The following is a 56,385-nucleotide window of genomic DNA, read 5'->3' as shown; positions in this document are numbered from 1 at the left end:
ATCCTCATGCTCCGCAGCTTCGACCCCGCCGTGGCAGACAAGGACCCGCTGGAGCAGGGCATCGAGGACCCGTGGTACGGCGGCCACACCGACTTCGACACCACCTGGAACCTCATCCGGGCCTCAGTTCCGGGGATCGTGCAGCACGTGCGCACCGAGCTTCAGCGCCAGAACGGGCAACATCACGGCAGCGAAGGTCAGCGGGTACGCTCTATTTCATGAGCCCCGCACCCGTCATCATCGCAATCGACGGACGGTCCGGCTCCGGCAAGACCACTCTGGCCATCGAACTGGCGGCGCGGCTCAGGGAACACCACAAAGTCTCGCTCTTCCACCTCGAGGACATCTATCCGGGCTGGAACGGGCTCGCCGCCGGGATTGAACGCTATGTCACCACCGTGCTCTCGCCCTTGCGGCGCGGGGAGAGCGCGGAATGGGTCAGCTGGGACTGGGAGCGGCACTACGACGGCGATGCGCGCACCACCCGCCCTGCCGAAATCGTCCTGGTGGAGGGCGTCGGCGCCGCCGCAGCGGCGGCACTCCCCCTGCTGGACGCCGTGATCTGGGCGGACTCCTCCGACGACGACCGCCGGGCCAGGGCACTGGCCCGGGACGGCGACACCTACGAACCGTTTTGGGACCAGTGGGCGGCCCAGGAAGCGGAGTGGCTGGCGGCCGACGACGTCCCGGCCCGCGCGGATGTGCACGTACTTAACCGTGCGGACGGCACCGCCCCCGACGACGTCCTCCAGGCCCTCCAGTACATCCCGGCCGTCGCCCCCGCCCTGCTGCCTGAACGCGCCGCCCGGCGCGGCCTGCAGCTGCTGGCCGAACGGATCGACGCCCAGCCCGAGGCCGAGCAGCTGTTTGCGGCGCTTTTCGGCGATTCGGCCAACGCCGTATGGCTCGACTCCTCCCTCGACCCGGCAGGCCTCGCCCCGGAGGCCGCGGAGCGCAGCCGCTTCAGCATCCTGGCCGACGACGGCGGCCGCTTCGGCCAGGCCGTCCGGCACAGTTCCGGACGGACCCGTGTCACTACGGGCCACGCCACAGCGTCCACCGACGGCCCGTTCTTCCGCTGGCTCGACGGCGTTTGGGGGCGCCGGGCGCTCCATGCGCCCGAGGCCTACCCGTGCGAGTTCACCCTGGGCTGGCTCGGGTACCTCGGCTATGAGCTCAAACGCGAAACCGGTGGCAATGACGTGGCCGCCGCCACCCCGGACGCCTGCCTGATCTTCGCCGGCCGCGCCGTGGTCCTTGACCACGCCGAGGGCACAGCCTGGCTGCTGACCCTGGACGCGCCCGACGCCGGAGACTGGCTCGAGGCGGCCCGCGCGGCCGTCGCCGCGGCCGCATCGGCGCCCGCATCCGCGCCGTCCACGTCCACGTCCACGTTCAGTGCCCGGCAACTGGCTGCCCCGCGTTTCACTGCACGGGACACGGAAGCCGGCTACAAGGCAAAGGTCACTGAGGCCCAGCGTGAGATTGCGGAAGGCAATACGTACGAGGTCTGCCTGACCACGGCGCTCACCGCTGCCTCGCCTGCGGGCTCTCAGGGGATGGATCCGTGGCCGACCTACCTGGACCTGCGGCGCCGCAACCCGGCCCCCTTCGCCAGCTATTTGCGGTTCGGCGAGCTCGCCGTGGCGAGCACGTCGCCGGAGCGCTTCCTGCGGATTGCCGCGGACGGCAGGATGCGGGCCGAACCGATCAAGGGCACGCGCCGCCGGGACGCGGAACCGGGCGCGGACGCTGCCCTGCGGGAAGAACTGGAGTCCTCGGCCAAGGACCGCGCGGAAAACATCATGATCGTGGACCTGCTGCGCAACGACCTCAGCCATTTCGCCGTCCCGGGCTCGGTGGCCGTCAGCCGGCTGTGTGCGATCGAGAGCTACGCCACCGTGCACCAGATGGTGAGCACCATCGATGCCCGGCTGCGGCCCGGACTGCCGCGGGCCGAGGCGGTCGCCGCCTGTTTCCCCGCCGGCTCGATGACCGGCGCCCCGAAGGTCAGCACCATGGCCATCCTGGACCGGCTGGAGGCCGCGCCGCGGGGCGTGTACTCCGGCGCGATCGGCTACTTCTCCCTGAACGGGGCCGCCGACCTCTCCGTGGCGATCCGGACCCTCGTGATCAGCGCCCTGGGCGACGGCACCGCCGACGTGAGTCTCGGCGTCGGCGGCGCCGTCACCGCCGACTCGTCCCCGCAGGAGGAGTACGAGGAAGTCCGGGCCAAGGCGTTCGGCGTGCTCTCGGCGCTCGGTGCCGAATTCCCCCAAGGCTGACGTTCCCCAAGGCTGCCCCGCCGGCGGCCGGACTACTGCAGGGTTGCGCTCAGCCTTGCCACATTGTCCACGTACTTGGCCTTCATGGGCCGTTTCATCCAGTCCTCCAGCAGGAGTTCGTGCGAAATGCTCCGGTATGTGTCCTCCACGGCGCGGATCCTCTGCACGATGTCCTCGCCGAGGAGCATCACGGAGACCTCGAGGTTCAACGAGAAGGAGCGCATGTCCATGTTGCTGGAGCCCAGCACGGCAACCTCGTCATCGATGGTGAAGTGCTTGGCGTGCAGCACGAACGGCGCCTTGTAGAGGTAGATCCGCACGCCTGCCTCGAGCAGGGCCTGGTAGTACGACTGCTGCGCGTGGTGGACCAGGAACTGGTCGCCCTTTTCCGAGACGAACAGTTCCACCTCGACGCCGCGCTGCGCCGCCGTGGTCACCGCGTAGAGCAGCGAGTCGTCCGGGACGAAATAGGGGCTGCAGAGCGAGATCCTGTGCTGCGCCGAATAAATGAGGGTGTTGAACAGCCGCAGGTTGTTCTCGGTGACAAAACCCGGGCCGCTGGGGACCACCTGCGCCGTGATGTTTCCGGCGTGGGGCTCGGGCCGGTGTTCCAGCTGCCCTTCAAGGGATTCGTCGGTTTCGCTGAGCCAGTCGGTCGCGAAGGCTACGTTCAGCGTGGTGACAATCGGCCCGCGCATGCAGGCCATGAGCTCCACCCATTCGCGGCCCACTTTGCGGTGCTTGGGGTTGTTGTAGGACGGCTCGATCAGGTTCTGGGATCCCGTGAAGGCGATCTCGCCGTCGATCACCATGATCTTGCGGTGGTTGCGGAGATCCGGCCGCCGCCACTGCCCCTGCAACGGGTTCAGCGGCAGCATGGGCCGCCAGCGGATCTTGCTGGCGTTGAGCCGGGCCTTGAGCTGCTTGTAGCCCTTGATGCGAAGGCTGCCGAGGTGGTCGAACAGGACGCGGACCTCGACGCCGCGCTCCGCCGCCTCTTCCATTGCGGTGAACAGATCGTCCGTGACGTGGTCGGTGCTCATGATGTAGAACTCGGCGTTGACGAAGGATTTGGCGCCGCGGACGGCCGCGGCCATCGCCTTGATGGAGTCGGGGTAGCCGGGCAGCAGCTCCACGCTGTTGCCGTCCACCATTGGCAGCGAGCCCAGCGTCTTGTTCAGTTCAGCGGCGGAGGCCACCCATTCGGGTCCGTCGTAGCGGCTTTCGACTTCTTCCAGGTCGGACGTCCCGGCCCGGATCCGGGTGTTGACAGCGTCCTGTTGGGCACGGCGCCGGCGGGAGAGCCGGAAGTTGCCAAACAGCAGGAACAGGGCCAGCCCAAGGATGGGCACAATGAAGATGCCCAGCAGCCACGCCATCGCGGTGGTGGGCCGCCGGTTCCCTGGGATGATGCCCAGGACCAGCACGCGGATGGCGAAGTCGATCACCGTCAGGATCAGAACCGCCCAGGACGGTAAAGTTTCCGCCAGCGGAAATGGCCACAGCACAGGCGAACCCCTAAAAGTACAAGCCCGCGGAACAGTTCCTGAACGGGCAACGTGCAAATCCTATCCCGGGACCACCGAGACTAAGCTGGAGCCATGATCTCTGCAGCCCCTGTTCCTGCGCCCGCGACCGTGCTGGTCTTCCTCGACCCGGCGTTCGACGGCGGCCGCGTTGCCGACGCGTCGCAGCCGCAACTGATGGCCACGGACCTGGGCGCCACCCGCGGCGACGGCGTTTTCGAATCCCTCCTGGCTGTGGGCGGCCGGCCCCGCAAGATCCAGGCGCACCTGACTCGGCTGGCCGGCTCTGCCCGGCTGCTGGAGCTGGACATCCCTGCCGAGGACGCGTGGCGGCGGGCAGTGGAAACCGCCCTCCGCGAGTTCCGGGGGAAGGATCCTGCCGCGGCAGCAACAGGCGGCGCGGACGAAGACGAGGTTGTGGTGAAGCTGCTCGTGACCCGCGGGCCGGAGGGCGCCGCCGCCCCCACGTGCTGGGTCCAGGCCTCCGCGCCCGCGGCCGCGGGCCGCCGGCAGCGCGAGACCGGAATCGACGTCATCCTGCTGGACCGTGGCTATGACAGCGACGTCGGCGAGCGCGCCCCCTGGCTGCTGCTCGGCGCCAAGACCCTCTCCTACGCCGTGAACATGGCGGCGCTGCGCTACGCCCACCGGCACGGCGCCGACGACGTCATCTTCACGTCCGCGGACGGCCGGGTCCTGGAGGGACCGACGTCGACCGTTCTGCTGGCCCATCTGGAAACCGCGGACGACGGCGCCGGCGGCGTCCGCACAACCCGGCGGCTCATCACCCCGCAGCTGGACAGCGGCATTCTGCCGGGGACCTCGCAGGGCGCCCTGTTCACCGCCGCCAAGGCCGCCGGCTGGGAGCTGGGCTACGGCCCGCTGGAGCCGAAGGACCTGCTGGATGCCGACGCGGTCTGGCTGATCTCCAGCATCCGGCTCCTGGCCCCGGTGAACCACATCGACGGCCAGGAAATCGGCACCCCGGAACTGCGACGCCAGCTCACGGCCGAACTCAACGCCCTGTTCGCCACCATCGAATAGTGCGGCCAGGCCGGTGCTGCACGGCAGGCGCCGCTGATACTCACCGGTTTTGCGGCCAGGGACCACGGTAACGACGGCGGTTTGTGGGAACACGCCGTCCTCCGGCCTCAAAAGTGGGGAGACTCAGCGACTGCGTGAGCACACCATTCTGCCGGGCCGCGCTTCACCCCAGGGCGTCCGCGGGAACCGCCGGGCACCGCCGGAACGATGCCGGGTTGAACGCCGGGAGCATGAAGGTGGCCAGCACGGCGTCGAGCATTTCCGGGGCCCAGGCGCTGTTCTCCCCCAGGGTCGCGCAGACGCCCAGTACCACGGGGGTTCCGTCCGCGCGGCGGCGAATCCGGACCTGGACCGGCCCGGTCAGCCCGAGCGTGCGGACGGCGGCCAGGCCCAGCTTCCGCACGTCCCCGGCCTGGCTCACCGGCACCCTGCGGCTGACTTCGTCGCTGCCGGTGTGTCCATACGGGGTCCTGGTCTTCTCGAGGACCACCGCCACCGGCGCCATCGCGTTGCGTGCCGGAGTGCCGAACACCAGGCACACGTAGTCGGCGCCCGGGATAAACTCCTGGACAAGTTGCCCCGCCGGCATGTTCTTCCAGCTAACCGAGGCGGTTCCGGCCAGCACGTGGACACCATGGGAGCCTTTGAAGACCCGCGGCTTGACCACCACGGGCCCGGTGAGGGAGGCGAGGGATGCCGGCGCGGCGGCGAGGTCGCCCGGAACCGCGACCTGGGGCACCGGAATCCCGGCTGCCTGCAACGCCCAGGTGGTAAACAGCTGGTCGTTGGCGAGGGCCACCGCGGCGGGGTCGCCCACGATGATCCGCACGTCCTGGGCGAAACCGGCACGGGCCGCGGCCAGGACCGGAAGTTCCACAGTCAGGGTCGGAATGATGACGTTGATGGCTTCACGGTCCACCAGCCGGCGCAGGTCCAGGATCATGTCCGGGTCCGTCGCCGGCAGGAGCCTGACCGCGGCCGCGGCGGGGGCATCCTCCGCCTGGCGGGAGTCGGCGCGGGCGTCGGAGCCGAGATACGGGAGTCCGCGGGCTTCGAGCTGGGCCGCGACGGTCCGGCCGGCGGCGCTTGCTATCCCGGTAACCAGTATGCGCGGGCCCACAATTGCTCCATTCCGCCGTCACCGGCCGGGCCATGGCTGTGGCTCCGACGGTTCCGGCCACTGATTCACAGACAACTTGTTTTGATGGACAGACGGCTCGATTCACGGACAGCTCGGTTAACCTGCAAATCCGGCCGACACGTCGGCCATGTCCTCCAGTAGACGGCGAATCGTCCGCGCACACACGAGTGGGCTGTACCCGAAATTGGAGCCCGCAACTACTCGGCCGCACCCCGCCCCACGCTGGGCCCGGCCGGCGCCAGCGCCTGGGCGTGGCCCGGTTACGGAACATGACGACGACGGCGGTGCGGGCCGGCGTCGTAGGTGTTACGTTTTTGGGGAGTAATGAGAACCGGTGCCAAGCCCTGACTGGCCGGTCGGCAACCCTCCCTTTTCGCGGCGGGGTGCCTCAGGTGAATACTCGGCAATCGAGAATTCGAGCTGCAAGCGTGAAAGAGGAGATCCGTCGTGCCCCCCATGTCAACACCCGCGGTACCCGAAATACTCAGCACCACAGCACCCAGCACAGCACGCAGTGCACCACCTGCCGGCGAGGAAAGACTGGCCTACCGGCTGTTCACCGGCACGGATGACCGCGCCTTTTGTGAGCGCGTGTCCGCCGCCCTGGCCGAGGGCTATGTCCTGCACGGAAGCCCCGCCGCCACCTTCAACGGCAGCACCGTGATCGTGGCGCAGGCGCTGGTCCTGCCGGCCGCGATTGCGAGCGCGGACGCCGCCGTGGCCAATGCAGTCGATGAGCTCGATGCCGACGAGATTGACGCTGTTGGGGCATTCGAGGGCCACGCATGAGCTACGCCGGAGACCTCAGCCCCCATGAGGCGTGGGCCAAGCTGGAGGCGGGAGCCCTCCTGGTGGATGTCCGGACCGAGGGCGAATGGGCCCACATCGGCATCCCGGACACGACGTCCGCGGGCGGAAGGCGGAACGATCCGCTTTTCATCCAGTGGAACCTCGCCGGCGGCGTACCGAACCCGCACTTCGTGGAACAGCTAAGGCGAGAGGCACCGGAGGACTCCGCCGTCGAACTGGTGTTCCTTTGCCGCTCCGGTGTCCGCTCGATCGCCGCCGCGACGGCCGCGACGGCCGCCGGATACACCTCGTACAACGTTCTTGAGGGCTTCGAAGGCGAGACCGACCGTTTTGGCGACCGCACCGTCAACGGCTGGAAGAACCGCGGCCTGCCCACCAACCTTGGAAAGATCTGATGACTTTCAATCCCGACGCCGCCGGCTGGGCCGCCGACACCCAGGCTGTCCGCGGCGGCCTTGACCGCACCGGCTTCCAGGAAACCACCGAGCCGATCTTCCTCAACTCCGGATTCGTCTACGGGTCCGCGGCCGCTGCCGAGCGCGCCTTCACCGGGGAAGACGAGCGCTTCGTCTACTCCCGCTACGGCAATCCGTCCGTTGCCACCTTCCAGGAGCGGCTCCGGCTGCTCGAGGGAACCGAGGCGTGTTTTGCGACGGCGTCCGGCATGTCCGCCGTCTTCACCGCGCTGGGCGCGCTGTTGGCTGCCGGCGACCGCGTAGTCGCAGCCCGCTCGCTGTTCGGCTCGTGCTTTGTGATCCTCAACGAGATCCTGCCGCGCTGGGGTGTCGAGACGGTCTTCGTGGACGGCCCGGACCTGGAACAATGGCGCTCTGCCCTGTCCGAGCCGGCCACGGCGGTATTCTTCGAGTCGCCGTCGAACCCCATGCAGGAAATCGTGGACATCGCCGCGGTGAGCGAACTGGCGCATGCGGCCGGGGCCACGGTGGTGGTCGACAACGTCTTCGCCACCCCGCTGCTGCAGCGCTGCGGAGAGCTCGGCGCGGACGTGGTGGTCTACTCCGGCACCAAGCACATCGACGGCCAGGGCCGCGTGCTCGGCGGGGCGATCCTGGGCACCAAGGAATTCATCGACGGGCCCGTCAAGCAGCTCATGCGGCACACCGGTCCGGCGCTCTCGGCCTTCAATGCCTGGGTGCTCACCAAGGGCCTGGAGACCATGGCCCTGCGCGTCAACCATTCCTCGGCCTCCGCCCTGCGGCTGGCCGAATGGCTCGAGGGACAGCCTGCGGTCAGCTGGGTCAAGTACCCGCTGCTGCCATCCCACCCGCAGTACCCACTCGCCGTGAAGCAGATGAAGGCCGGCGGGACGGTGCTCACGCTGGAGCTTTCGCCCTCGCCGGGACGCACCGCGAAGCAGGCCGCCTTCGCGCTGCTGGACGCGCTGCGGATCATCGACATCTCCAACAACCTGGGTGATGCCAAGACGCTCATCACGCATCCTGCGACTACGACGCACCGCGCGATGGGCCCGGAAGGCCGTGCGGCGATCGGGCTCAGCGACGGCGTGGTCCGGCTTTCGGTGGGCCTGGAGGACGTGGAGGACCTGATCCGCGACCTCGGCCAGGCGCTCAAGCAGGTCTAGCGCTCAAGCAGGTCTGGGCCAACGCAGGTCTGGGCCAACGCGGGCGGGGTGGCCGGGAAGGCCCCGGTCCGAAAACCGGACCGGGGCCGGGACGCGGGCTAGAGGTTTGCCAGCAGGGCCTTCATTTCCTGGATTTCAGCTTCCTGGGAGGTCACGATTGCCTTGCTGAGGATGAGGGCTTCCGGGTTCTTGCCTTGGCTGCTTTCAGTCTTGGCCATCATCACCGCGCCCTCATGGTGGGCGATCATCCGGGTCAGGAACAGCTTGGCCGCATCGGTTCCCTGGGCGGCGTCGAGCTTGGTGAGATCGTCACCGCCCATCATTGCGTCGCCCATGCTGTGGCCGCCGGCCATCTGGGTGGGTTCGTTCCAGGTCTTGAGCCAGACCGTCATCTTTTCGATTTCGGGTGCCTGTGCAGCCTTGATCTTCGTGGCGAGTGCGGTGATCCGGGCGTCCATGCCCTGCTTCTTGAGCATCATGTCGCTCATTTCCACGGCCTGGGCGTGGTGCGGGATCATCTCCTGGGTGAACATGGTGTCTGCCGCGTTGTGGTCCGAGGCGGCGGGGGCCGGGCTGGACGACATGCCCATGCCGCCGCTCATGCCGGGCATGGTGCCGGCGGGTGAACTTCCGGAGTTGCCCGCGCAGCCGGCAAGGGCGATGGCGGCGGCGATGCCAAGGGCAGAAATGGTCAGGGTCTTCTTCATGGGGGTCAAGTCCTTCAATAGCCAAAATGGCGTTGTTGCACGCCTGCGGATGGCACGCCCGCGCCGGGGGAAAAATCCGGCCGGAACGTGTGGGGTAAGGAGGGGCGCCGGGCACCACACGGCAAGGCCCCGTCTTACGTCCGGCTGATGGACAGATCGCCCGGCGAAGGACTTGCGGGCAGATACGAGTAGGTCGGGATCGCGCCGCCGGCGCGCGCGTCCGGGTTGTGGAGCGACGCCGGAGCCATGCCGGGAGGGGGCGCGGCCAGGGAGCCCGCGGCCGCCGACGGCACGCAGGCCGGGTGCATCGACGCAGGATCGGTGCAGCTCGACTGGCACACACACGACGCCGATGGCAGGGCGGCCCTGCCGCTACCTGTCAGCCCGGGACCCGGACTGGTCGCAGGCGGCGGAGCCATCGCGTCATGGGCAGTTGCCCCGGCCCGCGGGGAATGGGCCGCGGGATCGGATGCGAAACTGTGTGCCGTCTGGGAGGACAACCCTGCGGGGTCCGTGGAGGAAGTCACCGCCGTCATGGCATGAGCGCCATGCATACCGGTCATGATGTGCATCCCTAGGAATCCGGCCATGACGGCAAGCAAGCCCACGAGCAGGAATCCGCGGCGAAGCGCGGCTGCGGCATGGTGCATGGACGCTGCGGCCATGGCATTCTCCCTCCGGACAGCAGTGATCGGATGTCGAACAGGCTAAGGCTACATGCCGGGTGTTGGCCGGGCCGTTGCCGGGACACGTGCTGCCGTGCCTAGCGGACCTCGATCACTCCCATCATTCCTTGGTCCTCGTGGTCCAGGATGTGGCAGTGGTACACGGAGCGGCCGGCGAAATCCTTGAAATTGATCCTGACTTTCACCTGTCCATTGGCGGGCACGTTGACGACGTCCCGCCAGAGGGGTGCGTCCGGGGTGGTGCCTCGTGCCTCGATGATCTGCATCGGCCAGACATGCAGATGAAAAGGATGGTCCATCGGGCTGGGATTTATCAGGGTCCACTCTTCCACTGTCTGCGCGGCCGCGGTGGTGTCGGTCCGGCTTGCGTTGAATTCGCGGCCGTTGATGGTGAAGCTCATCATGCCCATCCCCATACCCATGCCGCCGGCGGCGAAGGTCAGCTGCCTGTGCGCGGCAACGACCGCGTTCCTCAGGTCCGCCGGCGCAGGCTGAGTTGGCACCGCCGGTGGAGCCGGGGCCGGGGCGCCGGACACCGACAGCGTCGCCAGCACGATGTCCGCTGTGCCCTGGCCGCCGTTTGGCGCTGGCCCTGCCGGTCCCATCATGCCGGCCATGCCGCCACGGTTGTAGTAGGCAGCCCTGAGAGTGGCGTCGCCCGCGGCCGCTGTGACCAGGACATCCGCACGGTTGCCCGGCGCCAGCAGCAACTCGTCCACAGTCCCGGGCGCGGGGTAGCGGCCGGAGTCCATGCCGCGAAGCTGCATCTGCTGCCCATCCAGGCGCAGCCGCAGGTAGCGGGCCACGCAGGTATTCACGATGAGCCACCGCTCACGCTCGCCTGGCCGGGCGGAGAGTTTCGGGTTGCTTTGTCCGTTGACCAGGACGAGGTCACCTTCCCGGCCGGTCATTCTGTCCATCGGCGAGGCGTCGGCGACGGTCCCGGACCCGTCCAGGGTGATGTCGGAAATGACCATGACACGTTCCCGGCTGGTGGCCACGGGGTCAGGGTCCTCGACGATGATCGCGCCAAACAGGCCAGCGAATATCTGATCCGCCACCATGCCGTGATGGTGGGGGTGGTACCAGTACACGCCGGGCGGGTGGTCCGCGGGGAGGCGGTACTCGTAGCTGAACGAGTGGCCCGGCTGAACCACAACAAACACGTTGTCTCCGTTGCCCTGGGGAGAGACGTGGAGTCCGTGGACATGCAGGTTGGTCGGGACGGCCATGCTGTTGACCAGCTCGACGGCCAGCACGTCTCCACCCCGCAAGCGCAGGGTTGGGCCGGGTACTCCTCCGTTGTAGCCCAGCGCCGATGCCTGTTGGCCGCCGAGCCGCACCGAACCCGGGGAAGCCTCGAGCCGGACCTGCAGCCGTCCGCTGCTGCTGCGCAGCGCCTCCGGCTCAGTGAACTCAGCGCCCGCTACGGGGGAGAACCGGGAGCTCACCGTCCACCAGAGCCCGGCCCCGCCGGCGACGATGCCTGCCGTGCCGAGGCCTCCCAGCAGGAGCGCATCCCGGCGGCTCATTGGGCGCACTACTGGTCCTCGGCGAGAACCTTTAGCTGCTCACGGTATTGCTCCGCGGTCAGCTCACCCCGGGCAAAGCGTTCATCGAGGATCTGCCGGGCCCGGCTCCTGCCCGGGTAGGGCCCCGGCGGTCCCTGCATCCCGCCCTGACTCCCGCCTCCGGCAAACATGCGCACCGCGACCAATACCAGCAGCGCTATTCCAACGAGCAGGAGGCTGCCCCACAGCCACATCCAGCCCATATTCATGCCATAGCCCCACATCAAGACCGGCGCCCTTTCGCCTCAGACCATTGATATTCAGATTCTTTGGCCAGCCCTGGACCACCGGTAGAGTCCGAAGGCCTCCTCGCCGGGGAACCCCGTCGCCGTCGAGACCGTGGAAGGCCGTGCGGCCATCCGGTTCAGCCCCGGTGCAGCCGGTCCAGGGGCACGTTCCCGCCGAGCGGTTCCCCGGTGGCAGCCCCTTGGGTCGTCACCTCGACGGCCCGTTCGACGACGGCGGCCAGCCCGCCTTCCCGGTGAGGGCCCCGCTGCAGCTGCGAGCCGGTGCCCTCCGTCAGGATCCTGTCGACGCCTTCGCGCACCAGATCCAGCTCGCCCTGCTCCTCCAGCACGGGGGCCACAAAGTCCACGAGCGCCCAGACCACATCCGCGGCCGGGGCCGGGGTGAACGTTCCGAAGTCCAGGAGCTGTCCGCGGAGTCCGCAATTGCTGGCCTGCCACGCGGCCATCCGCAGCAGCAGCGTGGGCACCGGGGCGGGGTCGACGCCGTCGTTCCATTCCCGCGCCGCGGACTCCACGAGGGCGCGCACCAGCACGGCGATCAGCGCCGCGTCCTCGGCCCGCAGACAGACGTCGGCGACCCGGACTTCCACGGTGGGATGCAGCCGGGCCAGCCGTGCATCGAAATAGACCATCCCCTCGTCCATCAGGACGCCGCTTTCCACCAGCCGGGTGACCAGCCGCCGGTAGACGGGCAGGCTGCCGAAGATCATGGTGGGGCCTGACCCCGGCCAGCGGTTCCACGCCTGCGTGCGGTAGCTTTCGAATCCCGTCTCCGCGCCGTTCCAGTACGGGGAATTCGCGCTGAGGGCGAGCAGCACTGCAAGCTTGTCGCGGATCCGGTCCATCACGGCCACGCCCTCCTCCGGGGACTCCACAAAGGTGTGGACGTGGAGGCCGCAGGTCAGCTGGTTCCGGACCGTGAGCCCGAAGCGTTCCTGCATGGTCATGTACCGCTGATTCGGTGTGAGGTGCGTGGCTGCGCCTTGGGGCGAGGTGGCCAAGGCTGCGACGCGGCCGCCATGCGCGCGGGCGGCCTGGTCCGCCCGGGCCCGGCTCTGCCTGAGCTGGCGGAGAAGTTCTGCGTAGTCCAGGCAGGGCCGCGTCTGGGTCTCAATCTGTTCGAGTTTGAGCTCGTAGCTAAAGTCGGCGCCCTCGTGGACCGGTTGCTGCCCTGGGAGAACTTGGGCGGCGTCCTGCCTCTTTGGCGGAACCAGGCTGGGCAGCATCAGGTCGGCGAGGGCAAGCAGCATCCCCGATTCGGGGTCCACTATCAGCAGTTCTTCCTCCACGCCGAATGTGCGCATGAATCTATTGTGCGTCACGATCCGCAGAAACGCCCCTACACCAACACGGGATCAGTCTGGGATCAGTCTTGGAAGTACTCGATCTTCGCGCCGATGGTGTTGAGCCGTTCGGCCAGGTCCTCGTAGCCGCGCTCAATGACATAGATGTTCCGCAGCTCCGAGACGCCGCGGGCCGCCAGCATGGCCAGCAGCAGGCAGGCGGCGGGGCGGAGGGCCGGCGGGCAGCCAACCTCGGCGGCACGCCACTTGGTGGGCCCGTTGACGTATATCCGGTGGGGATCGAGCAGCTGCACCTGGGCGCCCAGTTTGTTGAGCTCGGTCAGGTAGATGGCCCGGTTCTCGTAGACCCAGTCATGGATCATGGTCTGGCCGTGGGCGTTGGCGGCGATCACCGCGAAGAACGGCAGGTTGTCGATGTTCAGGCCGGGGAAGGGCATGGGGTGGATCTTGTCCTCCGGCGCCCGCAGCTCCGAGGGCTTGGTGGTGACGTCCACCAGGCGGGTGCGGCCGTTGCGGGCAAAGTATTCCCCGGAAACCTCAAGTCGCTGGCCCATCTGTTCTAGCGTGGCGAGTTCAATTTCCATGAACTCGATCGGGACGCGGCGGATGGTGACCTCCGAGTTCGTCACGATGCCGGCGGTGATGAGGCTCATCGCCTCGATCGGGTCCTCGGACGGGAAGTATTCGATGTCGGCGTCGATCGACGGGCGGCCGGTGATCTCCAGCGTGGTGGTGCCAACCCCCGCGATTTCCACGCCGAGCATCTGCAGGTAGAAGCAGAGGTCCTGCACCATGTAGTTGGGGCTGGCGTTGCGGATGACGGTGGTGCCGCGGCGGTGGGCTGCGGCCATGATGGCGTTCTCGGTGACGGTGTCGCCGCGTTCGCTCAGCACGAAGGAGCGGTCATGACCGTCCGACGGCGGCGCCTGCACCGCGTAGAACCCGGATTTCGCCTCCACGCTCAGGCCGAACTGGCGCAGTGCCTGCATGTGCGGCTGCACGGTGCGGGTGCCGAGGTCGCAGCCGCCGGCGTAGGGCAGCCGGTAGGTGTCGGCCTCGTCCAGCAGCGGGCCCAGGAGCATGATGACGCTGCGGGTCCGGCGGGCCGCCTCCACATCCATGGATGCCAGGTCCAGGACCGCGGGGCGGCGGATCTGGAGGTCGTTCGCGTTGAGCCAGGTGCACTCGACGCCGATGCTGGTCAGCACCTCCACGATCCGGTTGACTTCCTCAATCCGGGCCAGCCGGCGCAGGGTGGTGGTGCCGCGGTTGATGAGGCTGGCGCACAACAGGGCGACGCCGGCGTTCTTGCTGCTGTTGACGTCCACCGCGCCGGCGAGTGTGCGGCCGCCCTCGACACGGAGGTGGGTCATCTGGGGCCGGCCCACCTTGACGATGCTGTGTCCGACGATCGCCTCCAGTCGCTGGATCATCTTCAGGCTCAGGTTCTGCTTGCCCTGTTCCATCCGGGCGATGGCGCTCTGGCTGGTGCCGAGCTCGGCGGCGAGTTGTCCCTGGGTCCAGCCCTTCGCGCCGCGGGCTTCGCGGAGCAGGAGGCCTACGTGTTCAGCAGTCGGTTGAGTCATGTCCCGAAAATATCACGGATGATTTATTAACCCCCGGCATTCCCGCCGGAGTGCCGTTAATCTCACAGGGATACCCGCATCATGCGATACCCGGTGGCTTGCGACGCGCTGCGGTGCCGGAAACAGTGGGCGGCGCGCTACTGGCGCGCGAGGAAGACGAGGTTCCAGGTGCCCGAGCCGAGGGCCGCTGCGACGGCGGCTGCCGCGATGCCCAGTCCGCCCAGCAGTACCCAGACGTCGAGTCCGCTGTACGTGGACGGCCTGGCCCAGGTCCGCGCCGCGCCGCCAAACCCGCGGGCCTCCATGGTCACCGCGAGCCGTGAAGCGCTCCGGATCGCCTGCACCAGCAGGCCGAAGCTCTGGCCCAGGGCGGCGCGGAACCGCTGGTAGGGGTTGCCGCTCGATCCCACGCCGCGGGCCCGCCGGGCCATGCCGATCGTCTGCCATTGCTCGGCCATGATCCCGACCAGCCGCATGGCGGCCAAGGTGCCCAGGACGAACCGGTGCGGCAGTTTTGCGTTCTGGGCCAGGGCGTCGGCAAGGTCTGTGGGGTCCGTGCAGCTCATCAGCAGCACCGCAGGCAGTGCGATCGCGAGCCCGCGGAGCATGAAGCCGATCCCCAGCTGCAGGGAACCGGCGCTGATGGACCAGATCCCGGCGTCGAGCAGGACGGATCCGGCGTCGGGCGCCAGGATGGCGGTGCTCCAGCCGCCCAGCGCCGCCGCGAGGATCAGCGGCCAGCCGCGCTGCCACAGCAAGGCCAGGGTCAGGCCGGCCAGCGGCAGGAGCAGCAGTTCGAAGGCCAGCGCCACCGACGCCGAGACCCAGTCAATGGACAGCGCCAGGACCAGCGTGATCAGGGTGACCGCGGTGAACTTGGCGAGCGGGTTGGCGCGGGTCAGCAGCGCATGGTTGCCGCGCAGGCTCAGTGCGTCCCTCATGGCGAGGCCCCCTCCGGCAGTTCAAGATCCGGGCCGGGAGCATCCGCGGCGGCAGTTTCCCGCGGCCGGAGTCGGAGTTCGGTGCCGCCGAGGACGGCGCTGAATTCGGCGTCATGCGTCACGGAGACGACGGCGGTGCCGGCGTCGAGCAGCTCGGACAGGAACGAGGCGAGTTCGGCCCAGGTATTGGCGTCCTGGCCGAAGGTGGGCTCGTCCAGGACGAGCACCTGCGGGTGCGCGGCCAGCACGGTGGCTACCGAAAGGCGGCGCTTCTCGCCGCCGGAAAGCGTGTAGGGGTTGGCCTCCACGAGTTCGCTGAGCCGCAGCCGTTCCAGCAGCTCGTCCACGCGGTCTGCGCCGTAGCCGAGGTGGCGGGGGCCGAACATGAGCTCGTCCAGGACCTTGCCGGTGACGAACTGGTGCTCGGGTTCCTGGAACACGGTGCCTATCCTGGCGATCAGCTGCTGGGCCTTCCACCGGTACGGATCGGTTCCGGCATCACCGCTGAGCTTCGGCGCGGCCGAGACCGTTCCGGCAACGGGCCGCAGGAGCCCGGCCAGCGTCAGCGCCAGGGTGGACTTCCCCGCGCCGTTCGGTCCCGTGATGGTCAGGGCCTCGCCGGCGTGGACCTGGACGGAAACTCCGGACTGGACCGGACGCGGCGCGATCGTGCGGAAGCCGTCGCGCAGCCCGGCCCGCCGCGGCCGCTCGCGTGACACCGCGAGCCCGTCGGCCGCGAGCAGGAGCTGACCTGCGTCCCGTGCCGGCAGCCGCAACCGCGTCGCCGGGACGTAGCCCGGCACCCAGACGCCCGCACCGATGAGCATGTCCCGCGCCTCGGCCAGGACCCGGTCCGGCGGTCCGTCAATCAGCACGGCGGAGTCCGTGGCGGACCCGGGCTGCAGCACCACGATCCTGTCCACCAGGTCTTTCCAGACCCCCACCCGGTGCTCCACGACCACCAGGGTGGCGCCGGTCTTGTCCAGGCAGCGGCCCACAGCGTCGCGGACCTCCAGGACGCCGGCGGGGTCGAGGTTGGCGGTCGGCTCGTCGAGCAGCAGCAGCCCCGGCCGCATCGCAAGGATCCCGGCGAGCGCCAGCCGTTGCTTTTGTCCGCCGGAGAGTGCCGACGTCGGGTGGTCCAGCGGCAGCCGGCCCAGCCCGACGTCGTCGAGTGCCTCGCGCACGCGCGGCCAGATCTCCGCCGCCGGGACGGCGAGGTTCTCCGCACCGAAGGCGACGTCGTCGCCGAGGCGGGAAAGCACCACCTGGGTTTCCGGGTCCTGCTGCACAAGCCCGGCGCGGCCGCGATGCGCCCGTGGCGGGGCACCGTCGATCAGCAGGCTTCCGGTCTCGTCTGAGTCTTCGGAGTCGCCGGCCGGCCCCGAGGCGCCGGCCGCGCCGTCGCCCAGCACGCCGGCCAGGGCGTGGAGCAGCGTCGATTTGCCGGCGCCGGAGGGGCCCAGCAGGAGCACGCGCTCCCCCGGCCGGATGTCCAGCTCAAGGCCGCTGACGGCGGGCCGGGGCCTTCCGGCGTGCCGCCAGCCCCAGCCGCGGGCCGTGACGGCGGCCGGCCGGACGCCTGTTGAAGATCTCATGGGTGCTCTGCAGAGTTCAGGATAAGAGGGTTCTGGAGAAGCGATCAGGAGAAAACAGGCTCCGTGGCGGCCTTGCGGGAGGCAAAGGAGCCCAGCACTCCGGTCTTGGCCAGGCCGCGGGTGGCGAGCCAGGACAGTCCGCCGGCAATCACTGCGCCGGAGATTGTGGTGAAGGCGATGTAGGCGAGCTTGTCCCCGGCTGCGTAGGCGATGTTCCAGCCCCACGGCAGGAAGGAATCGTTGAGGCCGCAGAACAGGCCCGCGCTGGCTCCGGCGAGCAGGGACACCGGCAGGTTGAACTTCTTATAGAGGAAGGCCGCGAAGACCAGTTCCGCGCCGAGGCCCTGCAGGATGCCGGAGATCAGCACCGTGGTGCCGTACTGCGAGCCCATGATGAGCTCGCCCGTGGCCGCGACGGTTTCGCAGAAGAGCGCTGCGCCCGGCTTGCGGATGATGAGCATGCCCAGCACCGCCGGGATCATCCAGCCGCCGGCGTAGAGTCCGCTGAGCGGCGGGTAGAGCGCGTTGACCGGGACCGAAATGAGGTTCGCGCCCTGGGACCAGGCCCAGAAGATGACGCCGCCGGCAACGGCGATCAACGCGGCCACCACAATGTCCACCACACGCCAGGTGTAGTTGCGCCGGGCCGATGATGGGCTGGCGGAACCATGCTGTGCTGAAATATCTGTCATGTCGTCCTCCTGAGGAACAGGAGGGGAGGGTGCTCCGGCCGGCTTCGGCTTCCGCCGCCCTCCGCGCACCCTGAGAACTCGACTCCCTTGCGCCGGTACTAACCGGATCAGGTTCGAGGGTCTGCGGCTGCCCGCACTCTCAGCGCCCACCTAAGGTTTCCCCGGATTTTTCCGGTGATGCCCGACGGCGGCGCTCCCCTGTCGTAAATTGTTTCGCCCTTGTGGGCTGGCTCAGTTTACACCCGGAGGGCCGGGTTTTCAGTGGTGTGCCGTCACAATCCGGGACGGGGCAAAGCAGGTCTCCGCGGCCGGGAACGCCCCGCTTGGTAGAGTCGACGTGTCGGACACCCGGACCCGCCAGCGGGCGGCCTCGTCACCCACCGGAAAGCTGGATTATTTTGACGCAGACACCAGCCACACAAGATCCCTCCGGGGAATACGACCCTGACTCGAGGGAGCCGCAGCCGCAGGGATCCCTGGCGGTGCTCATCGGCCGGGTACTGGCCGAGATGGACGCGCTCCAGTTCGCGTCGTTCAGCAAGGACGACGCCCTGGACCTCGGGCTCCTCCTTGTCGAGCTGGGCAGGCAACGCTCGCTGCCCATCGCGGTCGACATCACCAAGGGCGAGCAGGTGCTCTTCCACGCAGCGCTGGACGGTGCCACGCCGGACAATGAGCGCTGGATCAACGCCAAGAAGCGGACCGCCATGCGGTACGAGGTCCCGTCCCTGCTGGTGGGCCTCCGGGCCCGCGCTGCCGGCGGAATGATCGAGGACAACGCCTGGTGGGACCAGACGGAGTTCGCCGCCCACGGCGGGGCGTTCCCCATTTACGTGCGCGGCACGGGCGCCGTCGCCGTCGTCACCGTCTCCGGCCTGCCCCAGAAGGCGGACCACGAACTCGTGGTCGAGGCCCTGCGGATGGTCCTCACACCGGAACGCTAGGCTAGGGAGAGACCCTGTTCCCGTCCCAAGGAGACCGAAGAATGAACATCATCATCAAGCTGCTCGGCACCGGCATCAGCCTCCTGGCCGGCTTTGCCGGCACCAAGCTGGTGGACACCATCTGGGAAAAGTCCACGGGCAACAAGCCGCCCAAGGGCCACGACGACGACGTCCCCACCACGCTGCGCTCGGCCCTGACGTTCGCCCTGATCTCCGCATCGGTCAGCGCCATCATCCAGGTGCTCGCCAACCGCGGCACCCAGCGCGCGATCACCCGCTTCGCCAAGACCCAGGACATCGTCTGACCGGACTCGACTAGCGGCGGCGCCGGTCGAAGCGTCGGTCGATGTGCCGGGCTGCCGCGCCGGTCACCGAACGGGCTCAGCGGCCGGCTTCGTCGTCGTCGTCCACTCCGTGTTTGGCCGCCTGCTGGCCCGCTGCCTGTTGAACTACGGCCTCGAGCTCGTCGGAGCTCAGCAGCTCCGGATGCAGGTGCTTGGTCCGGTAGCCGGCCCGGCCCACCATGTGGGCCGACACGGGGACGGTGAGCAGCTGGAAGAGCCAGGCCACCACCAGGACGGGCCACACCCACCAGCTGCGCATCTGCAGGCCAAGCGCCGCCAACAGCAGGAACAGGCCGAGGACCTGCGGCTTGGTGGCGGCGTGCATCCTGCTCATGAGGTCCGGGAACCGCAACAGCCCGATCGCGGCGCCGAGTGACATGAGCGCACCGGTCACCATGAACACGGCGGAGACGGCATCGATCACTGTTTCAGGATTCACGGACGCTCTCCCTTCTCTCAGCCACGAACCGGGCCACAGTGACCGAGCCGACGAACCCGATGAGGGAAATCGCAACGAGCAGCATCAGGTTGTTGAGGTGCCGGTTGACGGCCATGTCGATGCACAGGGCCGCCCCGAAAATGGCGAGCAGCACGTCGGCGGCGAGAACCCGGTCCAGCAGCGAGGGGCCCCGCCCGATCCGGACGATCGCCCCCGCGGCGGCCAGGGAAAGTACGACGGCGGTCACCGTCAGGACGGTCTGCATCATGCGGCGATCTCCTGTGTGAGGGCGGACAGTTCGTCTTTGGTCCCCATGATCCTGATCAGCCCGGCCTCGGTGTCCCGGACCTCCTTGCGCAGCTTGGCCGCGTCCTCGGCATTGCGGACGTTGATGCCGTGGATGTAGAGCGTGGACGTTGACCTGTCCACCTCCACCACGAGGGATCCCGGAATCAGCGAGATCACATGCCCGGTGGCAGTGACCAGGAGGTCGGAATGGCTCCGGAGCGGCACGGCGACAATGGCGCTGACCACGTTGGGGCCGCGGACCACGGCGAGGTACAGGACCTGGAAGCTTGCCGCGACGACCTTTCCGAGGAAGATGAGGGCGAAGGGCACGGCGCGGAGCACGTTGAAGCGGCCGCCGAGCTCCACGGGGGGCAGATAGAAGATGCGCGCCACAAGCACGGCGATGAGGGCCCCGAAGAGGAGATTGCCCGGGCTGAAGTTCTGCCACAGCGCGCCCCAGACAAAAACGAGCCACACCAGCAGCGGCAGTTCCTGGCGCAGCGAGATCCTTTTCCGGTTCATTTGCCGCCACCCTGCAACTCGCCCTGCCCGGGCTGGGCCGCCGGAGGCACCGGCGGCACCGGCGCGTCCTCGCCAAGCACGGCCTGGATATAGGAGGACCTGTCCAGCATCTCCTCGGCGGACTGGTCGGCCACCCTGAACAGCGGCCCGGCGAAGACGGTCAGGGCCACGCCAAAGACCACCAGGCCCAGGGTGGAGCCCACCATGGTGCGGGGCAGCAGGGTCACGTTCGTCCTCCCGGCCCGGTCCCCGGTGGCGGAGTCGGCCGGTGCCGCCAGGAGCACCGGATCGGGGTGCTCAGCGTCCCCGGGCTTGCGCCAGAACGCCCGGTTCCAGACCCTCGCGATAGCCAGCAGGGTCAGCAGGCTCGTCAGCACGCCACCGATCACCAGGGCGTAGGCCAGCGGTGTGCCCAGTTCGACGCCTGCCTGTAGCAGCCCCAGCTTGCCCAGGAAACCCGAGAACGGCGGGATTCCGGCCAGGTTCATGGCGGGAATGAAGAACAGGACCCCCAAGACCGGGGAGAGCTTGGCCAGCCCGGCCACGCGGTCCATGGATGAGCTGCCGCCGCGGCGTTCAATCAGGCCGGTCACCAGGAACAGGCTGGTCTGGATGGTGATGTGGTGGGCCACGTAGAACACCGCGGCGCCCAGGCCGGCCACCGTGGACATGGCCAGGCCGAACACCATGTAGCCAATGTGGCTGACCAGCGTGAAGGACAAGAGCCTCTTGATGTCGCTTTGGGCCAGGGCGCCGAGGATACCCACCACCATGGTCAGCAGCGCCGCGACCATGAGCGGGGCGTTGAGCGCATCCCCCGGGAAAAGCAGCGTCTCCGTGCGGACCATCGCATACACGCCCACCTTGGTCAGCAGCCCGGCAAACACCGCGGTGACGGGGGCCGGTGCAGTGGGGTAGGAGTCGGGGAGCCAGAAGGACAGCGGGAAGACGGCGGCCTTGATGCCGAAGGCCACCAGCAGCATGACGTGCAGCAGCGTCCGGGTGCCTTGGTCGAGGTCCCCGAGCTTGATGGCGAGATCCGCCATATTGATGGTTCCGGTGGCGCCGTAGACCATGGCGATCGCGATCAGGAACAGTACCGAGGACACGACGGAAACCACCACGTAGGTCACGCCGGCCCGGATGCGCGGGCCCGTGCCGCCGAGGGTGATGAGCACGTAGCTGGCCGTCAGCAGAATCTCAAAGCCGACGTAGAGGTTGAAGAGGTCTCCGGAGAGGAAGGCGTTCGACACCCCGGCCACGAGGATCAGGTAGGTCGGGTGGAAGATCGAGACCGGCGCGTCGCGGTCGCCGTCGGCCATGCCCTGTCCCGTTGCGTAGATCAGCACCGCAAGGCTCACGGTCGAGGACACCACGAGCATGAGCGAGGAGAACTGGTCCACCACCAGCACGATGCCCCAGGGCGGCAGCCAGCCGCCGATGTCCACCGCGGCCGTCCCGCCTTCCCAGACGGAGGCCAGCAGCCAGCACTCCAGCAGCAGGGTCAGGGTCAGGACGGCGATGCTGATCGCGCGCTGGGCCCGGGTGTGATGGATGAGCAGGAACGTCAGGGCGGCGCCCAGGATGGGGAGTACGACGGCGAGCGGGGCAAAGCTGGTGATGTTCACTCTTCGCCTCCTTCCGGGCTGGGGTCAACGTTCAGGGAACCGGGCTGCTCTTCAGAGGCGGCCTTGTCGGCCCGCACGGGGCGGTCACCGGACATGACCGCGGCCGTGCCGTTCCCTGTGCCGGGAGCGGGAGCGGAGGCTGTGGCCTTGTCTATGGTTCCGGCGCCGTCGGAGCCGACCATGGCCAGCGGGAACTCTGACGTCTCGGCCGGGATCACGGAGTCGTCCTCGGCATCGAAGCTGGGCGTTTCTGCGACGCGGCGGTCCTCGGCGTCGTCCTGGATTTCATCCTGGCGGGCCAGGACCCAGGTGCGGTAGATGATGCCCAGCATAAACGCCGTGACGGCGAAGGAGATCACGATCGAAGTCAGGATCAGGGCCTGCGGCAGGGGGTCGTTGTAGTCCCCCGCCGGGGTGTCCTTGTCGAAGATCGGCGCCAGCCCGGCGTAGCCGCCGGTGGCGAGGATCAGCAGGTTGGTGGCGTTGGCCAGCAGCATGAGGCCCAGCAGGACCCGGGTGAGGCTGCGTTCGAGGATCAGGTAGATGCCGCAGGCGTAGAGGGCGCCCATGACCGTCAGCAGGGTCAGGTTGACGCTCATGTTCTCCCCCTGGAGGTGGTTTCGGCGTCGTCGGCCTCGACGGGGGCCCCGGCGGGGACTCCGCCGCTGTCCTCGTCTTCGGAGGGCTCGGCGGGCTCTTCGAAGTGCTCGTCGATTTCCGCACCGAGGCTGCGCAGCACGTCCAGGACCAGCCCGACCACCACGATGTACACACCGATGTCGAAGATGGTCGAGGTGACGAACTTGATGTCACCGAAGACCGGCAGCCACAGCTCCACGATGGCGCTCTGGAACACCTGGCCGCCCAGCAGCAGCGGCGTCATTCCGGCGGCCGCCGCCGTGGCCAGGCCTATCCCCAGCAGGGTGCCGGCGCCGACGGGCGTGGCTTCGCGGAGTTCGAAACGGCCGCCCGCCAGGTAGCGGATGGTCAGGGCGAGGCCGGCGGTGAGGCCACCGGCGAAGCCACCACCGGGCAGGTTGTGGCCGGCGAGGAGCAGATAGAGGGAGAACACGATGATCGAGTGGAAGATGAGGCGGGTGACCACCTCGAAGATGATCGAGCGGCGTTCAGGCGCCAGGGTCCGGCCGGCCACCAGCCAGGCGTCGCGCGTCGCGGCAGCAAACCGCCGGTTCATCGCCAGGGCGGCATCATCCCTGGTGCTGCCCCTGGCTCCGGTCCGCCGGCCCACGGTCCCTTCCTCGACCGACGCGGACGTCTGGAGGCGGTCGCCGCGGCCCCGGACGAAAATAAGGCTGGCCACGCCGGTGGCGGCCAGGGCAAGGACGGAGATCTCGCCAAAGGTGTCCCAGGCCCGGATGTCCACCAGGGTCACGTTGACGACGTTGAGGCCGCCGCCGCCTTCATAGGCCAGTTGCGGGAACTGCAGGGAGACCGGCGCTGCCACCCGGGCGCCGAGGGCGTAGATGGCCACGAAGATCATGGTGACGCCGAAGGCCAGGCCGATCACCACGCGGATGACCCGGTATCTGCCGCCGGTGCGGTCCCGCAGCCCCGGCGGAAGGCTCCGCATGGCCAGCACGAACGCCACCAGGATGATGGTTTCGACCAGCATCTGGGTCAGGGCAAGGTCCGGGGCCCCCTGCAGCGCGAACATCAGGGCAATCCCGTAGCCGGTGACGGACACCATCAGGACGGCCAGGAACCGTTTGTTGGCGCGCACCGCGGCCAGCGCCCCGATCACGATCCCGGCGCCGGCCACCAACTGCAGCGGCGCACCGGGATCGATGAAATACAGACCCTCCGGCAGCGGCTTGTTGGCCATCAACAGCGCCGTCAGCGGCAGGACGAACGCCACGGTCAGGATGACGGAGAGGTAGAAGAACAGCGAGCCTCGCTGGGTGCGGCCGGTGATCCAGACCGCGGCGTCGTCCAGGGCGCCGATCGTGTGCTGGTAGGCGCGATCGCTGTCGATCCAGCCCGGCACCAGTGCCTGCAGCCGGGCCACGGCGTTGCGGCCGTAGAACATGGCCAGGCCCAGGACGAACGTCACCGCGGTCAGCCCCAGGGCCGGGGTGATGCCGTGCCACAGCGCCAGGTGCCCGGGCGAGGACGTGGAGCCGTCCACAAACAGCTCCGCATAGGGCTGGATCCAGCCGTCCACGGGGGCGGGCCATAGTCCGTAAAGGACCGTGAGGAGGCTCAGGATCGCAGGCGCGGCCAGGAAGGCGGGTTTGATCGGTTTGAAGGACGTGGGCTCCACGCCGGGCTTGACAGCGAAGGCGCCCCACATGAACCGGGCGCTGTAGGCGAAGGTCAGGACGGAGCCCAGGACCACACCTCCCAGCAGCCAGGGCCCGGTCCCGGACTCCGAGCTGTATTGGATGAAGGCCTCGTACACCGATTCCTTGGCGACGAAGCCGGCCAGCGGGGGTACGCCCGCCATCGAGGCCGCGCCGATCGCCGCGACGATCGCCAGTGCCCGGGCCGAGCCGTAGACGCCGGAGAGCTCGCGGATGTCCCGGGTCCCGGCCTGGTGGTCGATGATTCCCACCACCAGGAAGAGCGTGGCCTTGAACAGCCCGTGCGCCAGGAGCAGGGCTAGCCCGGCGAGCGCCGCCTCGGGGGTGCCCAGGCCCACCACCATGATCATGAAGCCCAGCTGGCTCACGGTGCCGTAGGCGAGGATGAGCTTGATGTCGGTCTGCCGCAGGGCCCGGTAGCCGCCCACCAGCATGGTGGCCAGGCCCAGGCCGAGGACGATCGGCAGCCAGGGCGCGGTTTCCGCGAATCCGGGGGCCATCCGGGCAACCAGGTAGATCCCGGCCTTCACCATGGCCGCGGCGTGCAGGTACGCGCTGACGGGTGTGGGGGCGGCCATCGCGCCGGGGAGCCAGAAGTGGAACGGCACCAGGGCGGATTTGGTGATCGCACCGATCAGGATGAGGACGACGGCGGCGCTCACGGCCCCGCCCGCGGGGCCGGCGACAAGGGCGGGTGCCTCGTCCACGATGGCCTGGATCCGGTAGGTTCCGGCCGTCGAACCGAGGATGATGAGCCCCACAAGCATGGCCAGCCCGCCGGCGGTGGTCACCACCAGCGCCTGCAGCGCCGAGCGCCGAGCGGAGAGCCGGGTGCGGGCGTAGCCGATCAGCAGGTAGGACAGCACCGTGGTCAGTTCCCAGAAGATGAACATCAGCAGGAGGTCATCGGCGGTAACGAGGCCGAACATCGCACCTGCGAAGGCCAGGAGCTGGGCCCCGAAACCGCCGAGGTACTCGTCCTTGTTCTCGAAGTAGCGGGCGCAATAGACCAGCACCAGCGCACCCACTCCCAGCACCAGCAGGGACATGACCCAGGCCAGGGCGTCCATCCGGAACGCGAGATCGAGCTGCAGCCCGGGAATCCAGGGCACCACTTCCGTGATCGCCCCGTCTGGAACTGAATACACTGCCTCATGCTGCAGGAGCAGCCAGATAAAGGAGGCCGCGGGGACCGCGGCCAGGGCGAAGAACGAATTCCTGCCAAACTTTCGGAACAGCAGCGGGGCCACAGCAGCCACCGCAAAGTGCACGGCAAGGACTGTGATCACTGGTATCTCCGCAACGTCAGAAAAGTCGATTGTCAGCAAGTTGGAGCAGGCGGGTCATTTGTTAGGTTCGGTGCCGACAGTTTACCAAGCGTGTACAAATTCTTTTGGCAGGGACACCGGCCGCTGAACAATTCGAAGCCAAAGCGGCGCCGGAGCTTACCAATGCCGGGCAAAACCCGCCGGAGACCCTGCACGCTGCCCCGCGGAGGAGACCCTGGGCAGTTACCATTCAGGCTATGAATACTGCCGCCGCCCCAGAGGCAATGCGCCCCTCGGAACTGGAATCGGGAAGCCCTGTCTCGCACAGGGGCCGGGTCCTCGCGTGGGCCGCGTGGGACTGGGGTTCGGCTGCCTTCAACGCCGTCATGACAACGTTTGTTTTCACCGTCTACCTGACCTCCAAGGCATTCGGCGGGGAGGACCAGGCCTCGGCGGTCCTGGGCGCCGCGCTGGCGGCCGCCGGTGTTGCCGTCGCCCTCCTGGCCCCGGTCACCGGGCAGCGCTCGGACACCGGGGGCCGGCGGAAGCTGTGGCTGGGAGTCAACACGGCCGCCGTCGCGCTCCTGACCGGGCTGTGCTTCTTCGTCTTTCCCCGGCCCGACTTCCTGATCCTTGGCGTCACGCTGATAGCACTTGGCAACGTCTTCTTCGAATTTGCGGGGGTCAACTACAACGCCATGCTCACCCAGATCTCCACCCCGCACAACATCGGCAAGGTCAGTGGCTTCGGCTGGGGAATGGGGTATCTCGGCGGCATCGTGGCGCTGCTGATTGTGCTCCAGCTCTTTGTCCAGCCCAGCTTCGACTGGTTTGGCGCCTCCACCGCGGACAGCCTGAACATCCGGCTGGTGGCAGTGTTCTCGGCCCTGTGGTTCTTCATCTTTGCCCTGCCGGTGCTGTTTGCGGTGCCGGAGCTGCCACGCTCCGAACGGGGCGCGGGCATTGGGTTCCTCGCCTCCTACGGCCTGCTGGTCCGGCGTATCAAGGCGATCTACCGGACCAGCCCGCACACCATCTACTTCCTCCTCGCGAGCGCCATCTTCCGGGACGGGCTGGCCGCGGTTTTCACCTTTGGCGGGATCATCGCGGCCGGCACCTTTGGCTTCGAACTCAAGGACGTCATCTTCTTCGCGATCTTCGGAAACGTCGTGGCGGCCATCGGCGCCATCCTCGGCGGCTTCCTGGATGACAAGATCGGGCCGAAGTCCGTGATCATCGCGTCCCTCGCCGGCCTGCTGGTGGCGGGCACGGCAATCCTGGTCCTCGGCAACGGGAGCTACGAGTTCTTTGGCATGGCCTGGGCCGGGACCACCACATTCTGGATTTTCGGCCTGCTGCTGTGCCTCTTCGTGGGACCGGCCCAGTCGTCCTCCCGCGCCTACCTCGCCCGGCTCGCCCCGCACGGCGAATCCGGCGAGCTCTTCGGCCTCTACGCCACCACGGGCCGGGCCGTGAGTTTCCTCGCCCCCGCCCTATTCACCCTGTGCATCACAGTCGCCGCCCCCTTCGTGGAAGCCGGCGAGGCCCAGCGCTGGGGCATCCTCGGCATCATGGTGGTGCTGCTCACGGGCCTGCTCGTGCTCCTCCCGGTCAAGGCCCCCGACCAGACCGAAATCGCGGTGGTCCCCGAGGGGTGACGCGGCCGAAAAGCCGGTTCGCGCACTAGGCTGATCATATGAACGTGGATGAGACGGACCTCCCCGGCCTCGGCCGGCGCAAGGACTTCATGACTGCCTCCGGACGCCGGATCGGCGTGGTCGAATACCGGGAGGGCCAGACAGAACTCATCGTCTCGACCTGGGACGATCCTGACACCTGCCAGGCCTCCGTCCCGCTGACCGCGGACGAGTCCGCCACCCTGGGCAACCTCCTGGGCGGCCAGCGCCTTGCAATGAAACTCTCCGAAGCCCACCGGGAAATTCCCGGCATCGTCACGCGCCAGTTCTCGATCAGCGCCGAGTCCCCCTTCCAGAACCAGCCGATGGGCAAAGCGTGCATCCGGACCCGCAGCGGGGTCTCGATCGTGGCCATCATGCGCGAAGGCGAGGTCCTGCCCTCCCCGGGACCCGACGTCGTCCTTCACCCCGGTGACCTCCTCGTTGCGGTGGGAACGCAAGAAGGCCTGGACACGGCGGCCGGCATCCTGCGCAACGGATAAGCGGCATGGATCCGCTCGCCCTGACCCTGATCGAGCTGGGGGCCGTCGTCTTCTGTCTCGGCCTGCTGGCCAGACTGGCCGGGCGGATCGGCATGTCGCCCATCCCGCTCTATCTGGTGGGCGGGCTGTTCTTTGGGGCCGGCGGCCTCGTCAAACTCGAAGGCATGCACGAGTTCGCCCATCTTTCCGCCGAGATCGGCGTGATCCTGCTCCTGCTTATGCTTGGACTGGAATATACGGCGACCGAACTCGTCACCGGGCTGCGGCGGTCCTGGCAAGCCGGCATCCTCGATCTGCTGCTCAATTTCCTGCCCGGCGCAGGGCTCGCGGTGATGCTGGGATGGGGCGTCGTGGGGGCGATGGTGATGGGCGGCGTCACCTACATTTCTTCCTCCGGGATCGCGGCCAAGGTGATTACCGATCTCGGCCGGATCGGCAACCGGGAAACCCCGGTGGTCCTGTCCATCCTGGTCTTCGAGGACCTGGCCATGGCCGTGTACCTGCCGGTCCTGACCGCCACCCTGGCCGGCGTCAGCTTGCTGATGGGCCTGCAGACCGTGGGCATCTCCCTGGCCGTCGTCACCCTGGTCCTGGTGGTGGCCCTGCGGCACGGGCACCACGTGTCCAAGGCCGTGCACAGCGAGAACTCCGAGGTGTTCCTGCTCAACCTGCTGGGCGCGGCGCTTCTTGTGGCGGGGCTCGCCGCCGCCATGCAGGTTTCCGCGGCCGTCGGAGCGTTTATGCTCGGTATCGCGATTTCCGGCGCCACGGCCCACAGCGCCACCCGTGTCCTGGAACCGCTCCGTGACCTCTTCGCGGCGATCTTCTTCGTTGTCTTTGGCCTCAACACAGACCCCCGGTCCATCCCGCCGGTCCTTGGCTGGGCCCTGCTGCTGGCCGTGGTGACGGCAGCCACCAAGATGATCACCGGGTTCTGGGCCGCCAAACGGGCCGGAATCGGCGTTCCCGGCCGTTACCGTGCGGGGGCCGCCCTGATCGCGCGAGGCGAGTTCTCGATTGTCATCGCCGGCCTGGCTGTCGCCTCCGGCGTGGTGCCCTCGGATCTGGCAGCCCTCGCCACCGCCTACGTCCTGATCATGGCGATCGTGGGGCCGCTGGCCGCCCGCTTCGTGGAGCCGCTGGTCCGGGTCCTGCGCCGTCCGGTGAGGGGACCCGCGTTCAGGACCTCCGGCCCGGCGTGATGCTGCCGCCGGTACGAGCCGCGGCGCTGGATGTCGGCGTCAGATTACAGCGCCTGAAATGGGCTAGATGTCGGTGAGGTGGAAATTCAGGTGGCTGCGGCTGGCAGTGGGACCGCGCTGGCCCTGGTAGCGGTTGCCGTATTCCCCCGAACCGTAGGGGTGCTCCGCGGCGGAGGACAGCCGGAAGAAGCACAGCTGGCCGATCTTCATGCCCGGCCACAGCTTGATGGGCAGCGTGGCCATGTTGGACAGTTCCAGCGTGACGTGGCCGGAGAATCCGGGATCGATGAAGCCTGCCGTCGAGTGCGTCAGCAGGCCGAGCCGGCCAAGGGAGGACTTGCCCTCGAGGCGGGCCGCGATGTCATCCGGCAGCGTCACGGTCTCGTAGGTGGAGCCAAGGACAAACTCCCCCGGGTGCAGGATAAACGGCTCGCCGGACTCCACTTCCACCAGGCGGGTCAGCTCGGGCTGCTCTTCGGCCGGGTCGATGTGGGCGTATTTGTGGTTATCGAACAGCCGGAAGAACTTGTCGATCCTGACGTCCACGGAGGACGGCTGGACCATGGCGGGGTCGAACGGTTCGAGGACAATCCGCTCGGAGTCAATTTCGGTTCGAATGTCGCGGTCAGAGATCAGCACAGGTTCAAAAATACCGCACGGCGCCCTGCCGGGCCGCACGGACGGACGCAGCCGCCCAGTGTGACATCCCCGGGGCGTCTGCACCCAGACGTCTATTCCGCGGCAGGCATATCTTCGAGGAGGGACTTGAGCCGTTCGAGCTGGCCCACCTCGGCCTTCATCCGCCGGCGGAACGGGCTGGTCATCCGGACCATGAATCCCTTGGGCTCGTAGTTCAGGGCGAAACGGACGCGGGTACTGGGACCCTCCGTGCTCAGGTAGTAGCCGCCGTGCGGCCGGGCAGGGCCGACGAGGACCTGGTACTGGATCTCCGCGCCCGTCCGGGCCGCGATGATTTCGAAGTCCGCGGCCACGGGACGTCCGCCGGGCCCTGCGACCGTCTGCCGGTACACAGCACCTTTGGCACCGGCGGCGCCGGAGAGCAGTTCCACGCTCCTGACCCCTTCCCGCCACAGCGGCAGATGGACCGGGTCCAGGAGGAAGTTGTACACGCTCAGGGCGTCACGGTGGATGATGACGTCGTACTCTGCGAATGCCACGAAAATCCTTGCTCGGCGGACGGCAAATGGGCGTAGCCCGCTTCCCCCGAACTGCAGCTAACCATTTCAGGATAGACAGCAAGGCCCGCCCCGCGCGGCTGCGGGACGGGCCTTTATCGAAGAGTTATCGCCCCCGGACTGCATCCAGGCTGCGTGTCGCTCAGTGACTGCTTCGCAGGGGCTGCTACAGGGACTACTTTTCGGTTAGCTTCGGCACCGAGAACACCACAATGGCCCCGATCACGGCGAACGCTGCGAACATGTAGAAGTTGAGCTGCCAGCCGAAGGCCATCCCGGCAATCAGCCCGCCGATCAGCGGCCCGCAGATGGCGCCGATGCGTCCGATGCCCAGGGACCAGCTCAGGGCGGTGGCACTCAGGGACTGCGGGTAGTGGGTGGCGCAGTAGCCGCCCACCAGGATCTGGGTTCCCACCGAGCCGAGGCCGGCGAAGGCGACAATGACGAGCAGCATCGCCAGCGGCAGCTGGAGGCTCAGCATGAGGATCGCCACGAAGGCCAGGATGAAGGAGCCGGTGACCACCTTGCGGATGCCGATCTTGTCCGCCAGCACGGAGGCGCTGATGGAGCCGACTATCGCGCCGGCGTTGAGGACCAGCAGGAACGTCAGGGCATCCCCGAGCTGGAAGCCGGCCTGGCGCATGATCTGCGGAAGCCAGGTGTTCAGCCCGTAGACCAGCAGCAGCCCGCAGAAGTTCGCGAGCGCAAACAGGACGGTGGAGCGGAGCCACTTGCGGGTGAACAGGGTCTTCATGGCTGACTTCGGCGCCTCGGCACCGGTCTTGACGTCCTCTGCGGTGACGATGTCCGAGTAGACCAGGCCGTAGCGGTCCGCGGTGGCCCTGGCTTCTTCGATGCGCTGTTTGCGGGCCAGGTACGCCACCGATTCGGGCAGGACCTTCCAGGCGACGGGGAGCAGGGTGAGAAGAGGCAGGGCGCCGATGGCGTACATCCAGCGGAAGTCGATGTGCGGCAGGAGGTTGATGGCAAGCAGCGAGGCGCCGACGCCGCCCACGGAGTACCCGCTGAACATCACCGCGTTGGCGATCTGGCGGCGCTCCTTGCGGGCGTATTCGACCGTCAGCGCAATGCAGGTCGGCACAATGCCCCCCAGGCCCAGGCCTGTCAGGAACCGCAGGAAGCCGAACACCTCGGCGGACGGCGCGAAGGCCGTGAGCAGCATGCAGATGGAGAACCACGCGATGCAGGCGAGCATGATGCGGCGGCGGCCCAGCTTGTCTGTCAGGATGCCGACCGAGAGCGTGCCGACCAGCATGCCCACCAGGGCGAGGCTGCCGATCAGGCCGGCCTGCGCGGGGGTGACGCCCCATTCCTGGAATTTCAGGATCGTGGGGACGGTGGATCCGTAGACCACCAGGTCGTAGCCATCAAAGACGATGGCCAGGAAACACAGGATGAGGACGGCGTGGCCCTTCCAGCGGGTCGTGGCCTCGTTGCGCAACTCAGTCGACATTGACTGCGTCATGGATCTACCTCTCGTTGAGATTTCATGGGGATTTGTGCGGTGGCTCACATGCTGTGCCCACTGTGTCACGCTTTGATTCCGACAGTAAACAAGTCAGCATATATCGTTTACGTAACGATCGTCAGGTATTATCCGGCCGGCGTCAGTGGCCCTTGAACGCCTCGGCGAGCCACCAGGCGCCGCCGTCGGACGAGATCTTGGCATCGATGACCAGCGGGCGGGCGGGCCTCTCGCGCACCCAGGCGCGGACCTCCTCGAGATCCGCCACGCTGCGGACCGTCACTGCGTCCGCGCCGAAGCCCCGGGCGATCGCGGCGATGTCCGTGTCCGGGAAGGTCACGGTACTCAGATCGACGGCGGGGCCGACGGCGGGACCGTTACCGTCCGCAGCTCCCGCGCCAAAGTGGTGGACTTCCGCCCCGTAGCCTGCATCGTTGTAGATGATGCAGACGAGCGGCAGCTCCAGCCGGACGGCGGTCTCCAGTTCGCTGATGCCCATCAGGAAGCCGCCGTCCCCGGCACCGAGCACGGGCAGCCGGTCCGGCCGGGCCAGCGCAGCCCCGATCGCGGTGGAGAGCCCGAGACCGATCGACTGGAAGGCCTGCGTGAAGCAGAACCCGAACTCGTCCGGGACCTTCAGATAGGTGCTGGGATAGCCCATGAAGTTGCCGGAGTCGATCGAGACGATCCGCTCCGCCGGCAGGATGGCGTCCAGTTCGCGGCTCAGCTCCCGCGGATCGATCCGTCCGCCGCCGGAGAGGTCCGGCGTTTCGACGTCGTTCCAGCGCGAGCGTTCTGCGATGGCCGCCGCGTTCCGCGCGGTGCGGTACCGCTGCGCCGGGGCCGGCTGGAGCGTCCGCAGCTCCGTGAGGACATCCGCCGCTGTCAGCGCGGCATCCCCCACCACGCCCAGGCCGATGGGCCGGTTGGCACCAAGCGCGGAGTCCTCGACGTCGACCTGGGCCACGGCGGTCCCGTCCGAGATCAGGTGGCCGTGCCGCATGGTCCACATGTTCAGGGCGCAGCCCCAGCCGACGATCAGGTCGGCGCCCTGGATCAGCTCGGCGCTCAGTGGTGAGGAGAATCCGCCCGAGATCCCGAGGGCGAACTCCTCGTTGTGGAACAACCCGTTCGCCACCGCGGACGTGGCCACGAGGGCACCGGCGTGGGCGGCAAGGCTGAGCAGTTCCTCCCGCGCATTCCTTGCCCCGCGGCCTGCCACAAAGACCGGGCGCTCCGCGGCGTTGATCAGGTGTGCCAGGCGCCGGACGCTGGGGGCGGCGGGGCGGACCGGCTGGGCTTCGGCGACGGCGGCCGGGTGCGCTGCCGCCCGTGCGCTTGCCGGCGCCGGGGCGGACTGGACGTCGAGGGGCAGGTTGAGCACCACGGTGCGGCGTTCGTTCCGGGCGGTGCGGAAGGCCCGGAGGGTGTCCGCGACGGCGGTGGCCGGGGAATGGATCCGCTCGCTCACGGCTCCGACGCTGCGGGCGAGGGCGTCCTGGTCGATCTTGAAGTTGGAGCGGACAGCGGATCCCTGGGTGTCGGCCGTCAGCACGATCAGCGGCGTGCGGCTCTTGGCGGCTTCCCCGATCCCGGTGACGGCGTTGCTCAGCCCGCAGCCCTGGTGTGTGCTCACGACGCCCACCCGGCCGGACATCCGGGCGTAGGCGTCGGCCATTGTGGCGGCGCCGCCCTCGTGCCGGGCGGCGGTGAAGGGCACCCCGGCCAGGCGCAGGGCGTTGGTCACCTCGAAGTTGCCGCTGCCGACGACGCCGAAGACATGCCCGACGCCGAGCTCCGCCAGGGTCCGGCCCACCAGCTGGGCGACCGTCCCGGCTGCCTGCTGCGCCGGAGCCCCGTCTGTGTCCCGGGCCGTGTCCCGTGCCGCTTCGACGGGCTCGCGGGAGGCTTCAAAGGTGCCGGGGGAAATGTGTGAAGCTACTACCATGGACTTACCTTCCATTGAGTAATGCACCGGTTGAGTACTGCACTGGTTGAGTGCCGCACTGCTGCTGACTGCTCTTCGAACTTCCAGGCGGCATCCATGAACCCCACCCAGTCCCTTCCGTGCACGGCCACGACGGCGACTCTGGAACGGACCATCGAATGGGTGGATACGGATGCCGCGGGGCACCAGCACAATTCGGCGGTGCTCCGCTTTGTTGAGGCCTGCGAGGCCAAGTTGTTCCGGGACCTGGATCTGCCGGAGTATTTCCCGACGGCCCCGCGGGTTCGCCACGAGGTCAACTACCGGGCGAAGTTGTACTTCGGCCAGCAGGTCACCACCACCGTAGTGGTGGAGAAAATCGGCCGCACGTCCATGACGTTCAGCTTTGAAGTGTGGGGCGAGCCGTTCCGCGGCGAACCCCGCGCCCTTGCCGCCCACGGGTCCTTCGTCACCGCCCATGTGGCCCAGGGCGGCACGGCCGCCACCCCGTGGCCGGCGGAGCTGACGGCCAAGGTCACCGCCCGCGAGGCCTCCGGCCGGGACTAACCCGTCCGGACGCTGCCCGGCACCGCGCCTTTGCGGCACCGGGCATTGGGCCCGGGCAGCGGCCCTCCAACCGGCGCTAGACCGACGCCGGCACCTTGGCCGGCGTCCAGCGCAGGTGCGTCGGCAGTTCGGCGGCCTCCGGCTCCCGCACGAGCGCCAGCCGGGGCCGGACCGCGTCGGTGCGCGCCGCCGGTGGCTTCCGGCTTCCGGCCCGGAACTGCTGCGGCCAGGCGGCGCCGGGCCCCCGGTAGTCCTGCTCGATCGCCGCATGCAGGGTCCACTGCGGATCGAACAGGTGCGTACGGCCGAGGGCGCAGAGGTCCGCGCGGCCTGCCAGCAGGATTGAGTTGACGTCGTCGTAGGAGGACACCGCCCCCACCGCGATCACCGCGACGCCTGCCTTGTGCGCCACTTCCTGCCGGATCCGGTCCGCGAACGGCGTCTGGTAGCTGCGGCCGTAGGCTGGTTTCTCCTCCTTGACCACCTGGCCGGAGGAGACGTCCACGCCGTCGGCGCCGTGCTCCACGAACGCCCGGGCAATCGCGACGGCGTCGTGCTCGTCGTTGCCGCCGGGGGCCCAGTCCGTCGCCGAAAGCCGCACGGTCAGCGGCTTGTCCGCCGGCCAGGCGGCGCGGACGGCGTCGAATACCTCCAGCGGGTAGCGCAGCCGGTTCTCCAGCGGTCCGCCGTATTCGTCGCTGCGCCGGTTGGCCAGCGGCGAGAGGAACGAGGAGAGCAGGTAGCCGTGCGCGCAGTGCAGCTCCAGCAGGTCGAAGCCCGAGGCGGCCGCACGGACGGCGGCGGCGACAAACTCGTCCCGGACCCGGTCCATTTCAGCGCGGCTGATTTCCCGCGGCGCCGGGCTGCCGGGGCCGTACGGGATAGCCGAGGGGCCCACCGGCTCCCAGCCGCCCTCGGGAAGCGGTTCGTCGATGCCTTCCCACATGAGTTTGGTGGAGCCTTTGCGGCCGGAATGGCCAAGCTGGACGCCGATGGCCGCCGTCGAGCGCTCGTGTACGAACTCGACGATCGTGCGCCAGCTCTCCTGCTGGGCCTCGTTGTAGAGGCCGCTGCAGCCCGGCGTGATGCGGCCGGTCTCGGAGACGCAGACCATCTCGGTCATGACCAGGCCGGCGCCGCCGAGGGCCTTGCCCCCGAGGTGGACCAGGTGGAAGTTGCCCGGGACGCCGTCGGTGGCGGAGTACATGTCCATCGGGGAGACGACGATCCGGTTCTTCAGCTCCAGCCCGCCGATCCGGTACGGCTGGAACATGGCAGGGGCACTGGACGCGATGCCCTGCGTGCGGGCGAATTCCTCATCCACGCGGGCCGCGAACTCGGGATCGCGCAGCTTGAGGTTGTCGTAGGTGATCCGGCGGCTGCGGGTGAGCAGGTTGAAGCAGAACTGCACCGGGTTCTGGTCCTTGTACATTCCGATGTTCTCGAACCATTCCAGCGAGGCCTGGGCTGCCCGCTGGGTGGATTCGACCACCGGCCGGCGCTCGGTTTCGTAGGCTGCCAGGGCGGCCTCAAGCTCGGCGTGCTCGTGCAGGCAGGCCGCCAGGGCGAGGGAGTCCTCCATGGCCAGTTTGGTGCCGGAGCCGATGGAGAAGTGCGCGGTGTGGGCGGCATCGCCGAGGAGCACGATGTTGCCGTGCCGCCAGGACTCGTTGCGGACCGTGGTGAAGTTGAGCCACTTGGAGTTGTTGACCAGGACTTCGTGGCCCTCAAGCTCTTCGGCGAAGATGGCACGGATCGCGTCGACGGCCGCCTCGTCGCTTTCGCCGGGCCGGAAGACCTGGTGCTCGGTGGCGTCGAATCCGGCGTTGCGCCACACGTCCTCGTGCATTTCGACGATGAAGGTGCTGCCCTCGTCCGAGTACGGGTAGCCGTGGATCTGCATGACGCCGTGCTCGGTGTCCTTGACGAAGAACTTGAACGCCTCAAAGACGAGGTCGGTGCCCAGCCACATGTACTTGGACTTGCGGACGTCCAGGCTGGGCCGGAACACCTCTGCAAAGCGGGAACGGACGGCGGAGTTCAGGCCGTCCGCGGCGAGGACCAGGTCGTAGTCCCGGCTGAGTTCCTCAACGTCGGGCGCCAGCGTGCTGAAGCGCAGGTCGACGTCGAGTTCGGCGCAGCGGCGCTGCAGCAGCTCGAGCAGCTCTTTCCGGCTCATGGCGGCGAAGCCCTGCCCGCCGACGGTGTGCTGACCGCCCTTGAAGTGGATGTCGATGTCGGTCCAGCGGGCGAAGCGCTCGGACATGTACTCGGCGATCACGGTGTCCGCGTTGCCGATTCCGCCGAGGGTCTCGTCGCTGAAGACGACGCCGAAGCCGAACGTGTCGCTTGCGGCGTTGCGTTCCCAGACGGTGACCTCGTGGTTCGGGTCCAGCTGCTTCATGAGGGCGGCGAAGTACAGTCCGCCCGGACCGCCGCCGATGATTGCGATTTTCATGTGGTGCCTCTCAGGCGTTCTGGTGTTCGGGGGTGGCGGCGTCAGCGGCCAGCTGCTCGCGCAGCCGGAAGTGCTGGAGTTTGCCGCTGGGGTTGCGGGGCAGTCCGTCAACGAAGTTCACCTGCCGCGGGTACTTGTACGGGGCGATGGTCCGCTTGACGAAGTCCTGGATTTCCTTGCGCTTCGCGTCATCGGCCTCGACGCCATCGCGCAGCACGATGAAGGCGCAGACCACGCTGCCCCGGTCCGGGTCGGGCCTGCCGACGACGGCGTTTTCCATCACGTCCGGGTGCTGGTCAATCGCGGCTTCCACCTCCGGGGCGCCGATGTTGTAGCCGGAGGACACGATCATGTTGTCGGAGCGGGCCTGGTAGTAGAAGTAGCCGTCCTCGTCCCGGCGGAAGGTGTCGCCGGTGACGTTCCAGCCATTGACGACGTAGTCCAGCTGGCGGGAATCGTTGAGGTAGCGGCAGCCGGTGGGCCCGATCACGGCGAGGCGTCCGACGGCGTCCGGGCCGAGTTCCCCACCGTCGTCGTCCAGAATCGTGGCGCGGTAGCCGGGGACGGCCGTGCCGGTGGCGCCGGCGCGGATGTCCTCCCCGGCCGCGGAGATGAAGACGTGCAGCATTTCGGTGGCACCGATGCCATTGACCAGCTTCAGGCCGGTGCGTTCATGGACCGCGCGCCAGGTCTCGGCCGGCAGGTGCTCACCGGCTGAGACTGCCGTGCGGAGGCTGGCGAGCAGCCCCTCGGCGCCTTCCTTGAGGATCGCCTTGTAGGCCGTCGGTGCGGTGAACAGGATGGTGGCCTTGGCCGCGTGCACGGCCTGCGCCAGTTCGAGCGGGGTGGCTCGTTCGGTCAGCAGCGAGGCGGCCCCGAAGCGCAGCGGGAAGACCACCAGGCCGCCCAGCCCGAAGGTGAAGGCCAGCGGCGGGGACCCCGCGAAGACGTCCTCCGGCGTCGGCGCAAGGATGTGCCGGGCGAAAGTGTCAGCGTTGGCGAGGATGTCGCGGTGGAAGTGCATGGTGATCTTCGGCGTTCCGGTGGTGCCCGACGTCGGGCCGAGCAGGGCGACGTCGTCCGCGGCGGTCGGGACGGCGCTGAACTCGCCGCTCTTGGCAGCACAGCGGGCGGTGAGGTCCGTGCCGGTGCTGCCCCCCATGGCCAGCACCGGCACGTCGTTTCCGGCTGCCTCGGCGAGGTCGTCCAGGAACCGGCTGTCGCACAGGGCGGCGGCCGGTGCGGTCAGCTCCAGCAGGGTCCGGATCTCGTTGGCGCGCAGTGCCGGCATGATCGTGACCACCACGGCGCCGGCCTTGAGCACGCCAAGCCAGGCCGCGACGAGCCACGGGTTGTTCGGCGAGCGGAGCATCACCCGGTTCCCGGGGACCACCCCCAAATCCTCAACCAGGACCTGGGCCACCTGGTTGGCGTGGCGCTGCAGCTCACCGTAACTCCAGGCGTTGCCGTCCGGGGTGAGCAGGGCCGGGCGCTCGGCACCGAAGCTGCGGACGGCGTCGTCAATCAGCGCGGCGGCGGCGTTGAGCTGTTGCGGGTACTGCAGTTCCGGGAGGGTGAACTCCAGCGCGGGCCACTGCTCTGCCGGCGGCAGATTGTCACGCGCGAAGGTGTCCTGGTGCGCCGAGGGCGTCAGTTCCATGGCAAACCTTTCGTATCGTCATTGATAAGAGGTCACTGATAAGAGGTCACAGCTAAGAGGTCACAGCTAAGAGGTGGAACGGCTCATCGATTGCTCCGTAACGGCCGTCATGGCGGCCCAAAAGGGCAGTTACGGAGCAGTCGACATCCGGATCATGCCTTCCTGGACCACGGTGGCCAGGAGCCGGCCCTGCCGGTCGTAGAAGTGGCCCTGCGCCAGGCCGCGGCTGGCCTGGGCGGAGACTGCTTCCTGGACGTACAGCAGCCAGTCGTCCACCCGGCCTTCGCGGTGGAACCACATGGCGTGGTCCAGGCTGGCCGTGACCAGGCCCGGATCGCCCCATGCGTAGCCGTGCACCCGGAGCACCGGTTCCAGGATGGTGTAGTCGCAGACGTAGGCCAGCGCCGCGCGCTGCAGATCCGGGTCATCCGGGAGCCGGTCGAAGGCCTTGACCCAGACTGCCTGGTGCGGCACCTGCTCCCCCTCAACGCTGAGGTAGACGGCGCCCGGCACATGCCGCATGTCGAAACTGCGGCCGCCGGACCAGTAGGCCGCGGCGTCGCCTTCGACGCCGTCAAGCACGTCGGCGGAGGACGGCAGCGACTCCGGATCCGGGATCCCGGCCGGCATGGCACGGGCGAATTCCTCGCCGGATTCCTCCGCGTGGAAGGAGGCCATGGCCACGTAGACGGTCTTGCCGCCCTGGTAGGCGCGGACCTGCCGGGTGGAGTAGCCCCGCCCGTCGCGGAGCCGCTCCACCTCGTAGCGGACTTCGGCGCCGATGTCCGCCGGCCGCATGAAGTAGCTGTGCATCGAGTGCAGCGAGCGGTCATCCCCCACCGAGCGCATCGCTGCAGCCGCGGCCTGGGCCACCATGTCTCCGCCGTAGGCCTTGGGCCACGGCACGTACTGCGTCGTGGCGGTGTAGGCCTCGTCGAGGAACTCCGGTTCGATCGGCGTCAGCTCGAGGGCGGACAGCAGGATCTCCGACGTCGGAGTCATGCCCGGCGGTACCCGGCGAGCACGGAGTCGTCGACGTCCTCGAGGTTCACCACAATGTTTTCCGGGGTGCGGGCCGTGAGCCAGACGAGTTCCTCGGTGATGCTCATGTTGGCTTCCACGTGCGGCATGTACGGCGGGACGAAAACCCAGTCGCCCTCGGTCATGTCGATGAACTCCTTGTAGTCCTCGCCGAAGTAGATCCGGCCGTGGCCGCGCAGCACGTAGCCGCCGGTCTCGGCTTCGCCGTGGTGGTGCGGGAAGGAGCGGTAGCCGGGTTCGTTGCTGACCTGGCCGTACCAAATCTTTGTAGCAGGGGTGTGCTGCTGGCTGACACCGGAGATCCGGACGGCCCCGCCGGACTGGCCGGTGTCGCGGTGCTCAGCACCCCTGCGGGTCACGACGGGGACAACCTGCGCTGTCAGCTGATCTGCGATCTGTTCGGTCATGGTGATTCCTCTCTGTCGGCGGCAGCCTGGGTTGCCGCCACTGGGTAGTGTGGGGTGCGTGTGAGCCGGTGGCGTCAGAGACGGACCGTGTTGGTGAGCGTGCCGATGCCCTCGACCTCGGTGGTGACGACGTCGCCGTCGTGCAGGAAGCGGGGCGGGACGGCGCCCATGCCGACACCGCCGGGGGTGCCGGTCAAGATGACGTCGCCGGGGCTCAGCCGGGTGAAGGTGGAGATATAGGACAGCAGGGCGGCCGCGGTGAAGACGAGTGTCCTGGTGTTGCCGTTCTGGACCTCTTCGCCGTTAACCAGGCAACGGACCCGGACGCCGGCCTCGGGGTCGCACTCGTCCGGGGTCACAAGTACGGGACCCAGCGGGGTGGTGCGGTCAAAGGCCTTGCCCTGGAACCACTGCAGGGTGCGGCTCTGCCAGTCCCGCATGGAGATATCGTTCGCCACGGTGTAGCCGGCGATCGCGGCCGAGGCTTCCTCCGGCGAGGCATTCTTGAGCGGGGCGCCGACGACGACTGCCAGCTCCGCCTCCCAGTCCAGCCGGGCGCCGTGCCCGGCGGCGTCAATGACCTCGCCGTCGCCGATCAGGGTGTCCGCGTACTTGGCGAACAGGGTGGGGTATTCCGGCAGCTCCCGGCCCATTTCCGCGATGTGGTCCGCGTAGTTCAGGCCACAGCAGATGACCTTGGCCGGGCGCGGCAGCACGGTGGCGAACCGGGCGGCGCTTACGGGGATGGACTCACCCGGGAGGCCGCCAGCGGTTTCCGCGGCGGCAACGGCTGCAGCTGCCTGCTCCCGCCAGCCGGCGCTTCCCAGCAGTTCGCTGAGGTCCTGTGCGGCCAGCAGCACAAACCGGTCCCCGGACTGCACGGCGGCGCGGGTGGCAGGGCCGCCCCTGGCGTCGCGGGCTGCCGTAATAACGGTCGCAAGGCGCATGTTTCTTCACTTCCGGTTCGACGGCGGAACCGGCCCCTTTGCCGATTCCGGTGACGTGTCCACTGCGCCATCCCCAACGAGGGTATGTCGACATTTTTACGGTCGTCACATATGCTCAAGTTAACACGGATTCACCGGTTTGGGTAGACCCGTTCCGGTTCCGGATCCGGTCAACGGCCGGCGCCGACCGGCCCGTAGTTACCCTCGCATTTACCAAAAGCACCGCCGACTCAATACCGCCGACTCAACGAGGAGCCACCATGAACCACAAGGTCATCAACCCCGCAGCCCTGGCCAAGCCCTCCGGCTTCGCCCACGGCATCCTGGCCGGCAACACCGTGTTCCTGGGCGGCCAGACGGCCATGGACAGCAACGGCACCATTGTTCCCGGCGGCATCGTGGAGCAGTTCCGTCAGTGCTTCTCCAATGTCCTCACCACGCTGGCTGAGGCCGGGGGCATGCCCTCGGACCTGGTCAACGTCACCATCTACCTGACCGACGTCGAGGACTACCAGAAGAACGGCCGCGAAATCGGGCGGATCTGGCGCGAGATGGCGGGCACCGACTATCCCGCGATGGCCGGCGTCGGCGTCACCCGGCTCTGGCAGGCCGAGGCGCTGATCGAAATCCAGGCCATCGCCGTCGTGTCAGGCCAGGGCTAGGACTACTACGCGGTAGCGGAACTTCCCGTGGCCCCCAGCAGCCGTTCGGCATGCTGGCGGGCCGGGCCGTTCAGGAGACGGTGCAGTTCCGCGAAGATCCGCTCCGCGGTCAGCCCGTGCCAGCCCGGCGGCAGGAACTCCTCGGGCAGGCCCGGATCCAGATAGGGCAGCCGGCGCCACTGGGTGAGGAGCTGGACGTAGTCCGCGAAGGCCGCCCGGTCGGCGTCGGGCCCGGACGCCGGCGCGCCCGCCGATTCCCAGCGTTCCAGCACCGGAGCGAAGCGTTCGATGAACTCCGCGTAAAGCGATTCAAGTGCCGGAAGGTCCCACCATCGGGAGACTTTGTCCTTGACGTCCTCGGCGGTCAGGTGCTCCGCCTTGAAGAACTCCACGTATTCCATCAGCCCTGTCCGCTCGAGCTGGTGCCTGATGTCCTCATAGGTGTTGCCCGGGGCAATCCAGAGCCCGGGCGTCACGGAACCGAAGCCCATCCGGGTCAGCATGCTGCGCAGCTGGTGGCGAAGGTGGCGCTGCGATTCCGGGACGGAGAAGGCGATGAGGAGCCAGCGGTCGGCCGCCGTCGCCCGCCGGGGCGAAAAAATGCGGCGGTCGCCCTCCTGGAAGACATCCTCCAGGTTGGGGGCCAGCCGGTAGGCGGCCACGCCGCCCTGTTTGACACTCTCCAGCACACCGCGGCGCTTGAGCCGGGACACGGAAGAGCGCACCCCGGACGACTCGACGCCAAGGTCGTCCAGCATGGAAATCAGCACCGAGACGGGCAGGGCGCCGCCGTTTGAGCGCCCATACAGGCCGTAAATCGTGACGATTAGCTGCTGGTGCCGCGGGGTCAGCCGGGGAACGGCGCTTCCGCCGGCAGGCTCGGCGTCCGGGTCGGCGTCCAGCGGCGGCGCTGGGTCTTCTACCACCGTCGGCCTTCCCTCGGGAGAACAGTCATGGATCTAGGCTATAGAGGTCTGCGCGCCCCGACGGCCATGACGCTCCGCGAACCGGTGCCGTGCCGCGTCCGGCGAAGCCGCTGCCCGCTTGGTCGGGGGCTGGGGACCGGCCGGCCCCGCCCGTTTGACGGAGATGGCCGCTCTGCGGAGCGGTTAGCGACCATCTCCGGCAAACGGAGGAGTGCGCTGCCCACGATTTCGACCGCGTGACCTGTTCGGAGAACGCCCGCGGCTGGGGTAAGGTAAATCTCGTTGTTTCACTGGGGCAAAGTCCAGCACGCTGGCTGGCCCCACTGCGGCTGTAGCTCAATGGTAGAGCGCTAGCTTCCCAAGCTTGATACGCGGGTTCGATTCCCGTCAGCCGCTCCAATCCACTCCCGCGCTTTGCGCCGCTCCCAGGGCTCCTATTAGGTAGCTACCTGTATCGTCAGAAGTCAGGAACCTCTTCGGTTCCGCTACAGGAGCAATCATGGCTGACAAGTCCCCCCGTCAAGCAGCATCCAAGAAATCCGGCAAATCCATCAAGGAAAAGCGCGCTGACAAGAGGGCCGCTTCTGCGCCGGCCAGCTCCCTGGACAAGGTGACCGCCACAAAGACGGCGAGCCCCAAAAAGAAGTGACCGGTTCCTCGAACCACCTCACCCTCGGCATCCTCGCCAGCACGCGCAAACCGGATGAGCGACGCCTCCCCATCCACCCCCTGCACCTGGACCGCATCGCGCCGGAAATCCGGGAACAGCTGATCCTCGAGGAAGGCTACGGCGAGCGCTTCGGCCTTTCCGACGCCGAGCTCGCGCCCCTCGTGGGGCGCATCGCGCCGCGACAGCAGCTGCTGGCGGACGCCGACGTCGTCCTGCTGCCCAAGCCGCAGCCCGAGGACCTGGCCGAACTCCGGGACGGGCAGGTTCTCTGGGGCTGGCCGCACTGCGTCCAGGACCGGGCCATCACCCAGCTGGCGATCGACAAGAAGCTCACGCTCATCGCCTTCGAGGCCATGAACCACTGGGCCAGCGACGGCGGCTTCGGCCTGCATGTCTTCCACAAGAACAACGAACTCGCCGGCTACTGCTCCGTGCTGCACGCCCTGGCACTGACCGGTTCCACCGGAGACTACGGCCGCCGGCTGAGCGCCGTCGTGATCGGCTTCGGGGCCACCGCCCGCGGCGCCGTCACGGCGCTGAATGCCCACGGCGTGCACGATGTTCAGGTGCTGACCAACCGCGGGGTCGCCGCGGTTGGCTCGCCCATACACTCGGTCCGGATCGCGCAGTTCGACCACGACGACAAGGCACCCTTCCTGAGCGAGGTCATTACCGAGCGCGGGCGCGTGCCGTTGGCGCCGTTCCTCGCCGGCAGCGACATCGTGGTCAACTGCACGCTGCAGGACCCCAACGCGCCGCTGACCTACCTGCGCACCGAGGACCTGGCCGCCTTCAGGCCCGGCAGCCTGATCGTGGACGTGTCCTGCGACGAGGGCATGGGCTTCAGCTGGGCGAAAACCACCACCTTCGCCGAGCCGATGTTCCAGGTGGGCCACCACATCGACTACTACGCCGTGGACCACAGCCCGTCCTATCTCTGGAATTCCTCCAGCTGGGAAATCAGCGAGGCGTTGCTGCCGTTCCTCGAGACCGTGGTCGCCGGCCCCGGGGCCTGGGCGGAGAACGAGACCATCCGCCGCGCGATAGAAATCCGCGACGGCGTGGTCCTCAACCCGGACGTGCTGCAGTTCCAGCATCGGGAGCCGGAGTTCCCCCACCGCCCCCTGGCGCCCTAGTACTGCCGCACCTCTCCCGGTTTTCCGCGACGAAAGGACAGCCGCTGCGTGGATCCACGCAGCGGCTGTCCTTTTTCGGTGCGGAAACCGGCGTGGAAATCGGTGCGGAAAAGCTAGGGCGTGGCGGCTGCCGGCCGCCCGCCCTCGTTCCGGACGATCCGCAGCAGCCGGCGCCGGTCCTTCAGGTCCACCTTGAGCATGAGCTGCCCGCGCCGGGCGAGCACGACGCCGACAGTCGCGGCGGCCAGCATCGGCACGCCCCCGGAAACCAGGACAGCGGTGTGCGGGTTAGCGTGCTCGGCCAGCCAGCCCATCATTGGCCCGCCGATTGCCTGGCCGCCGATCAGCACCATGATGTACAGGCTCATGACCCGCCCGCGGATGGCCAGGTTGGAGCTGACCTGGACCAGCTGGTTGGCGGCGGTCAGGAACATCAGGCACCAGAACCCGGCCAGCACCATGGCCGCGCCGAACCACACCATCGACGGCGCCAGGGAAGCCAGGCACAGCATGAGCCCGTACATCCCGGCGCCCAGGACCACCGAGCGCAGCCGCAATGCTCGCCGCCGGGCCGAGGTGATGGCACCGGCCAGCGCACCGAGCGCCACGAGGGTGTTGAGCAGCCCGTAGCCGCCGGCACCGGCGTCGTACACGTGGTCGGCAAACGCGGCCAGCAGCACCGGCAGGCTCATCGCGAACACGGCGATGAACCCGGCCATCAGCCAGGGCCAGTAGATGGTGGGCTTGCTGAGCGCATAGTCCAGCCCTTCCCTCAGCATGCCCCGGCGCTTGGCGACCGGCGTGCTGACATGCAGCTGGTCCTTGCGCAGGCTCAGGAGCATGGCCACCGTGAAGCAGCAGGCCACCGCGTTGGCGGCAAAGGCCCAGCCCGCACCCACGGCGGTCAGCAGGATCCCGGCGATCGCTGGACCGATCAGGCCGCCGAGCTGGAAGATCGTGGAGTTCACGCTGATCGCGTTTCGCAGGTAGCCGGGGCCCACGAGTTCGTTGACGAACACCTGACGGGCCGGCTGGTCCAGCACTGTCACGAGGCCCAGCACCAGTGCGATCGCGTAGACGTGCCCCACCTCGATCCTCTGGCTGAGCGCCAGGACGGCAAGGGCCGCGGCCAACGCGGCTGCCACCGACTGGCACAGCATGAGGATCTTCCGCTTCGCGAAGCGGTCCGCCATCATGCCGGCCCACGGGCCGAGGAACAGGGACGGCAGGAACTGCAAGGCCACGGTGATGCCGACGGCGGTGACGGAACCGGAGAGCTGGAGCACCAGCCAGTCCTGGGCGATCCGCTGCATCCAGAGCGCAATCACGGCGACGAAGTGCCCGATCGCGAAGATGCGGAAGTTGCGGACCTTCAGCGAAATGAATGTGTGGCGCCAGGGCAGGCGCTCGTTGACGACGGCGAGTGGTTGGGTGATGGTGTCCGGCAGGGAAGCTGCGTTCGCCTCTAGCGGCGGAGGGGGTGCCACGGAAAAGTCCTCAAATGAGCGGGTGAGCGGGATGGACTTAACGCTAGGCTGGCCCCAAGAGATTATGGAAGCCTATTCCAGGCATAACTCGCATTACAAAACGCAATGCGGTGTTTGCTGAACCCGATCCGGGAGACCCCGATGTTCGAACCCGCCCAGCTCCGCTCGTTCCTGGCCGTGGCCGAAACCTTGAGTTTTACCAAGGCCGCGGAACGCCTTGGCCTGGCCCAACCCACCGTCAGCCAGCACGTCCGCAAGCTGGAGGCCGCCGCCAAGCGGGTGCTGATTGCCCGGGACACCCGGGATGTGCGTTTGACCGACAACGGCGATGCCATGGCCGGGTTCGCCCGAAGCATCCTCTCCGCGCACGACTCCGCCGCCCGCTATTTCTCCGGATCCGCCATGCGCGGGCGCCTGCGCTTCGGCACGGCCGACGATCTCGCCATCACCGGGCTGCCCCGCATCCTCCGGGAGTTCCGGCAGATCTACCCGCAGATCAACCTCGAGCTGACGGTGGGCCAGAGCGACCAGCTCTACAAGCGCCTCAACGCCGGTCAGCTGGACCTCGTCTTCGTGAAATGGGTGGCGGGGGCCAAAGACGGGACCGTGGTCCAGCAGGACGCCTTCGCCTGGGTCGGCCTGGAGCAGACCGCGCTGGATCCGGCCGATCCTGTTCCGCTGATCGCCTATCCCTCCCCCAGCCTGAGCCGGAAGCTGGCGATCGACGCCCTTGAGGCCACGGGCCGCACCTGGCGGATCACCTGCACCACGCGGCAGATCAGCGGCGTGCTGGCCGCCGTCCGGGCCGGCATTGGGGTGGCGGTCATGCCTTCCTCCCTGGTGCCGGAGGACTTGAAAATCATCACCCGCCGCTTCGATCTGCCGCCCGTGGGCGACGTCGATTTCACGCTCATCCGCAACCCGCTGGCCAATACCGAGGTGATCGATGCCCTCACGCAGGCGATCGTTGGCCGGACCCTGAAGCGCCCGGCCTGAAGCGCCCGGCCTGCTGCCCTGGCGGGCCGCGTCCCGGCGCGGATCCTTCCACGGTACTTACGGGACGGACTACCCGGACGGGAGCAGTACTTACTTGACCATTGAACGGTGCAGGTACTTCATCTATCCTGTCACTACTTACGATCAACCGTTCGAGGTCAAGAAGTGGCCCGCGACAACGATTCGAAAAACGAACGCTGTCCGTCGCTGATGCCGTGTGGCTGGCGCCGGAGCGTTCGGGATAGGCCGCCAATGATGCCAGCCATTAACCACCCCCGATTGTCCACTCCCCACGCGCCCAAGGCCGCCCGTCCGGGAACCGCGCCGGCGCACCCCGCAGCGGCCATGCACCACCCGGGCACAGCATTGCACTCCAGCCTGGGCCACCGGGACATTCACCCGGCCACCCTGGCGGATTCCGACTATGTTGCCAGTCCGTTCTGCGAACACTGCGGCACGGACGAGTTCATTTACCTGGAGACCTTCGTCCCGGCCACGCACCGAAGGGACGGCTCCGTCAGCAAGCTCGGCGAAGTCACCTACTTCTGCTCGGGCTGCGATGACTTTTCCGCCCACGCGGTCCCGGCTTCGTGGGCGCCGCCGGGCTGGTACTTCGGCTAAGCGGCACGGCGTCTAACGCCCCGGCGCTCGGCGCCGTCACTGCCACTTACACTGCCACCACCGCTGCCGCCGCCACTGACACTGCGGCCGCCACTGACACTGCGCAGCGCGGCCCCCTTTAACGCCGTCGCCGCCGTGCCGCACCTGACGGTGCCTGCACGGCGGCGATGGCGTTTTAGCACGCCCGGGCTAGACGACTAACTGCCTAGATAAGGGCGTCCGAGATGTCGTTGGGCGTCCCGAATCGGTGCGCCGTGATGCTGATGGCCTGCTCGTGCAGGAACGGCAGCAGCTCCACGCGTCCGGCTTCCGTGACGGGGTGGACATACACCGCCAGGTCCGGACGGCCGCCCGTGGCCTCGGACAGTGCCTTGGCGTCCCCGCCGATCAGCCGGATCCGGGCGCCGGAAAGCTTGCCCGCCGCGGCGAGCGTGCCGGCGGAAGCGAGCCATTCGGCGTCGTTCTCAACAGTGGCGGCGATGCCAAGCCCGGACAGGACCGCGCGCAGCTGGGCGGGCAGTTCGACGGCGGTGGAGATCGTCAGGTCGGACCCGGCCAGGACGCCCGCGGCGACGGTCCGGACCAGGCCTGCCAGCGGCTCGCCTTCCGAGAGGCGGACGGTGACGGGCAGGGCACGGTAGCGGAACACGTTGCGCTCCGCGCTCAGGCCCGAGACGTCCTTCGCGGTGCCGAACTCTTCGGCCCAGGCACGGGCGTCGGAGGCGAGCGCGCGCTGCAGCGGTGCGAGTTCGTCGGCTGTCAGGAAGCCCTTGGCCGCGTCCTCGATCCGGCGGACGCCGGAGTGGGCGGGAGCAGTGCCCGGCGTGCCGGCGGCGGTGCTGGGCTTGCTGACCCATTCGCCGAGGCCGACGAGGTAGTTCGGCCCGCCGGCCTTGGTGCCGGCGCCGACGGCGGATTTCTTCCAGCCGCCGAAGGGCTGGCGCTGGACGATCGCGCCGGTGATGCCGCGGTTGACGTAGAGGTTGCCGGCCTGGATGGTGTCCAGCCAGATCCCCAGCTCATCGGTGTTCAGCGAGTGCAGGCCCGCGGTGAGACCGTATTCGATCTGGTTCTGGATCGCGATGGCCTCCTCGAGGGTCTCTGCCGTCATGACGCCCAGGACCGGGCCGAAGAACTCGGTGAGGTGGAAGTAGGATCCGCGGCGGACGCCTGAGCGCACGCCGGGGCTCCAGAGCTTGCCCGTATCATCGAGCTTCCGCGGCTCAACGGCCCAGGTCTCGCCCTCGCCGAGGGTGGTGAGGGCGTTCAGGAGCTTGCCCTTGGCGGGCTCGATGATCGGGCCCATCTGGCTCGCCGGATCCTCCGGGTAGCCGACCTTCAAGGAGGTGACGGCGTCGATCAGCTGGTTGTGGAAACGCTTCGATTTCGCCACGGAGCCGACGAGGATCACCAGCGAGGCGGCGGAGCACTTCTGGCCGGCGTGGCCGAACGCGGAGTACGCGACGTCCTTGGCCGCGAGGTCCAGGTCCGCGCTCGGGGTGACGATGATGGCGTTCTTGCCGCTGGTCTCGGCCAGCAGGGGCAGGTCCTTGCGGAAGGAGCGGAACAGCTCGGCGGTCTCGTAGCCGCCAGTCAGGATGACGCGGTCCACGGCCGGGTGGGAAATCAGCTGCTGGCCCAGTTCCCGCTCGCCCAGCTGGACCATGGTGAGGACGTCGCGGGGAACGCCGGCCTCCCAGAGGGCCTCGATCATGACCGCGCCGCTGCGGCGGGCCTGCTTGGCGGGCTTGATCACGACGGCGGAGCCGGCGGCGAGGGCGGCCAGGGTGGAGCCGGCCGGGATGGCGACCGGGAAATTCCAGGGCGGCGTCACGACGGTGAGCTTGGCCGGAACGAAGGTGGCGCCGTCGACGTCGTCGAGTTTGCGGGCGGACTCGGCGTAGTAGTGCGCGAAGTCCACTGCCTCGCTGACCTCGGGGTCGCCCTGGTCGATCGTCTTGCCGGTCTCGGATGCCATGACCTCGAGGAGGTCCGCGCGGCGGGCCTCCAGAACGTCGCCGGCGCGGTGCAGGATTTCGGCGCGCTCGGCGCCGGAGAGTGCGCCCCAGGCCTTGCCCTTCTCGACGGCGGTGTCGATGACCGTGTTCAGGGTTGCGGCATCGTTGATCGTGGCGGCCTCGACGGCGGCGTTGCCCAGAGCCGACGTAGCCACGCGGCCCAGGATGGCGCGGCCCCAGTCACGGTTCACGGGCAGCGACGGATCAGTGTCCGCGGTGTTCTCGAAGGAGTCGTGCGGCAGCGGCGCGGCCGGGAGGGCGCGGTTCTGCAGGCGGTTCGGGGCCGGGACCTCGTCGTCGAGCTTGGCGAGCGAGGCGAGGAAGCGCCGCTTCTCACGCTCGAAGAGGGACTCGTTTTCGCTGAGTTCGAAGACGGCGGACATGAAGTTGTCCTGGCTGGCGCCCTCTTCGAGGCGGCGGATCAGGTAGGCGATCGCGACGTCGAACTCGGCGGGATGGACCACGGGCGTGTAGAGCAGGAGGGAGCCGACGTCCTTCTTGACGGCTTCGGCCTGGCCCTGGGCCATGCCGAGCAGCATCTCGAATTCGATGCCGGACTCCACGCCGCGCTGCTTGGCCAGGAGCCAGGCGAAGGCGATGTCGAAGAGGTTGTGGCCGGCGACGCCGATCCGGATGTTGCGGATCCGGTCCGGGTGCAGCGAGTAGTTGATGACCCGCTTGTAGCTGGTGTCCGAGTCCTGCTTGGTGTTCCAGGTGGCGAGCGGCCAGTCATGCAGGGAGGCTTCGACCTGCTCCATCGGCAGGTTGGCGCCCTTGACGACGCGGACCTTGATGGCGGCGCCGCCGTCGGCGCGGCGGGCGGCGGCCCAGTCCTGCAGGCGGATCATGGCGGACAGGGCATCCGGGAGGTAGGCCTGGAGCACGATGCCGGCCTCAAGGTTCTTGAACTCGGGCTTGTCCAGGATCCGGGTGAAGACCGCGATGGTCATGTCCAGGTCCTTGTATTCCTCCATGTCCAGGTTGATGAACTTCGCCTTCTGCCCGGCGGCGGCGTAGGAGGCGGCGCGGGTGAAGAGCGGGGTGAGCTTCTCCACGACGTGCTCCACGGCCTCGTCGAAGGCCCACGCGGAATGCGGCGCCACTGTGGAGGAGACCTTGATCGAGACGTAGTCGACGTCGGGCCGGGACAGCAGGGTGTGCGTGCCCTCGAGCCGGCGGGAGGCCTCGTGCTCGCCGAGGACTGCCTCGCCGAGGAGGTTGACGTTGAGCTTGATGCCGTCCTTGCGGATCTTGGCGATGGCCGGGCCCAGCTTGGCGTCGGTGGCGTCGACAATGAGGTGGCCGACCATTTCACGCAGCACGCGGCGGGCGACCGGGATGACCACCTGGGGCAGGACCGGGGCCATCGTGCCGCCGAGGCGGACCGCGCTGCGCATGTACCAGGGCAGGAACGCCGGGACCTTGGGGGCCAGGGCGGCGAGGTTGCGGGCGGCGACCTGCAGGTCCTCCGGGCGGACGACGCCGTCGACGAAGCCGACCGTGAAGTCCAGGCCGTTGGGGTCCTTCAGGACCCCGGCGAGCTGCTCGGCCGAGGCGTCGACGGGCACCTTTGCGGCTTCGGTGAGCCAGTGGCGCACCAGCGCGATGGTGTCCTCGGCGAGGGCTGCGGCCTCAAGGACCGAAGAGCCTTCCGAAACGGCGGCGTGCGTGGCTTCGTTGCCTGCGGCGCTGCCTGCTGCGTTTCCGGTGATTGCGCCGGGCTCCGTGGAGATGTTGGTCATGGCTGGAACTCGTTCTTTCTCAAAATGTGGACCTCTTATGAATCAGTATGCGACCGGATTTTCATAAGATAAAGCGAAGTTTTCTGAGCAATACCGGTTAGAAAAACCGAAGCTTTGTTTTCCCGCCCGAACGTTCGGAAACCACCCCGAAACCTTAAAAACCCGTTGCGCTATCACTTCAGGGCCTTAAGACGTGTGAAGCACCGGGAATGGGAGCCATAAGTGATAGCGCAACGGGGAGGTGGGGTGGTTACGGCAGGGGGCGGTGCATCTCCACGATCTCCTCGTGCCGCGGGCTGTCCGGGTTCATTAGCGAGTTCTTGCGGCCGTAGCTGAAGTAGATGATCAGGCCGATCACGAGCCAGACGCCGAACCGCAGCCAGGTCTCCCAGTGCAGCTGGAACATCAGGAACAGCGAGGCAAACACACCGAACGCCGGAACCAGCGGCATCAGCGGCAGGCGGAAGGTCCGCGGGGCGTCGGGTTTCTTGTAGCGGAACACGATCACCGACACGCAGACGACGACGAACGCGGCCAGGATGCCGATATTGGTCAGGTCTGCCACGGCCTTGATCGGGAGGATGCCTGCCAGGACTGCGGCCCCGAGACCGGCAATCCAGGTCACGCGCTGCGGTGTGCCGTGCTGGTCCGTCTTTGAGAACCAGCCGGGCAGCAGGCCGTCGCGGCTCATCGAGAACCAGACGCGGGTGACGCCGAGGAGGAAGGTCAGCATCACCGTGAGGATGGACAGGACGGCGAAGACGGAGATGATCGTCGCGATCACCGGCAGCCCGACGCTGTTGAACGCGGAGGCGAAGCCGGCCTTGGGGTCGATCTCCGTGAAGTTCTGCATGCCGGTGAGCACCAGGGTGGCTGCGACATAGAGCAGCATGGCGATGATCAGCGAGAGGATGATCGCCTTCGGCATGTGCTTCTTGCCGTCGGTGGCCTCCTCCGCGGCGGTACTCATGGCGTCGTAGCCGAACACCGCGAAGAACACCGTGGCGGAACCGGCGACCACGGGACCGAAGCCGCTGGGGAAGAACGGGTTGTAGTTGTTGGTGTTTACGTAGAAGACGCCCAGGCCGATGATGAACAGGATCAGCAACACCTTGATGCCGACGGCGATCAGTTCGAAGCGTCCAAAGGTCTTGGTGCCGCGGGAGAGGATCCAAGTCACCAGCAGGCAGACGAGGATCGCGGGAAGGTTGATGATGCCGCCCGTGCCCTCATCCGGCGTCGAGGTCATCCAGGCGGGCATATGGATACCGATGCCGGAGAGGAACGCGTCGAAGTAGCCCGAGATGCCGATGGCCACCACGGCCACGATGGCGATGTACTCCAGCAGCAGGTCCCAGCCGATAAACCAGCCGATTATCTCGCCGAGGGCAACGTAGCCGTACGTGTAGGCCGAGCCTGCCCGCGGGATCATGCCGGCGAACTCGGCGTAGGACAGCGCCGCGGCGGCGGATGCCAGGCCGGCAATCAGGAATGAGATGAGCACGGCCGGGCCGACTCCGGGCTCGGTCTCGCTGCCGTGGGCCACCAAGCCCGCCAAAGAGAAGATGCCGACACCGATAATGCCGCCGACGCCGATGGCCGTTAACTGCCAGAGCCCCAGGCTCTTGTGCAATCCGCTGTGCTTGTTTTCTTCTTCAATGTCGTCGATGGGCTTGCGCCGCATGATCGACTGTGCCGAATCCTGTGTAGCCATCAGGGCCTCCTGCTTAGGTGTGATGCCCATCAATCCACCCTGTGATGGGCGTTACCGAGTGACAACAGTATGCAAGGCTGATTGCATTAGATAAAGTGAATTCTCTTAACGAATAACCATCAGAATTCACAAAGGAATAGCGATGCTTGACGTCCGGCGTTTGCGACTGTTGCGCGAACTGAAGATCCGGGGCACGTTGGCCGAAGTGGCCGAAGCGCTCCAGTACAGCCCGTCGTCAGTCTCGCAGCAGCTGGCCCTCCTTGAGAAGGAGGCCGGAGTGGAGCTCCTGCGCAAGACCGGGCGCCGGGTGCAGCTGACGCCCCAGGCCGAAGTCCTGGTGGCCCACACCTCCCAGCTCCTGGAGACCCTGGAGCAGGCGGAGGCGGACCTGGCCGCGTCGCTGACCACGGTCACAGGTACCGTGCGGATTGCGGTCTTCCAGTCCGCCGCGCTGGCACTCATGCCGGACACCCTGACCAGGATGTCCTCCAGCTACCCGGAAGTCCGGGTGGAAATGACCCAGCGGGAACCGGAGACCGCCCTTCACGAGACATGGGCCCGCGACTTCGACCTTGTGATCGCGGAGCAGTACCCGGGCCATGCCGCCCCGCACTACGCCGAACTGGACCGCGTGGCCCTGACCCGCGACGCCATCCGGCTCGCCGTTCCGCCCGCTTCGACCGGGCGTGACGCCATCAGGACGCTGGCCGATACCGCGGGACTGCCCTGGGTGATGGAACCGCGCGGAGCGGCCTCCCGGCACTGGGCCGAGCAAGCCTGCCGGAGCGCCGGCTTCGAGCCCGACGTCCGCTTTGAAACCGCCGACCTGCAGGCCCAGATCCGGCTGATCGAATCGGGAAATGCGGTGGCCCTGATGCCCGATCTCGTGTGGACCGGCCGCGGCACCAGCGCGCAACTCCTGGACCTGCCCGGGAATCCGCACCGTACAGTGTTCACCTCGGTGCGGCGATCGAGTGCCAGGCGGCCCGCCCTGCTGGCAGCACGCGAAATCCTGGCGGTGACGGCGGCATCAATCGTGCCGGCGGCGGCTGCCGGCGCCCTCGATCCGGCCCACGAGGACCGGCCCGCGTGACTGCCAGCATGACTGCCCGCGCGGACAGGCCCGCACGTGTGCGGTGGGCCACAGCGCGTGCGGTGGCCCCGCGTTAGACTGGTGACGTTATGAATCGCACAATATTCAAATCCAAGATCCACCGCGCGACGGTCACGCACGCGGACCTTCACTATGTCGGTTCCGTCACCGTGGACCTGGATCTGCTGGAAGCGGCCGACATTCTTCCCGGGGAGCTCGTGGCGATTGTCGACGTCACGAACGGCGCCCGGCTTGAGACTTACACGATTGCCGGCGAGCGCGGTTCCGGCGTGATCGGCATCAACGGCGCCGCCGCCCACCTGATGCACGAGAACGACATCGTCATCCTCATTACCTACGCCCAGATGACCACGGAAGAGGCGAAGGCGTACAACCCCAAGGTGGTCCACGTTGATCAGGACAACAAGATTGTCCAGATCGGCAACGACCCTGCGGAGGGCATGACGCCGGGCCTCCTGCGCCCGCCGCACTCGCTGAACAACGCCGCGCTCAACTAGCGGCAGCCGCCCCACACCCGCCTCCCGCACGCCGCAGCAGGCGTGCGCAAGGCGCGGCAGCACGCCGTCGTGCGTAATAGGACGGTCTGCGGAATAAAGCTGATTACTCTGGAACGGTGACCCTTACCCGCTGCCCGCCCACTACGCTGCGGAGAACCGCGTGCTAGGGGTATTGGCAGGGTTCTTTGTGGTCTGGGTCATCATCCTGGTGGGCATGTTCGTAGGCCGGCGCAACATCCTGGGCGAGAACGCCCGCTCCGTCCTCAGCGCCCTGACGTTCTTCGTCGCGAGCCCCGCCCTGCTCTTCGAGACCCTCAGCAAGGCGAAACTCCACGACGTCTTTGCCGCGCCGCTGCTCGTGACGGCGGTGGGGGCCGTGACGACGGCGGTCCTGTTCTTCGGCATTGTGCGTTTCGCGCTCAAGCGGCCCGTGCCGGAAGCCCTCATCGCCTCCATGAGCGCGTCCCTGGCCAACTCGGCCAACCTCGGCATTCCCATCGCCGTCTTCGTGCTCGGCGATGCCAGCTATGTGGCACCCCTGCTCATCTTCCAGCTGGCCTTCTTCACGCCCCTGTTCCTCATGGCATTGGATGCCACCACCAGCTCGCACCGCACCACGCCGCTGGGGTTCGTGCTCATGATCCTGCGGAACCCGATGATCGTGGGGTCCGGGCTGGGTCTGGTCGTGGCCGGAACCGGCTGGCAGGTACCGCCGCTGATCATGGAGCCCATCCACCTGATCGGCGGGGCCGCCATCCCGGCCATGCTGATCGCCTTCGGCATGAGCCTGAACGGCTCCAAGCCGCTGCAGGCGGCGGCCGGCCGCCGGCTGGACACGCTGCTGGCGAGCTGCTTCAAGCTCATTGTCCACCCGCTGGTGGCCTACCTGTTTGCCCGCTTTGTCCTCGGCATGCAGGAGCAGGCGCTGTTCGCCGCCGTCGTCACGGCAGCCCTGCCCACTGCCCAAAACGTGTTTGTTGCGGCCAGCCGCTACCGCACCGGCGTCACAGTAGCCAAGGACACCGTGTTGATCACTACGGTGGTAGCTGTCCCGGCCATGATCGGCGTGGCCCTGCTGCTGGCCTGACCCGTCTGGCCTGACCTATCTGGGCGGGCCGGGACCACACCCCGGAGGAGGAACCCTTGAAGACAACTTTGGACACCGTGGTCATCGGCGGCGGAGCGATGGGCTCCGCCGCCGCGTGGGCGCTGGCCCGGCGCGGCCGGGACGTGACCCTGCTGGAGCAGTTCGGGCCCGGCCACCGCAACGGGGCTTCCCACGGCACAACCCGGAACTTCAACCCCGGCTACGCGGATCGCGACTACGTGGCCATGCTGGCCGAGGCGGCACGGCTGTGGCGCGAGCTGGAAACGGACTCCGGCGCGCGGCTGCTGGCGCGCACCGGCGTCGTGAACCACGGCGCCGATCCGCGGCTGCCCGAGGTCCGGAATGCGCTGCTTGCCGCCGGGCTCCGGGCGGAGTTCCTCTCCGCCGAGGAAGCCGCCGAGCGCTGGCGGGGCATCCGGTTCGAGACGCGCGTGCTGCACATGGCGGACGGCGGCCAGCTGAACCCGGACGCCGCGTTGCCGGCGCTGCAGCGCCTCGCCGCCGGCCTCGGGGCCGAGATCCGCCATCATGTGAAGGTCCTGGAGCTGGAAGTGCTCGACGACGGCGTCCGGCTCACCGTGGAGTCCGGCGGCCGCACGGAGGTGCTCTCCGCCAGGCAGGCCGTTGTCACCGCCGGCGGCTGGACCACGAAGCTGCTGGCCGGCGTTTTGCCCCTCCCCCGGCTGACGGTCACCCAGGAACAGCCCGCGCACTTCGCCATCGCAGACGACGGCGCCGTGTGGCCGGGGTTCAACCACATGCCCGGCCGCGGGGATGCGTACGCGTACTGGCGGTCCCCCGTCTATGGCATGTCAACGCCGGGCGAGGGCATCAAGGCCGGATGGCACGGTGTGGGCCCGGTGGTGGACCCGGACCGGCGGACGTTCGCTCCGGAGCCCGAACAGCGGGCAGCCCTGCAGCGCTACGCCCGGGACTGGCTGCCCGGCGTCGACCCCGACTCCCTCACCGACATCAGCTGCACCTACACAACCACAGTGGATGAGAACTTTGTCCTGGACCGGATCGGCCCGGTTGTCATCGGCGCCGGCTTCTCCGGCCACGGGTTCAAGTTCACGCCGGCCGTGGGCAGGATCCTGGCCGACCTCGCCACCGGCGACGGCGGTGCGC

At 67.9% G+C, this 56,385-nt stretch carries 51 protein-coding genes, 1 tRNA gene and 2 riboswitches (1 of these 54 only partly in view); of the genes, 23 read left to right on the top strand and 29 right to left on the bottom strand.

The genetic code is table 11. From position 1 onward, the window contains the following. Both LQV16_RS06710 and pabB read left to right on the top strand, forming a co-directional pair. Positions 1-222, top strand: partial view of a low molecular weight protein-tyrosine-phosphatase gene (locus LQV16_RS06710; protein ID WP_229993130.1) — the end only. It extends 339 nt beyond the left edge of the window; only the last 222 of its 561 coding nucleotides appear in the window; its start codon lies off the left edge, out of view; it ends in the stop codon at positions 220-222. Next, positions 219-2,285 carry an aminodeoxychorismate synthase component I gene (gene pabB, locus LQV16_RS06705; RefSeq protein WP_229993129.1) on the top strand — a complete coding sequence of 689 codons (2,067 nt, stop codon included), beginning with the start codon at positions 219-221 and terminating at the stop codon, positions 2,283-2,285. The genes LQV16_RS06710 and pabB overlap by 4 nt, the downstream gene beginning before the upstream one ends. 32 nt (positions 2,286-2,317) lie before the next feature. Here the strand turns inward: pabB and cls are convergent, their stop codons facing one another. Continuing rightward, entirely contained in the window at positions 2,318-3,790 is a 1,473-nt protein-coding gene (gene cls, locus LQV16_RS06700) for a cardiolipin synthase (RefSeq protein ID WP_229993143.1), read from the bottom strand. A 96-nt stretch (positions 3,791-3,886) separates the two neighbouring features. Here cls and LQV16_RS06695 point away from each other — a divergent pair, with 96 nt between their 5' ends. Next, on the top strand, positions 3,887-4,855 hold the full coding sequence (locus LQV16_RS06695; RefSeq protein ID WP_229993128.1) for an aminodeoxychorismate lyase: 969 nt from the start codon (positions 3,887-3,889) through the stop codon (positions 4,853-4,855). 163 nt (positions 4,856-5,018) lie between these two features. Here the strand turns inward: LQV16_RS06695 and LQV16_RS06690 are convergent, their stop codons facing one another. Further along, positions 5,019-5,975 (bottom strand): ATP-grasp domain-containing protein, encoded by a 957-nt coding sequence (locus LQV16_RS06690; protein WP_229993127.1) that lies wholly within the window; start codon positions 5,973-5,975, stop codon positions 5,019-5,021. 341 nt (positions 5,976-6,316) lie between these two features. After that, positions 6,317-6,431: riboswitch (SAM riboswitch) on the top strand. A gap of 21 nt (positions 6,432-6,452) precedes the next feature. Between LQV16_RS06690 and LQV16_RS06685 the strand changes: the two genes are divergently transcribed. From LQV16_RS06685 to LQV16_RS06675, 3 genes are read left to right on the top strand one after another with little or no spacing between them, the layout of a single operon-like run. Further along, positions 6,453-6,785, top strand: a complete 333-nt coding sequence (locus tag LQV16_RS06685) for a DUF1737 domain-containing protein (protein ID WP_229993142.1) — start codon at positions 6,453-6,455, stop codon at positions 6,783-6,785. After that, on the top strand, positions 6,782-7,201 hold the full coding sequence (locus tag LQV16_RS06680) for a rhodanese-like domain-containing protein (protein ID WP_229993126.1): 420 nt from the start codon (positions 6,782-6,784) through the stop codon (positions 7,199-7,201). The genes LQV16_RS06685 and LQV16_RS06680 overlap by 4 nt, the downstream gene beginning before the upstream one ends. Continuing rightward, positions 7,201-8,409, top strand: a complete 1,209-nt coding sequence (locus LQV16_RS06675; protein WP_229993125.1) for an O-succinylhomoserine sulfhydrylase — start codon at positions 7,201-7,203, stop codon at positions 8,407-8,409. The genes LQV16_RS06680 and LQV16_RS06675 overlap by 1 nt, the downstream gene beginning before the upstream one ends. 98 nt (positions 8,410-8,507) lie before the next feature. Here the strand turns inward: LQV16_RS06675 and LQV16_RS06670 are convergent, their stop codons facing one another. Beyond that, positions 8,508-9,116 carry a DUF305 domain-containing protein gene (locus LQV16_RS06670; RefSeq protein ID WP_229993124.1) on the bottom strand — a complete coding sequence of 203 codons (609 nt, stop codon included), beginning with the start codon at positions 9,114-9,116 and terminating at the stop codon, positions 8,508-8,510. Between the two features lie 246 nt (positions 9,117-9,362). Between LQV16_RS06670 and LQV16_RS06665 the strand changes: the two genes are divergently transcribed. Then, entirely contained in the window at positions 9,363-9,659 is a 297-nt protein-coding gene (locus LQV16_RS06665) for a hypothetical protein (RefSeq protein ID WP_229993123.1), read from the top strand. A gap of 220 nt (positions 9,660-9,879) precedes the next feature. Here LQV16_RS06665 and LQV16_RS06660 read toward each other — a convergent pair whose 3' ends face one another. The 7 genes from LQV16_RS06660 to LQV16_RS06630 form a co-directional block, all read right to left on the bottom strand. Continuing rightward, positions 9,880-11,334, bottom strand: a complete 1,455-nt coding sequence (locus tag LQV16_RS06660) for a multicopper oxidase family protein (protein ID WP_229993122.1) — start codon at positions 11,332-11,334, stop codon at positions 9,880-9,882. A gap of 8 nt (positions 11,335-11,342) precedes the next feature. Further along, a complete protein-coding gene (locus LQV16_RS06655; protein ID WP_229993121.1) occupies positions 11,343-11,600 on the bottom strand; it encodes an SHOCT domain-containing protein in 258 nt (85 codons plus the stop codon). A gap of 137 nt (positions 11,601-11,737) precedes the next feature. Next, positions 11,738-12,925, bottom strand: a complete 1,188-nt coding sequence (locus tag LQV16_RS06650; RefSeq protein ID WP_229993120.1) for a glutamate--cysteine ligase — start codon at positions 12,923-12,925, stop codon at positions 11,738-11,740. A gap of 62 nt (positions 12,926-12,987) precedes the next feature. After that, complete coding sequence (locus LQV16_RS06645) at positions 12,988-14,511, bottom strand: UDP-N-acetylglucosamine 1-carboxyvinyltransferase (RefSeq protein ID WP_229993119.1); 1,524 nt, start codon at positions 14,509-14,511, stop codon at positions 12,988-12,990. 137 nt (positions 14,512-14,648) lie between these two features. After that, positions 14,649-15,452: an energy-coupling factor transporter transmembrane component T gene (locus LQV16_RS06640; RefSeq protein WP_229993118.1), complete on the bottom strand. Its 804-nt coding sequence runs from the start codon at positions 15,450-15,452 to the stop codon at positions 14,649-14,651. Beyond that, entirely contained in the window at positions 15,449-17,050 is a 1,602-nt protein-coding gene (locus LQV16_RS06635) for an ATP-binding cassette domain-containing protein (RefSeq protein WP_229993117.1), read from the bottom strand. Before LQV16_RS06635 ends, LQV16_RS06640 begins: the two co-directional genes overlap by 4 nt. Before the next feature lie 44 nt (positions 17,051-17,094). After that, the gene (locus LQV16_RS06630; RefSeq protein ID WP_229993116.1) at positions 17,095-17,742 is read right to left on the bottom strand and encodes an ECF transporter S component; all 648 of its coding nucleotides are present in this window, start codon (positions 17,740-17,742) and stop codon (positions 17,095-17,097) included. A gap of 66 nt (positions 17,743-17,808) precedes the next feature. Beyond that, a riboswitch (TPP riboswitch) is annotated at positions 17,809-17,952 on the bottom strand. Between the two features lie 188 nt (positions 17,953-18,140). Here LQV16_RS06630 and LQV16_RS06625 point away from each other — a divergent pair. Continuing rightward, complete coding sequence (locus LQV16_RS06625) at positions 18,141-18,686, top strand: heme-degrading domain-containing protein (RefSeq protein ID WP_229993115.1); 546 nt, start codon at positions 18,141-18,143, stop codon at positions 18,684-18,686. A gap of 41 nt (positions 18,687-18,727) precedes the next feature. Next, the gene (locus LQV16_RS06620; RefSeq protein ID WP_229993114.1) at positions 18,728-18,991 is read left to right on the top strand and encodes a DUF4235 domain-containing protein; all 264 of its coding nucleotides are present in this window, start codon (positions 18,728-18,730) and stop codon (positions 18,989-18,991) included. Positions 18,992-19,067: 76 nt separating this feature from the next. Here LQV16_RS06620 and mnhG read toward each other — a convergent pair whose 3' ends face one another. From mnhG to LQV16_RS06590, 6 genes are read right to left on the bottom strand one after another with little or no spacing between them, the layout of a single operon-like run. Continuing rightward, positions 19,068-19,469 carry a monovalent cation/H(+) antiporter subunit G gene (mnhG, locus tag LQV16_RS06615; protein WP_290369343.1) on the bottom strand — a complete coding sequence of 134 codons (402 nt, stop codon included), beginning with the start codon at positions 19,467-19,469 and terminating at the stop codon, positions 19,068-19,070. Next, positions 19,459-19,737, bottom strand: a complete 279-nt coding sequence (locus LQV16_RS06610) for a monovalent cation/H+ antiporter complex subunit F (protein WP_090579929.1) — start codon at positions 19,735-19,737, stop codon at positions 19,459-19,461. The genes mnhG and LQV16_RS06610 overlap by 11 nt, the downstream gene beginning before the upstream one ends. After that, positions 19,734-20,279, bottom strand: coding sequence for a Na+/H+ antiporter subunit E (locus tag LQV16_RS06605; protein ID WP_229993113.1), 546 nt, complete (start codon positions 20,277-20,279; stop codon positions 19,734-19,736). The genes LQV16_RS06610 and LQV16_RS06605 overlap by 4 nt, the downstream gene beginning before the upstream one ends. After that, complete coding sequence (locus LQV16_RS06600; RefSeq protein ID WP_229993112.1) at positions 20,276-21,907, bottom strand: Na+/H+ antiporter subunit D; 1,632 nt, start codon at positions 21,905-21,907, stop codon at positions 20,276-20,278. The genes LQV16_RS06605 and LQV16_RS06600 overlap by 4 nt, the downstream gene beginning before the upstream one ends. Next, positions 21,904-22,506 (bottom strand): Na(+)/H(+) antiporter subunit C, encoded by a 603-nt coding sequence (locus LQV16_RS06595; protein ID WP_229993111.1) that lies wholly within the window; start codon positions 22,504-22,506, stop codon positions 21,904-21,906. Before LQV16_RS06595 ends, LQV16_RS06600 begins: the two co-directional genes overlap by 4 nt. Next, positions 22,503-25,517, bottom strand: coding sequence for a Na+/H+ antiporter subunit A (locus LQV16_RS06590; RefSeq protein ID WP_229993110.1), 3,015 nt, complete (start codon positions 25,515-25,517; stop codon positions 22,503-22,505). The genes LQV16_RS06595 and LQV16_RS06590 overlap by 4 nt, the downstream gene beginning before the upstream one ends. A 236-nt stretch (positions 25,518-25,753) precedes the next feature. Here LQV16_RS06590 and LQV16_RS06585 point away from each other — a divergent pair, with 236 nt between their 5' ends. The 3 genes from LQV16_RS06585 to LQV16_RS06575 are packed head-to-tail and all read left to right on the top strand — an operon-like array spanning position 25,754 to position 28,877. Then, positions 25,754-27,154: an MFS transporter gene (locus LQV16_RS06585; protein WP_229993109.1), complete on the top strand. Its 1,401-nt coding sequence runs from the start codon at positions 25,754-25,756 to the stop codon at positions 27,152-27,154. A gap of 38 nt (positions 27,155-27,192) precedes the next feature. Beyond that, a complete protein-coding gene (locus LQV16_RS06580; RefSeq protein ID WP_229993108.1) occupies positions 27,193-27,675 on the top strand; it encodes a cation:proton antiporter regulatory subunit in 483 nt (160 codons plus the stop codon). 5 nt (positions 27,676-27,680) lie between these two features. After that, complete coding sequence (locus tag LQV16_RS06575) at positions 27,681-28,877, top strand: cation:proton antiporter (RefSeq protein WP_229993107.1); 1,197 nt, start codon at positions 27,681-27,683, stop codon at positions 28,875-28,877. Between the two features lie 63 nt (positions 28,878-28,940). Here the strand turns inward: LQV16_RS06575 and dcd are convergent, their stop codons facing one another. The 4 genes from dcd to LQV16_RS06555 all read right to left on the bottom strand — a co-directional run bounded on the left by dcd (position 28,941) and on the right by LQV16_RS06555 (position 33,507). Continuing rightward, entirely contained in the window at positions 28,941-29,516 is a 576-nt protein-coding gene (gene dcd, locus LQV16_RS06570) for a dCTP deaminase (RefSeq protein ID WP_090579904.1), read from the bottom strand. Positions 29,517-29,608: 92 nt separating this feature from the next. Then, positions 29,609-30,055 (bottom strand): SRPBCC family protein, encoded by a 447-nt coding sequence (locus tag LQV16_RS06565; RefSeq protein WP_229993106.1) that lies wholly within the window; start codon positions 30,053-30,055, stop codon positions 29,609-29,611. Between the two features lie 193 nt (positions 30,056-30,248). Beyond that, entirely contained in the window at positions 30,249-31,559 is a 1,311-nt protein-coding gene (locus tag LQV16_RS06560) for an aromatic acid/H+ symport family MFS transporter (protein WP_229993105.1), read from the bottom strand. A 142-nt stretch (positions 31,560-31,701) separates the two neighbouring features. Next, entirely contained in the window at positions 31,702-33,507 is a 1,806-nt protein-coding gene (locus LQV16_RS06555; RefSeq protein WP_229993104.1) for a thiamine pyrophosphate-binding protein, read from the bottom strand. Positions 33,508-33,603: 96 nt separating this feature from the next. Here LQV16_RS06555 and LQV16_RS06550 point away from each other — a divergent pair, with 96 nt between their 5' ends. After that, entirely contained in the window at positions 33,604-34,053 is a 450-nt protein-coding gene (locus tag LQV16_RS06550) for a thioesterase family protein (RefSeq protein ID WP_229993103.1), read from the top strand. A 76-nt stretch (positions 34,054-34,129) separates the two neighbouring features. Here LQV16_RS06550 and LQV16_RS06545 read toward each other — a convergent pair whose 3' ends face one another. The 5 genes from LQV16_RS06545 to LQV16_RS06525 all read right to left on the bottom strand — a co-directional run bounded on the left by LQV16_RS06545 (position 34,130) and on the right by LQV16_RS06525 (position 40,566). Then, positions 34,130-36,511, bottom strand: a complete 2,382-nt coding sequence (locus LQV16_RS06545; RefSeq protein WP_229993102.1) for a bifunctional salicylyl-CoA 5-hydroxylase/oxidoreductase — start codon at positions 36,509-36,511, stop codon at positions 34,130-34,132. A 10-nt stretch (positions 36,512-36,521) separates the two neighbouring features. Continuing rightward, entirely contained in the window at positions 36,522-38,171 is a 1,650-nt protein-coding gene (locus tag LQV16_RS06540) for an AMP-binding protein (RefSeq protein ID WP_229993101.1), read from the bottom strand. 129 nt (positions 38,172-38,300) lie between these two features. Beyond that, a complete protein-coding gene (locus tag LQV16_RS06535) occupies positions 38,301-39,173 on the bottom strand; it encodes an acyl-CoA thioesterase II (protein ID WP_229993100.1) in 873 nt (290 codons plus the stop codon). Then, entirely contained in the window at positions 39,170-39,619 is a 450-nt protein-coding gene (locus LQV16_RS06530) for a cupin domain-containing protein (protein ID WP_229993099.1), read from the bottom strand. The genes LQV16_RS06535 and LQV16_RS06530 overlap by 4 nt, the downstream gene beginning before the upstream one ends. Before the next feature lie 74 nt (positions 39,620-39,693). Next, entirely contained in the window at positions 39,694-40,566 is an 873-nt protein-coding gene (locus LQV16_RS06525) for a fumarylacetoacetate hydrolase family protein (protein WP_229993098.1), read from the bottom strand. A 260-nt stretch (positions 40,567-40,826) separates the two neighbouring features. On the opposite strand from LQV16_RS06525, the gene LQV16_RS06520 reads away from it, so the two are divergent. Further along, a complete protein-coding gene (locus LQV16_RS06520; protein WP_229993097.1) occupies positions 40,827-41,228 on the top strand; it encodes a RidA family protein in 402 nt (133 codons plus the stop codon). 5 nt (positions 41,229-41,233) lie between these two features. Here LQV16_RS06520 and LQV16_RS06515 read toward each other — a convergent pair whose 3' ends face one another. Continuing rightward, positions 41,234-42,154: a PaaX family transcriptional regulator C-terminal domain-containing protein gene (locus tag LQV16_RS06515; RefSeq protein WP_229993096.1), complete on the bottom strand. Its 921-nt coding sequence runs from the start codon at positions 42,152-42,154 to the stop codon at positions 41,234-41,236. Positions 42,155-42,479: 325 nt separating this feature from the next. Between LQV16_RS06515 and LQV16_RS06510 the strand changes: the two genes are divergently transcribed. From LQV16_RS06510 to LQV16_RS06500, 3 genes are all read left to right on the top strand, one after another. After that, positions 42,480-42,553, top strand: a tRNA-Gly gene (locus tag LQV16_RS06510). Between the two features lie 100 nt (positions 42,554-42,653). After that, complete coding sequence (locus tag LQV16_RS06505) at positions 42,654-42,803, top strand: hypothetical protein (protein WP_229993095.1); 150 nt, start codon at positions 42,654-42,656, stop codon at positions 42,801-42,803. Then, a complete protein-coding gene (locus tag LQV16_RS06500; protein WP_229993094.1) occupies positions 42,800-43,960 on the top strand; it encodes a N(5)-(carboxyethyl)ornithine synthase in 1,161 nt (386 codons plus the stop codon). Before LQV16_RS06505 ends, LQV16_RS06500 begins: the two co-directional genes overlap by 4 nt. A gap of 113 nt (positions 43,961-44,073) precedes the next feature. Here LQV16_RS06500 and LQV16_RS06495 read toward each other — a convergent pair whose 3' ends face one another. Continuing rightward, on the bottom strand, positions 44,074-45,447 hold the full coding sequence (locus LQV16_RS06495; RefSeq protein ID WP_229993093.1) for an MFS transporter: 1,374 nt from the start codon (positions 45,445-45,447) through the stop codon (positions 44,074-44,076). 141 nt (positions 45,448-45,588) lie between these two features. On the opposite strand from LQV16_RS06495, the gene LQV16_RS06490 reads away from it, so the two are divergent. After that, entirely contained in the window at positions 45,589-46,443 is an 855-nt protein-coding gene (locus LQV16_RS06490) for a LysR substrate-binding domain-containing protein (protein ID WP_229993092.1), read from the top strand. A gap of 279 nt (positions 46,444-46,722) precedes the next feature. Beyond that, entirely contained in the window at positions 46,723-47,064 is a 342-nt protein-coding gene (locus LQV16_RS06485) for a hypothetical protein (protein WP_229993091.1), read from the top strand. A gap of 205 nt (positions 47,065-47,269) precedes the next feature. Here the strand turns inward: LQV16_RS06485 and LQV16_RS06480 are convergent, their stop codons facing one another. After that, positions 47,270-50,824, bottom strand: coding sequence for a bifunctional proline dehydrogenase/L-glutamate gamma-semialdehyde dehydrogenase (locus LQV16_RS06480; protein ID WP_229993090.1), 3,555 nt, complete (start codon positions 50,822-50,824; stop codon positions 47,270-47,272). Positions 50,825-51,074: 250 nt separating this feature from the next. Beyond that, positions 51,075-52,538 carry an amino acid permease gene (locus LQV16_RS06475; protein WP_229993089.1) on the bottom strand — a complete coding sequence of 488 codons (1,464 nt, stop codon included), beginning with the start codon at positions 52,536-52,538 and terminating at the stop codon, positions 51,075-51,077. 142 nt (positions 52,539-52,680) lie between these two features. Here LQV16_RS06475 and LQV16_RS06470 point away from each other — a divergent pair, with 142 nt between their 5' ends. From LQV16_RS06470 to LQV16_RS06455, 4 genes are all read left to right on the top strand, one after another. Then, entirely contained in the window at positions 52,681-53,631 is a 951-nt protein-coding gene (locus LQV16_RS06470; protein WP_229993088.1) for a LysR family transcriptional regulator, read from the top strand. 89 nt (positions 53,632-53,720) lie between these two features. Continuing rightward, a complete protein-coding gene (gene panD, locus LQV16_RS06465) occupies positions 53,721-54,149 on the top strand; it encodes an aspartate 1-decarboxylase (protein ID WP_229993087.1) in 429 nt (142 codons plus the stop codon). A 160-nt stretch (positions 54,150-54,309) separates the two neighbouring features. Then, entirely contained in the window at positions 54,310-55,236 is a 927-nt protein-coding gene (locus LQV16_RS06460; RefSeq protein ID WP_229993086.1) for an AEC family transporter, read from the top strand. A 56-nt stretch (positions 55,237-55,292) separates the two neighbouring features. Further along, a partial coding sequence (locus LQV16_RS06455; protein WP_229993085.1) for an FAD-dependent oxidoreductase occupies positions 55,293-56,385 on the top strand: 1,093 nt, incomplete at its 3' end.

The organism is Arthrobacter sp. Bi26, from assembly GCF_918697925.1.
Lineage (GTDB): Bacteria > Actinomycetota > Actinomycetes > Actinomycetales > Micrococcaceae > Arthrobacter.
This window is presented reverse-complemented; position numbering and strand designations above follow the sequence as displayed.

Bases quoted from the DNA above. Each gene is read 5' to 3' on its own strand.
- pabB (WP_229993129.1), top strand. From the start codon at position 219: ATGAGCCCCGCACCCGTCATCATCGCAATCGACGGACGGTCCGGCTCC.
- LQV16_RS06695 (WP_229993128.1), top strand. From the start codon at position 3,887: ATGATCTCTGCAGCCCCTGTTCCTGCGCCCGCGACCGTGCTGGTCTTC.
- LQV16_RS06685 (WP_229993142.1), top strand. From the start codon at position 6,453: ATGTCAACACCCGCGGTACCCGAAATACTCAGCACCACAGCACCCAGC.
- LQV16_RS06680 (WP_229993126.1), top strand. From the start codon at position 6,782: ATGAGCTACGCCGGAGACCTCAGCCCCCATGAGGCGTGGGCCAAGCTG.
- LQV16_RS06675 (WP_229993125.1), top strand. From the start codon at position 7,201: ATGACTTTCAATCCCGACGCCGCCGGCTGGGCCGCCGACACCCAGGCT.
- LQV16_RS06670 (WP_229993124.1), bottom strand. From the start codon at position 9,116: ATGAAGAAGACCCTGACCATTTCTGCCCTTGGCATCGCCGCCGCCATC.
- LQV16_RS06665 (WP_229993123.1), top strand. From the start codon at position 9,363: ATGCCGGGAGGGGGCGCGGCCAGGGAGCCCGCGGCCGCCGACGGCACG.
- LQV16_RS06660 (WP_229993122.1), bottom strand. From the start codon at position 11,334: ATGAGCCGCCGGGATGCGCTCCTGCTGGGAGGCCTCGGCACGGCAGGC.
- LQV16_RS06650 (WP_229993120.1), bottom strand. From the start codon at position 12,925: ATGCGCACATTCGGCGTGGAGGAAGAACTGCTGATAGTGGACCCCGAA.
- LQV16_RS06645 (WP_229993119.1), bottom strand. From the start codon at position 14,511: ATGACTCAACCGACTGCTGAACACGTAGGCCTCCTGCTCCGCGAAGCC.
- LQV16_RS06640 (WP_229993118.1), bottom strand. From the start codon at position 15,452: ATGAGGGACGCACTGAGCCTGCGCGGCAACCATGCGCTGCTGACCCGC.
- LQV16_RS06635 (WP_229993117.1), bottom strand. From the start codon at position 17,050: ATGAGATCTTCAACAGGCGTCCGGCCGGCCGCCGTCACGGCCCGCGGC.
- LQV16_RS06630 (WP_229993116.1), bottom strand. From the start codon at position 17,742: ATGACAGATATTTCAGCACAGCATGGTTCCGCCAGCCCATCATCGGCC.
- LQV16_RS06620 (WP_229993114.1), top strand. From the start codon at position 18,728: ATGAACATCATCATCAAGCTGCTCGGCACCGGCATCAGCCTCCTGGCC.
- LQV16_RS06610 (WP_090579929.1), bottom strand. From the start codon at position 19,737: ATGATGCAGACCGTCCTGACGGTGACCGCCGTCGTACTTTCCCTGGCC.
- LQV16_RS06605 (WP_229993113.1), bottom strand. From the start codon at position 20,279: ATGAACCGGAAAAGGATCTCGCTGCGCCAGGAACTGCCGCTGCTGGTG.
- LQV16_RS06595 (WP_229993111.1), bottom strand. From the start codon at position 22,506: ATGAGCGTCAACCTGACCCTGCTGACGGTCATGGGCGCCCTCTACGCC.
- LQV16_RS06585 (WP_229993109.1), top strand. From the start codon at position 25,754: ATGAATACTGCCGCCGCCCCAGAGGCAATGCGCCCCTCGGAACTGGAA.
- LQV16_RS06580 (WP_229993108.1), top strand. From the start codon at position 27,193: ATGAACGTGGATGAGACGGACCTCCCCGGCCTCGGCCGGCGCAAGGAC.
- LQV16_RS06575 (WP_229993107.1), top strand. From the start codon at position 27,681: ATGGATCCGCTCGCCCTGACCCTGATCGAGCTGGGGGCCGTCGTCTTC.
- LQV16_RS06560 (WP_229993105.1), bottom strand. From the start codon at position 31,559: ATGACGCAGTCAATGTCGACTGAGTTGCGCAACGAGGCCACGACCCGC.
- LQV16_RS06555 (WP_229993104.1), bottom strand. From the start codon at position 33,507: ATGGTAGTAGCTTCACACATTTCCCCCGGCACCTTTGAAGCCTCCCGC.
- LQV16_RS06550 (WP_229993103.1), top strand. From the start codon at position 33,604: ATGAACCCCACCCAGTCCCTTCCGTGCACGGCCACGACGGCGACTCTG.
- LQV16_RS06545 (WP_229993102.1), bottom strand. From the start codon at position 36,511: ATGAAAATCGCAATCATCGGCGGCGGTCCGGGCGGACTGTACTTCGCC.
- LQV16_RS06540 (WP_229993101.1), bottom strand. From the start codon at position 38,171: ATGGAACTGACGCCCTCGGCGCACCAGGACACCTTCGCGCGTGACAAT.
- LQV16_RS06535 (WP_229993100.1), bottom strand. From the start codon at position 39,173: ATGACTCCGACGTCGGAGATCCTGCTGTCCGCCCTCGAGCTGACGCCG.
- LQV16_RS06530 (WP_229993099.1), bottom strand. From the start codon at position 39,619: ATGACCGAACAGATCGCAGATCAGCTGACAGCGCAGGTTGTCCCCGTC.
- LQV16_RS06525 (WP_229993098.1), bottom strand. From the start codon at position 40,566: ATGCGCCTTGCGACCGTTATTACGGCAGCCCGCGACGCCAGGGGCGGC.
- LQV16_RS06520 (WP_229993097.1), top strand. From the start codon at position 40,827: ATGAACCACAAGGTCATCAACCCCGCAGCCCTGGCCAAGCCCTCCGGC.
- LQV16_RS06505 (WP_229993095.1), top strand. From the start codon at position 42,654: ATGGCTGACAAGTCCCCCCGTCAAGCAGCATCCAAGAAATCCGGCAAA.
- LQV16_RS06490 (WP_229993092.1), top strand. From the start codon at position 45,589: ATGTTCGAACCCGCCCAGCTCCGCTCGTTCCTGGCCGTGGCCGAAACC.
- LQV16_RS06480 (WP_229993090.1), bottom strand. From the start codon at position 50,824: ATGACCAACATCTCCACGGAGCCCGGCGCAATCACCGGAAACGCAGCA.
- LQV16_RS06475 (WP_229993089.1), bottom strand. From the start codon at position 52,538: ATGGCTACACAGGATTCGGCACAGTCGATCATGCGGCGCAAGCCCATC.
- LQV16_RS06470 (WP_229993088.1), top strand. From the start codon at position 52,681: ATGCTTGACGTCCGGCGTTTGCGACTGTTGCGCGAACTGAAGATCCGG.
- panD (WP_229993087.1), top strand. From the start codon at position 53,721: ATGAATCGCACAATATTCAAATCCAAGATCCACCGCGCGACGGTCACG.